The sequence below is a fragment of the Acidovorax sp. 210-6 genome, from assembly GCF_010020825.1.
Taxonomy (GTDB): Bacteria; Pseudomonadota; Gammaproteobacteria; order Burkholderiales; family Burkholderiaceae_C; genus Simplicispira; species Simplicispira sedimenti.
Genome location: NZ_JAACJE010000001.1, coordinates 1,694,446 through 1,751,759 on the forward strand (window position 1 = coordinate 1,694,446; position 57,314 = coordinate 1,751,759).

48 protein-coding genes, 3 tRNA genes and 1 pseudogene (2 of these 52 only partly in view) are annotated in these 57,314 nt (G+C 63.4%); 26 read left to right on the top strand and 26 right to left on the bottom strand.

Features of this window, described 5'->3' with window-relative positions:
- The 3 genes from GWK50_RS07790 to sufB form a co-directional block, all read right to left on the bottom strand.
- Positions 1-737, bottom strand: partial view of a SufD family Fe-S cluster assembly protein gene (locus GWK50_RS07790; RefSeq protein WP_162015979.1) — the 5' portion only. 511 nt of this gene lie to the left of the window's left edge; 737 of the gene's 1,248 nt are visible here — the first part of the coding sequence; its start codon is at positions 735-737; its stop codon lies beyond the left edge, outside the window.
- Positions 738-740: 3 nt separating this feature from the next.
- Positions 741-1,544 carry a Fe-S cluster assembly ATPase SufC gene (gene sufC / locus GWK50_RS07795; RefSeq protein ID WP_162015980.1) on the bottom strand — a complete coding sequence of 268 codons (804 nt, stop codon included), beginning with the start codon at positions 1,542-1,544 and terminating at the stop codon, positions 741-743.
- A gap of 85 nt (positions 1,545-1,629) precedes the next feature.
- Complete coding sequence (sufB, locus tag GWK50_RS07800; RefSeq protein ID WP_162015981.1) at positions 1,630-3,108, bottom strand: Fe-S cluster assembly protein SufB; 1,479 nt, start codon at positions 3,106-3,108, stop codon at positions 1,630-1,632.
- A 206-nt stretch (positions 3,109-3,314) separates the two neighbouring features.
- Here sufB and GWK50_RS07805 point away from each other — a divergent pair, with 206 nt between their 5' ends.
- Positions 3,315-5,900 (top strand): EAL domain-containing protein, encoded by a 2,586-nt coding sequence (locus GWK50_RS07805; protein ID WP_162015982.1) that lies wholly within the window; start codon positions 3,315-3,317, stop codon positions 5,898-5,900.
- Positions 5,901-5,910: 10 nt separating this feature from the next.
- On the opposite strand, the gene GWK50_RS07810 is transcribed toward GWK50_RS07805, so the two are convergent.
- Positions 5,911-7,089, bottom strand: coding sequence for a GNAT family N-acetyltransferase (locus tag GWK50_RS07810; protein ID WP_162015983.1), 1,179 nt, complete (start codon positions 7,087-7,089; stop codon positions 5,911-5,913).
- Between the two features lie 80 nt (positions 7,090-7,169).
- Between GWK50_RS07810 and GWK50_RS07815 the strand changes: the two genes are divergently transcribed.
- Positions 7,170-8,828 (top strand): NAD+ synthase, encoded by a 1,659-nt coding sequence (locus tag GWK50_RS07815; protein ID WP_162015984.1) that lies wholly within the window; start codon positions 7,170-7,172, stop codon positions 8,826-8,828.
- A gap of 57 nt (positions 8,829-8,885) precedes the next feature.
- Positions 8,886-9,224 (top strand): P-II family nitrogen regulator, encoded by a 339-nt coding sequence (locus GWK50_RS07820; RefSeq protein WP_162015985.1) that lies wholly within the window; start codon positions 8,886-8,888, stop codon positions 9,222-9,224.
- Between the two features lie 6 nt (positions 9,225-9,230).
- Here GWK50_RS07820 and GWK50_RS07825 read toward each other — a convergent pair whose 3' ends face one another.
- The 5 genes from GWK50_RS07825 to GWK50_RS07845 are packed head-to-tail and all read right to left on the bottom strand — an operon-like array spanning position 9,231 to position 12,352.
- Entirely contained in the window at positions 9,231-9,824 is a 594-nt protein-coding gene (locus GWK50_RS07825; RefSeq protein WP_162015986.1) for a TIGR00730 family Rossman fold protein, read from the bottom strand.
- Positions 9,817-10,413, bottom strand: coding sequence for an RDD family protein (locus GWK50_RS07830; RefSeq protein ID WP_277950291.1), 597 nt, complete (start codon positions 10,411-10,413; stop codon positions 9,817-9,819). Before GWK50_RS07830 ends, GWK50_RS07825 begins: the two co-directional genes overlap by 8 nt.
- A 15-nt stretch (positions 10,414-10,428) precedes the next feature.
- Positions 10,429-11,280 (bottom strand): DUF3106 domain-containing protein, encoded by an 852-nt coding sequence (locus GWK50_RS20020; protein WP_277950292.1) that lies wholly within the window; start codon positions 11,278-11,280, stop codon positions 10,429-10,431.
- A 56-nt stretch (positions 11,281-11,336) separates the two neighbouring features.
- Positions 11,337-11,786 carry a DUF3619 family protein gene (locus GWK50_RS07840; protein WP_162015988.1) on the bottom strand — a complete coding sequence of 150 codons (450 nt, stop codon included), beginning with the start codon at positions 11,784-11,786 and terminating at the stop codon, positions 11,337-11,339.
- On the bottom strand, positions 11,783-12,352 hold the full coding sequence (locus tag GWK50_RS07845; protein ID WP_162015989.1) for an RNA polymerase sigma factor: 570 nt from the start codon (positions 12,350-12,352) through the stop codon (positions 11,783-11,785). Before GWK50_RS07845 ends, GWK50_RS07840 begins: the two co-directional genes overlap by 4 nt.
- A gap of 285 nt (positions 12,353-12,637) precedes the next feature.
- Between GWK50_RS07845 and GWK50_RS07850 the strand changes: the two genes are divergently transcribed.
- The 6 genes from GWK50_RS07850 (at position 12,638) to GWK50_RS07875 (ending at position 20,250) form a co-directional block, all read left to right on the top strand.
- Positions 12,638-14,419 (top strand): acetolactate synthase 3 catalytic subunit, encoded by a 1,782-nt coding sequence (locus GWK50_RS07850; protein ID WP_162015990.1) that lies wholly within the window; start codon positions 12,638-12,640, stop codon positions 14,417-14,419.
- Positions 14,420-14,604: 185 nt separating this feature from the next.
- Positions 14,605-15,096: an acetolactate synthase small subunit gene (gene ilvN, locus GWK50_RS07855; RefSeq protein ID WP_162015991.1), complete on the top strand. Its 492-nt coding sequence runs from the start codon at positions 14,605-14,607 to the stop codon at positions 15,094-15,096.
- 159 nt (positions 15,097-15,255) lie between these two features.
- Positions 15,256-16,272, top strand: a complete 1,017-nt coding sequence (gene ilvC / locus GWK50_RS07860; RefSeq protein ID WP_042424441.1) for a ketol-acid reductoisomerase — start codon at positions 15,256-15,258, stop codon at positions 16,270-16,272.
- A 161-nt stretch (positions 16,273-16,433) separates the two neighbouring features.
- Entirely contained in the window at positions 16,434-17,267 is an 834-nt protein-coding gene (pssA, locus tag GWK50_RS07865; protein ID WP_162015992.1) for a CDP-diacylglycerol--serine O-phosphatidyltransferase, read from the top strand.
- 219 nt (positions 17,268-17,486) lie between these two features.
- Positions 17,487-19,025: a 2-isopropylmalate synthase gene (locus GWK50_RS07870; RefSeq protein ID WP_162015993.1), complete on the top strand. Its 1,539-nt coding sequence runs from the start codon at positions 17,487-17,489 to the stop codon at positions 19,023-19,025.
- Between the two features lie 127 nt (positions 19,026-19,152).
- Entirely contained in the window at positions 19,153-20,250 is a 1,098-nt protein-coding gene (locus GWK50_RS07875; protein WP_242455328.1) for a serine hydrolase, read from the top strand.
- A gap of 37 nt (positions 20,251-20,287) precedes the next feature.
- On the opposite strand, the gene GWK50_RS07880 is transcribed toward GWK50_RS07875, so the two are convergent.
- The 6 genes from GWK50_RS07880 to GWK50_RS07905 form a co-directional block, all read right to left on the bottom strand.
- Positions 20,288-21,109 (bottom strand): IclR family transcriptional regulator, encoded by an 822-nt coding sequence (locus GWK50_RS07880; RefSeq protein WP_162015994.1) that lies wholly within the window; start codon positions 21,107-21,109, stop codon positions 20,288-20,290.
- 57 nt (positions 21,110-21,166) lie between these two features.
- Entirely contained in the window at positions 21,167-21,907 is a 741-nt protein-coding gene (locus GWK50_RS07885; RefSeq protein ID WP_162015995.1) for an arginyltransferase, read from the bottom strand.
- A complete protein-coding gene (gene aat, locus GWK50_RS07890) occupies positions 21,904-22,659 on the bottom strand; it encodes a leucyl/phenylalanyl-tRNA--protein transferase (RefSeq protein WP_162015996.1) in 756 nt (251 codons plus the stop codon). Before aat ends, GWK50_RS07885 begins: the two co-directional genes overlap by 4 nt.
- Before the next feature lie 88 nt (positions 22,660-22,747).
- A tRNA-Asn gene (locus GWK50_RS07895) sits at positions 22,748-22,823 on the bottom strand.
- Between the two features lie 18 nt (positions 22,824-22,841).
- Positions 22,842-22,917 (bottom strand) — tRNA-Asn (locus tag GWK50_RS07900).
- A 64-nt stretch (positions 22,918-22,981) separates the two neighbouring features.
- Positions 22,982-23,338, bottom strand: coding sequence for a YbaN family protein (locus GWK50_RS07905; RefSeq protein WP_243020785.1), 357 nt, complete (start codon positions 23,336-23,338; stop codon positions 22,982-22,984).
- Positions 23,339-23,568: 230 nt separating this feature from the next.
- Between GWK50_RS07905 and def the strand changes: the two genes are divergently transcribed.
- A complete protein-coding gene (def, locus tag GWK50_RS07910; RefSeq protein ID WP_162015998.1) occupies positions 23,569-24,108 on the top strand; it encodes a peptide deformylase in 540 nt (179 codons plus the stop codon).
- On the opposite strand, the gene GWK50_RS07915 is transcribed toward def, so the two are convergent.
- Positions 24,096-24,464 (bottom strand): DUF779 domain-containing protein, encoded by a 369-nt coding sequence (locus GWK50_RS07915; RefSeq protein ID WP_162015999.1) that lies wholly within the window; start codon positions 24,462-24,464, stop codon positions 24,096-24,098. The genes def and GWK50_RS07915 overlap by 13 nt on opposite strands.
- Positions 24,465-24,536: 72 nt before the next feature.
- A complete protein-coding gene (gene adh, locus GWK50_RS07920; protein ID WP_162016000.1) occupies positions 24,537-26,057 on the bottom strand; it encodes an aldehyde dehydrogenase in 1,521 nt (506 codons plus the stop codon).
- Positions 26,058-26,384: 327 nt separating this feature from the next.
- On the opposite strand from adh, the gene GWK50_RS07925 reads away from it, so the two are divergent.
- Positions 26,385-28,346, top strand: coding sequence for a sigma-54-dependent Fis family transcriptional regulator (locus GWK50_RS07925; RefSeq protein ID WP_162016001.1), 1,962 nt, complete (start codon positions 26,385-26,387; stop codon positions 28,344-28,346).
- Between the two features lie 30 nt (positions 28,347-28,376).
- Here GWK50_RS07925 and GWK50_RS07930 read toward each other — a convergent pair whose 3' ends face one another.
- Positions 28,377-29,423, bottom strand: coding sequence for an AI-2E family transporter (locus tag GWK50_RS07930; RefSeq protein WP_162016002.1), 1,047 nt, complete (start codon positions 29,421-29,423; stop codon positions 28,377-28,379).
- Positions 29,424-29,679: 256 nt separating this feature from the next.
- On the opposite strand from GWK50_RS07930, the gene GWK50_RS07935 reads away from it, so the two are divergent.
- The 5 genes from GWK50_RS07935 to GWK50_RS07955 all read left to right on the top strand — a co-directional run bounded on the left by GWK50_RS07935 (position 29,680) and on the right by GWK50_RS07955 (position 37,218).
- Complete coding sequence (locus GWK50_RS07935; RefSeq protein WP_162016003.1) at positions 29,680-32,559, top strand: 2-oxoglutarate dehydrogenase E1 component; 2,880 nt, start codon at positions 29,680-29,682, stop codon at positions 32,557-32,559.
- A gap of 51 nt (positions 32,560-32,610) precedes the next feature.
- Positions 32,611-33,885 (top strand): 2-oxoglutarate dehydrogenase complex dihydrolipoyllysine-residue succinyltransferase, encoded by a 1,275-nt coding sequence (gene odhB / locus GWK50_RS07940; RefSeq protein ID WP_162016004.1) that lies wholly within the window; start codon positions 32,611-32,613, stop codon positions 33,883-33,885.
- A gap of 80 nt (positions 33,886-33,965) precedes the next feature.
- The gene (gene lpdA / locus GWK50_RS07945; protein ID WP_162016005.1) at positions 33,966-35,423 is read left to right on the top strand and encodes a dihydrolipoyl dehydrogenase; all 1,458 of its coding nucleotides are present in this window, start codon (positions 33,966-33,968) and stop codon (positions 35,421-35,423) included.
- A 65-nt stretch (positions 35,424-35,488) separates the two neighbouring features.
- Positions 35,489-36,598: a cell division protein ZapE gene (gene zapE, locus GWK50_RS07950; protein ID WP_162016006.1), complete on the top strand. Its 1,110-nt coding sequence runs from the start codon at positions 35,489-35,491 to the stop codon at positions 36,596-36,598.
- Entirely contained in the window at positions 36,595-37,218 is a 624-nt protein-coding gene (locus GWK50_RS07955) for a hypothetical protein (RefSeq protein WP_162016007.1), read from the top strand. Before zapE ends, GWK50_RS07955 begins: the two co-directional genes overlap by 4 nt.
- Positions 37,219-37,243: 25 nt before the next feature.
- Here the strand turns inward: GWK50_RS07955 and GWK50_RS07960 are convergent, their stop codons facing one another.
- Positions 37,244-38,056 carry a protein phosphatase 2C domain-containing protein gene (locus GWK50_RS07960; RefSeq protein WP_162016008.1) on the bottom strand — a complete coding sequence of 271 codons (813 nt, stop codon included), beginning with the start codon at positions 38,054-38,056 and terminating at the stop codon, positions 37,244-37,246.
- A gap of 227 nt (positions 38,057-38,283) precedes the next feature.
- Between GWK50_RS07960 and GWK50_RS07965 the strand changes: the two genes are divergently transcribed.
- On the top strand, positions 38,284-40,218 hold the full coding sequence (locus GWK50_RS07965; RefSeq protein WP_162018054.1) for an ATP-dependent DNA helicase: 1,935 nt from the start codon (positions 38,284-38,286) through the stop codon (positions 40,216-40,218).
- Here the strand turns inward: GWK50_RS07965 and GWK50_RS07970 are convergent.
- On the bottom strand, positions 40,181-40,981 hold the full coding sequence (locus tag GWK50_RS07970) for an outer membrane protein assembly factor BamD (RefSeq protein WP_162016009.1): 801 nt from the start codon (positions 40,979-40,981) through the stop codon (positions 40,181-40,183). The genes GWK50_RS07965 and GWK50_RS07970 overlap by 38 nt on opposite strands.
- A gap of 154 nt (positions 40,982-41,135) precedes the next feature.
- Here GWK50_RS07970 and dnaE point away from each other — a divergent pair, with 154 nt between their 5' ends.
- The 8 genes from dnaE (at position 41,136) to GWK50_RS08010 (ending at position 51,341) form a co-directional block, all read left to right on the top strand.
- On the top strand, positions 41,136-44,672 hold the full coding sequence (gene dnaE / locus GWK50_RS07975; protein WP_162016010.1) for a DNA polymerase III subunit alpha: 3,537 nt from the start codon (positions 41,136-41,138) through the stop codon (positions 44,670-44,672).
- A 90-nt stretch (positions 44,673-44,762) separates the two neighbouring features.
- Complete coding sequence (gene clpS / locus GWK50_RS07980) at positions 44,763-45,122, top strand: ATP-dependent Clp protease adapter ClpS (RefSeq protein WP_197904989.1); 360 nt, start codon at positions 44,763-44,765, stop codon at positions 45,120-45,122.
- A gap of 59 nt (positions 45,123-45,181) precedes the next feature.
- Positions 45,182-47,536, top strand: coding sequence for an ATP-dependent Clp protease ATP-binding subunit ClpA (clpA, locus tag GWK50_RS07985; protein ID WP_162016012.1), 2,355 nt, complete (start codon positions 45,182-45,184; stop codon positions 47,534-47,536).
- A 149-nt stretch (positions 47,537-47,685) separates the two neighbouring features.
- Positions 47,686-49,008: a Tol-Pal system beta propeller repeat protein TolB gene (gene tolB / locus GWK50_RS07990; RefSeq protein WP_162016013.1), complete on the top strand. Its 1,323-nt coding sequence runs from the start codon at positions 47,686-47,688 to the stop codon at positions 49,006-49,008.
- A gap of 32 nt (positions 49,009-49,040) precedes the next feature.
- Entirely contained in the window at positions 49,041-49,574 is a 534-nt protein-coding gene (pal, locus tag GWK50_RS07995) for a peptidoglycan-associated lipoprotein Pal (RefSeq protein WP_162016014.1), read from the top strand.
- Positions 49,575-49,597: 23 nt separating this feature from the next.
- Positions 49,598-50,359, top strand: coding sequence for a tol-pal system protein YbgF (gene ybgF, locus GWK50_RS08000; protein ID WP_242455329.1), 762 nt, complete (start codon positions 49,598-49,600; stop codon positions 50,357-50,359).
- Positions 50,360-50,407: 48 nt separating this feature from the next.
- Positions 50,408-51,172 (top strand): tRNA threonylcarbamoyladenosine dehydratase, encoded by a 765-nt coding sequence (locus tag GWK50_RS08005; protein ID WP_162018055.1) that lies wholly within the window; start codon positions 50,408-50,410, stop codon positions 51,170-51,172.
- Positions 51,173-51,265: 93 nt separating this feature from the next.
- Positions 51,266-51,341: transfer RNA gene (locus GWK50_RS08010), tRNA-Lys, on the top strand.
- A gap of 83 nt (positions 51,342-51,424) precedes the next feature.
- On the opposite strand, the gene GWK50_RS08015 is transcribed toward GWK50_RS08010, so the two are convergent.
- The 6 genes and pseudogenes from GWK50_RS08015 to GWK50_RS08040 all read right to left on the bottom strand — a co-directional run bounded on the left by GWK50_RS08015 (position 51,425) and on the right by GWK50_RS08040 (position 55,293).
- Entirely contained in the window at positions 51,425-52,306 is an 882-nt protein-coding gene (locus GWK50_RS08015) for a lambda-exonuclease family protein (RefSeq protein ID WP_162016016.1), read from the bottom strand.
- A gap of 95 nt (positions 52,307-52,401) precedes the next feature.
- Positions 52,402-53,091 carry a DUF1071 domain-containing protein gene (locus tag GWK50_RS19645; RefSeq protein ID WP_197904990.1) on the bottom strand — a complete coding sequence of 230 codons (690 nt, stop codon included), beginning with the start codon at positions 53,089-53,091 and terminating at the stop codon, positions 52,402-52,404.
- Positions 53,092-53,186: 95 nt separating this feature from the next.
- Positions 53,187-53,576, bottom strand: a pseudogene (radC, locus tag GWK50_RS08025) (DNA repair protein RadC); the annotation flags it as partial.
- A gap of 41 nt (positions 53,577-53,617) precedes the next feature.
- Positions 53,618-54,529, bottom strand: coding sequence for a zincin-like metallopeptidase domain-containing protein (locus GWK50_RS08030; protein WP_162016018.1), 912 nt, complete (start codon positions 54,527-54,529; stop codon positions 53,618-53,620).
- A gap of 88 nt (positions 54,530-54,617) precedes the next feature.
- Complete coding sequence (locus GWK50_RS08035; RefSeq protein WP_162016019.1) at positions 54,618-54,959, bottom strand: hypothetical protein; 342 nt, start codon at positions 54,957-54,959, stop codon at positions 54,618-54,620.
- Between the two features lie 58 nt (positions 54,960-55,017).
- Positions 55,018-55,293 carry a hypothetical protein gene (locus GWK50_RS08040; protein WP_162016020.1) on the bottom strand — a complete coding sequence of 92 codons (276 nt, stop codon included), beginning with the start codon at positions 55,291-55,293 and terminating at the stop codon, positions 55,018-55,020.
- 336 nt (positions 55,294-55,629) lie between these two features.
- Here GWK50_RS08040 and GWK50_RS08045 point away from each other — a divergent pair, with 336 nt between their 5' ends.
- Positions 55,630-57,314, top strand: the 5' portion of a protein-coding gene (locus tag GWK50_RS08045) for a DEAD/DEAH box helicase family protein (protein WP_162016021.1). It continues 769 nt past the right edge of the window; 1,685 of the gene's 2,454 nt are visible here — the first part of the coding sequence; its start codon is at positions 55,630-55,632; its stop codon lies beyond the right edge, outside the window.

The following is a 57,314-nucleotide window of genomic DNA, read 5'->3' on the forward strand; positions in this document are numbered from 1 at the left end:
GCGTTGGCGCCTTGCAGTTGCACCATGGTGCGCTGCAGGTGGTAGGCGGCACCGGTGGCCACCAGCGCCTGCTGATAGCGTGCGCCCTGCGCCAGGCGGGCGTGCACATGCTGGGCCATGCGATCTTGCGCTTGGGGCAGGGCCAGGCGCAGGTGTTGCAGTTGGGCGCCTTCGGCCAGGTGGATGTGGGTGTGCAGGTTCTGCACCAGCGGGTGTGCGCAGGCGCTCGGCGCACGGTCGTGGGTTTCGATGAGCACGCAGCGCACGCCGGGCTCCAACGCCAGCACCAAGAGCGGTGCTTCCACGGTGTCGCGCGGCTGGTGGTGCAGGTGCAACCAGACGGTGTCGCAGTCGGCGGCGGCCTTGCCGGGCGGTGTGTGGATGCGCAGGCGCAGGCCCTGGCGACACAGCGCGCGGTGCGCCCAGGCAAAGGGTGCGGCCTCGCCATCACCGGGGCCGGGCAGGTTGGCAAACAGGGCGTTGCGCTGGGCGGGGTCGAGTGCGTCCAGCCAGCGCGCATCCACCCCGGCGGTGGCCGCTGGCCCCACGGGCTGCAGCAGCCAGCCTGCGCCGGACAGGGCAGGTGCCTCGCACGCCGGGGCGTCGGGCTCGGGGCCGATCCAGGCCTCCAGCGCGGGCGGTGGCAGATGGCGGAAATGTTCGCTGCGCCGCGCAATCCAACCCTGGCTGTGCAGGTGGTGGCGTGCGGCCAGGCGGTCGGCAAGGGCGGTGTCCATGGCTCAGGCCTCCACGGTGTGCGCCGCTGCGGTGGGCGCGGTTGAGGGCGCGGTTGCCTTGGGGCCAAAGCCGGAGCGGGCAATCTCGCGCGCCAGCTCCAGGCCGCCGCTTTGGGCGATGCAGCCCTGGTCCAGGCGCAGCACGGCATCGGGCTGCAATTGCTCGATGAGTTGCAGGTAGTGCGAGACCACGATGAAGGCCGTGCCCTGTGCGCGCAGGTGCTGCACCAGGGCCAGCACGGCGCGCACGCCGTCCACGTCCAAGCCGGAGTCGATTTCGTCGAGCAGCGCCAGGCGCGGGCGCAGCAGGGCCAGTTGCAGCAGTTCGTTGCGCTTGCGCTCGCCGCCCGAGAAGCCTTCATTGACGGGGCGGCCCAGCAGGGATTCGGGCAGGCCCAGACGTTTGGCGCTTTCGCGGGCGTCGGCCAGAAAGTCGAACGCGTCCTGGGGCGCCTGACCCTGGGCCTGGCGCTGGGCGTTGAGCGCGGTGCGGATAAAGAGGTTGTTCTTTACGCCGGGCACGTCGGGCGGCGCCTGGAACGAGACGAACAGACCCTGGCGCGCGCGCTCATGCGCGCTCAAGCCGAGCAGGTCGGTGCCTCCCAGCAATGCCTGGCCGTTGGCCACGCGGTAGGCCGGGTGCCCGGCCAGCGCCATGCCCAGCGTGCTCTTGCCGCTGCCGTTGGCGCCCATCAGCACCACCAGCGAACCGGCGGCCACATCCAGGTGCACCGAGCGCAGCACCGTGCGTTCGCCCACATCGACGCGCAGGTCGCGCACCTGCAGCAGGGGGGTGGAGGGGGTCATGGGGATGTCCTTTCTATGATTTTGATAGCTGCTCGCGCTTTCTGGATAAGCGCTGGAGCCAGTTTTTGCTTGTATATCTGTGGCGTCAGCCCACCGCGCCTTCCAGTGACACGGCCAGTAGCGCCTTGGCTTCCAGGGCAAATTCCATGGGCAGTTCTTCCAGCACGGCCTGGCAAAAGCCGCCCACGATGAGTGCCGTGGCCTCCTGGGGGTCGATGCCGCGTTGCTGGCAATAGAACAGCCGCTCCTCGGAGATGCGCGTGGTCGTGGCTTCGTGCTCCACCACGGCGTCGCCGCGCGCGCTGTCGATGTAGGGGAAGGTGTGCGCGCCGCAGTCCGGTCCGATGAGCAGTGAGTCGCATTGCGTGTGGTTGCGCGCCTGTGCCGCCCCCGCGTTCATGCGCACCAGGCCGCGGTAGCTTTGCTGTGCGTGCCCGGCGCTGATGCCCTTGGAGACGATGCGGCTCTTGGTGCGTTGGCCCAGGTGGATCATCTTGGTGCCGGTGTCTGCCTGCTGGAAGTGGTTGGACACGGCGATGGAGTGGAATTCGCCGCTGGAGTCGTCGCCCTGCAGCACCACGCTGGGGTACTTCCAGGTGATGGCCGAGCCGGTTTCGATCTGCGTCCAGGCGATGCGCGAGCTCTTGCCGGCGGCCAGGCCGCGCTTGGTGACGAAGTTGTAGATGCCACCGCGCCCTTGGGCGTCGCCGGGGTACCAGTTCTGCACGGTGGAGTACTTGATGAATGCATCGTCGTGCGCCACCAGCTCCACCACGGCGGCGTGCAGCTGGTGCTCGTCACGCTGCGGTGCGGTGCAGCCTTCGAGGTAGCTGACCGAGCTGCCTTCCTCGGCAATGATGAGCGTGCGCTCGAACTGCCCGGTGTTGCGCGCGTTGATGCGGAAGTACGAGGACAGCTCCATCGGGCATTTCACCCCCTTGGGGATATAGACAAAGGAGCCATCCGAGAACACCGCAGAGTTCAGCGCAGCGTAGAAGTTGTCGCCCACCGGCACCACGCTGCCCAGGTAGCGCTCGATCAGCGCCGGGTGGTGTTCCACCGCGTGCGAGAACGAGCAGAAGATCACACCCACCTCGGCGAGCTGCTCGCGGAAGGTGGTGCCCACGGACACCGAATCGAACACCGCATCCACCGCCACACCGGCCAGGCGTGCGCGTTCGTGCAGGGGTACGCCCAGCTTTTCGTAGGTTTCGAGCAGCTGGGGGTCCACCTCGTCCAGGCTCTTGGGCGCGTTCTTGAGCGACTTGGGCGCCGAGTAGTACGACAGCGCCTGGAAGTCCACTGGCGCCATGCGCAGGTGCGCCCAGTCCGGTGGCTCCATGCTGCGCCAGCGCTCGAAGGCCGCCAGGCGCCACTGCAGCAGAAAGGCGGGCTCACGCTTCTTGCGCGAGATGGCGCGGATGGTGTCTTCGTCCAGTCCCGGCGGCAGGCTGTCGGATTCGATGTCGGTGGAGAAGCCGTGCGGGTACGGCGTGTTCAGGGCCTGCTGCAGGGCCGCGTCCTGCGGTCGGCGGGGGGCTGCGGTTTCGGTTGGCGCGGGCATAGTCTTTAAGTGACGATTTAAATATGCATAGCGTATGCATCATTTTGAATTCCTGCAAATCCAGCCCGGTTTGACCGCACCTTGGCCATGGGTTTGGGGTCGTTGCATGCTGCTGACAGGCGGGCGCAGGGGCTCGCCAACACATGCACAAGTTCCCGGAAATGGTGACAATGCCCCATACCCGTTGCCACCATCCGTAACCACCCATGTCCGTTTCTGCCGTTCGTCAACGTCAGTGGCTGCTTGCGCTGCTGGTGTTTGCGTGCGGACTGGTCATGGTCTCGTTCTGGTTGCGCCATTCGGCGCAGCAGGAGGAAGCCAAAAGCCGCGCACTGGCGGCCGACCTGGCGGCAGACCACGCACAGTCGTTGCAACGGGGCATTGAACGGGCCTTGTCTGCTACCTATGCCATTGCTGCGCTGGTGCACCAGGGCCGGGGTTTCGTGAACGATTTCAACGGGGTGGCCACGCAGATGCTGCCGTTCTATCCCGGCATAGCCGCTATCTGGCTGTCGCCAGGGGGCGTCATCTGCTGTGTGGTGCCCCGTGCAGGCAACGAGAACAGCATCGGCTTCAACCAACTGGAAGACGTCGCCCAGAACAAGGAAGCCCGCCGCGCTCGTGATACAGGTAAGCTCACGCTGGCGGGGCCGGTGCAACTGGCACAGGGTGGCCTGGGGGTGGTGGGGCGCTTGCCCATTTATTTGGGCCAGGGGGACGACACCCAGGTGTTCTGGGGTTTCAGCTACGTCACGCTGCGCTTCCCGCAGGCCCTTGAATCGGCCCGGCTGGAGATGCTGCGCGATCGCGGCTATGCCTACGAGCTGTGGCGCACAAATCCTGAAACCGGCGAGCGTCAGCGCATCGAGGCCTGGAAGCCCGAAGCCTTGCGCGACCCTGTGGGGCGTGACCTGGAGCTGCCCAACGGTGCCTGGACCCTGAGCCTGGCGCCCACACGCGGATGGGTACAGCGCAGCGGCCTGATGCTGGAGGGTCTGGTGGGCACCGTGTTCAGTGCCTTGCTCGCTTACCTGGCTTGGCTGCTGTACGCCATGCGCTTGCGGGATCTGGAGCTGGAGGCGCTGGTCGCGCAGCGCACCAGCGAAATCCTGGCGGCGCAGCGCCACCTGCAGGCGACCATCAGTGCCATCCCCGATCTGATGTTCGAGGTGGACCTGGATGGCCGCTACTACAGCACCCATTCTCCGCGTGAAGAGCTGTTGGCTCGGCCGAGCAAGGAACTGTTGGGCCGCACCGTGCACGATGTGATGCCCCAGGCCCAGGCCGACCGGGTGTTGCAGGCCTTGCAAGAGGCCCATGTGAAGGGTTGGTCTATGGGAGCACAGATCTGCCTGCCTTTGGACATTGGCGAGCGCTGGTTTGAGCTTTCGGTGGCGCGCAAGGCCTCAGCCACGGGCGAGGGGCCGCGCTTTGTGGTCATCTCGCGCGATGTGACCGACAACAAGTTGGCCGAGGAAAAGGTGCTCCAGTTGGCCCATTTCGATGCCCTGACCGGGCTGCCCAACCGCAGCCTGCTGGCGGACCGGTGCCAGCAGGCGCTGGGCGCCGCGCAGCGCCATGGGCAATGTGTGGCGTTGCTGTTTCTGGACCTGGACCATTTCAAGAACATCAACGATGCGCTGGGTCACCGGGTGGGCGATGCGCTGCTGTGCGCCGTGGCCCAGCGTCTTTCCAGCCTGCTGCGCGAGCAGGACACCATCGCGCGCCTGGGTGGGGACGAGTTCATCCTGGTGCTGCCCGATACCGACGCCGTGGGTGCGGCCCACGTGGCCGAAAAGCTCTTGCGCGCGGCCGATCAACCGTTTGACATCGACGCCCATGAACTGGTCATCACTCCCAGCATGGGCATTGCCATGTATCCGCAGGACGGCAAGGACTTTGACACGCTGTCGCGCTGCGCCGATGCGGCGATGTACATCGCCAAGCAGGGCGGGCGCAACCATTACCGCTTTTTCACGGCGGAGATGCAGGCCGATTCGGACCGCAGTCTGCTGCTGGAAAACGCCCTGCGCCGTGCGTTGGAGCGCAACCAGCTCTACCTGCACTACCAGCCTCAGGTCTGCGTGGCCAGCGGCGCCATCGTGGGGGCCGAAGCCTTGCTGCGCTGGGAGCACCCGGAGCTGGGCCGCGTGTCGCCGGCCGAGTTCATCCCGGTGGCCGAGTCCAGCGGCATGATCCTGCCCATGGGCGACTGGGTGCTGCAAACCGCCACGCGCCAGTTGCGCGAATGGATGGACCAGGGGTATGCGCTGACCATGGCGGTCAACGTGTCGCTGGTCCAGTTCCGCCAGGCCGACTTTCCGCAGCGCATCGGCCAGATCCTGCAGGATGCCGGTCTGCCCCCGCATTGCTTGGAGCTGGAGCTGACCGAAGGCGTGGCCATGACCGACCCGGCCCTGGCCATCGACACCATGGACCGCCTGCACCAGCAGGGTGTGCTGCTGTCCATCGACGATTTCGGCACGGGTTACTCCTCGCTCAACCACCTCAAGAAATTCAAGGTGTACAAGCTCAAGATCGACCAGTCCTTTGTGCGCGACATTGCCGACGATCCGGACGACCGCGGCATCGTCAGTGCCATCATTTCCATGGCCCAGGGCATGGACATGCGCACCATCGCCGAAGGGGTGGAGACGGCGGAGCAGCTGGCCTTTTTGCAGGACCACGGTTGCATGGAGGTGCAGGGCTATCTGTTCGGGCGCCCCATGGCGGCACGGGACTTTGGCGCGCTGCTGCAAGCCGGGCCGCTGACCATGCCGGTGACGGCCTGAACGCCAGGCTTCAGTTTTTGAGCGGGCTGTGGCGCCACAGCTCCTGCAGGTACCGGTCCACGCCCAGGCGTTCCTGCGCCAGAAAGCGATCCACCGCATCGGCAAAGGCAGGGTGCGCCAGCCAGTGGGCGCTGTGCGTGCGCACCGGCAGCAGCGCGCGGGCCATCTTGTGTTCGCCTTGGGCGCCGCCTTCAAAGCGCTGCACGCCGTGGGCCATGCACCACTGCAGCGGCTGGTAGTAGCAGGCGTCAAAGTGCAGGCAGTCCACCCGCTGGGTGGCACCCCAGTAGCGCCCGTAGGCCACTGTTTCCATGCCATTTTGGCCTGCAGCGCTTGTAGGTTGTGCGCCAGTAGCTATCAAACTGGTAGCAATGGGTTCGCCGGCACGCTCGGCGGTGAACAGCACCCAGGGTTCGGGTTCATGGTGAGCCAGGCGCTGGAAGAAATCCGGGGTGAGGTAGGGTGGGTTGCCGTGTTCCAGGTAGGTGCGTTCGTAGCAGTGGTAGAAGAAGTCCCAGTCCTGCGGCGTGATGTCGGCGCCACGCGCCCAATGGAACCGCACCCCGGCTTCGGCCACGCGCCTGCGTTCCTGGCGGATCTTCTTGCGCTTGTCCTGGGTGAGTCGGGCCAGAAAGCCGTCGAAGTCGGCCTCGCCCGCGTGGCTCCAGTGGAACTGCACGTTGTCGCGCTGCATCAGCCCGGCCTGGGTGCAGGCCTCCAGGTCTTCGGCGGCGCACCACAGCACGTGCAGGGACGACAGGCCTTCGCTCTCGCTCCAGTCGCGCAGGGCCTGGGCCAGGGCGAGGCGCTGTGCCGGGTCGCAGGCCATCAGCCGGGTACCCGGCACGGGCGTGAAGGGCACTGCCACCACGGCCTTGGGGTAGTAGGGCAGGCCGTGCTCGGCATGGGCGCGGGCCCAGGCCCAGTCAAAAATGTATTCGCCCCAGGAATGTGCCTTGAGGTACACCGGGCAGGCGGCCACCAGCGCAGGGCCGCGCCATTGGGTGAGGTAGCGCGCGCTCCAGCCGGTGGCGGCTGTGGCGCTGCCGCTGGCCTCCTGGGCGGCCAGGTAGGCGTGGCGCATGAAGGGCGTGGGGTGCGGCTGCTGGTCCAGCAGCGTGTTCCAGGCTTGCTCGGCGATGTCCTGCACCGAGGGGTGCATGCGGGTGATAATGCCCGTTTCAGCCATGTCTGCCCCCATGCCCCGTGTCTGGCACGGGCGCGGCCTGGCGTTTGAAGGGTGCGGCCCCGTGGGCCGCCTGGCATTCCATGACGTTCTCCCTTTGCATTGCACAGCTCAATTTTGTGGTGGGTGACTTGCCCGGCAACGTGCGCCGTATCGTTGCCGCAGCGCACGAGGCCCACGCCGCAGGCGCGCGCCTGTTGCTCACGCCCGAGCTGGCGCTGTGCGGCTATGCCGCCGAAGACCTGTTCTTGCGCCCCGCCTTTCTTTCGGCCTGTGATGATGCCGTCAAAGCCGTGGCGCGGGAGACGGCGGGCCTGAAAGACCTGGTCATCGTGCTGGGGCATCCGCAGCGCTGCCACCCGCAGGCGCCCGCATTCAGCACCTGCCTGAACGCCGCCAGCGTGCTGCGCAACGGCCAGATCGAGCAGACCTACGCCAAGCGCGAGCTGCCCAACTACCAGGTGTTCGACGAGCGCCGCTACTTCGTCCCCGGCCACAGCCCCTGTGTGTTCGAGGTGCAGGGCCTGCGTGTGGGCCTGCTCATCTGCGAGGACGCCTGGCACGCGGGCCCGGCGCGTGACTGCGCGGCTGCCGGTGCGCAGATGCTGGCGGTCATCAACGCTTCGCCCTTCCACCGCGGCAAGGGGGCCGAGCGCGAGGCCACCATGCGCGCCAGGGTGCAGGAGACGGGGCTGCCCCTGGTCTATGCCCACCTGGTGGGCGGGCAGGATGAGGTGGTGTTCGAGGGGCGCTCTTTTGCGTTGGGTGCGGATGGCACCGTCTGCGCCCGGGCACCGGCTTTTGAGGAAAAATTGGTTTTTGCGCAGGTGGATACTGCGCAAGCAGCTATCCAAATAATAGCGAACATGGCCCCCGAGCAAAGCCCCGAGGCCGAGCTGTGGGACGCGCTGGTGCTGGGTGTGCGCGACTACGTGCGCAAAAACGGCTTTCCGGGCGTGCTGCTGGGGCTGTCGGGCGGCATTGATTCGGCGCTGGTGCTGGCCATTGCGGTGGATGCGCTGGGTGCGGACAAGGTGCGCACGGTGATGATGCCCTCGCCCTACACGGCCGACATCAGCTGGATCGACGCGCGCGAGATGGCGCAGCGCCTGGGCGTGCAGTACGACGAGATCGCCATCGCGCCGCAGTTCGAGACCTTCAAGGCCGCGCTGGCACCGCATTTCGCGGGCCGCGCCGAGGACACCACCGAGGAAAACCTGCAGGCCCGCATCCGTGGCACGCTGCTGATGGCGTTGTCCAACAAGTTCGGCGCCGTGGTGTTGACCACGGGCAACAAGAGTGAGCTGGCGACGGGCTATTGCACGCTCTACGGCGACATGGCGGGCGGCTTTGCGCCCATCAAGGACGTGGCCAAGACCCAGGTGTTTGCCCTGGCGCGCTGGCGCAATGCCCACGACCCCTATGGCACGGGTGTCAACCCCATTCCCGAGCGCATCATCACGCGCCCGCCCAGTGCCGAGCTGCGCCCCGACCAGAAGGACCAGGACAGCCTGCCCGACTACGATGTGCTGGACGCCATCGTGGAGCGCTACATGGAAAACGACGAGCCCATCGAGCACATCATTGCGGCTGGCTTTCAGCGTGCTGATGTGGAGAAGGTCACGCGCCTGATCAAGATCAACGAGTACAAGCGCCGCCAGGCCCCGGTGGGCATCCGTGTGACGCGACGCAGTTTTGGCAAGGACTGGCGTTATCCCATCACCAGCCAGTTCCGCGCCTGAGCTTTTTTGCCGGGCGCGCCACCCCTGTTTTTTCACTATCCCTGAGGAGTTCCCACCATGAAAATGATCACTGCGGTCATCAAGCCCTTCAAGCTCGAAGAAGTGCGCGAGGCCCTGGCCGATTGCGGCGTTACGGGCCTGACGGTCACCGAGGTCAAGGGTTTTGGCCGCCAGAAGGGCCATACCGAGCTGTACCGTGGCGCCGAGTACGTGGTGGACTTTCTGCCCAAGGTGAAGGTGGAAGTGGTCGTCAAGACCGAGGACCTGGACCGCTGCGTGGATGCCATTGTCAACGTGGCGCGCACCGGCAAGATCGGTGACGGCAAGATCTTCATCACCCCCGTCGAGCGCGTGGTACGCATCCGCACCGGCGATCTGGACGAATCGGCGATCTGACCGGTTTCAGATCACCGCGCGCAGCGCAGGCCCGGTGCCTGCGCCCGAGGTGGCCCGCACCAAACGCTCCAGCAGGGGAGTGGGCTGGGTATCGGCGTCCACCAGGTCCATCTGCCAGGGCCCCATGAAGCCATGGGCCACGCTGGACTGCAAAAAGGCCAGCAGTTGGTCGTAATAGCCGTCCACGTTGAGCAGGCCGATGGGCTTGTCGTGGTAGCCCAGCTGGCGCCAGGTCCAGACCTCGAACAACTCTTCGAAGGTGCCAATGCCCCCCGGCAGGGCCAGAAAGGCGCCGCTGCGCTCGGCCATCAGTGCCTTGCGTTCGTGCATGGTTTGCACAATGTGCAGCTCGTCGCAGGCGTGGTTGGCAAATTCACGGTCCACCAGCGACTGCGGTATCACACCCACCACGCGGCCACCGGCTCCCGCGGTGGCCTGGGCCACCAGGCCCATCAGGCCGCCACTACCGCCGCCATACACAAGTTGCCCACCCTGGTGGCCAATCCATGCACCCACAGCGCGGGCAGCATCGGCGTACGAATCCAGGTTGCCAGGGCGTGAGCCGCAGTACACGCACAGCGAAAAAGCCGGTTCAGACATGGGGGGGGGGCTGCTTGCCAAGGGCTTTGGGCTTGGAGTCTATGAGCCGGGTTCCGGCCAGTACGTCATGCCAGAACTGGCCCTGGGGATGGAGTCGGCTCGACAGGGACCAGACCACGATCCAGCCGATCACCAGCACCGCAATTTCACCCACCGGCAGCCCAAACGGTGCCACCGCCAGCAGGGGTGGCAGAAACCACAGCCAACTCAGCACGTAACGCAGCAGGGCGCGTGGCTGGCTCACCGGGGCGCCGAAGCGATCCACCATGCGGATGTGCCAGGTCTTCATGGCCAGTGTTTGCCCCTTGGACCAAAACCACACGAAGTAGATGCCAAAGACCACGAACAGGAAGGCCTGCAAGGCGTTTCGGTTGTCCAGCGCGTGGCGCGTTTGGCTCAAGGTGCCAAACAGGTAGCCAGCGATGAAGACCAAGCCAAACATCAGCATGCCTTCGTACAGCCAGCAGGCCATGCGGCGACCCAGGCCAGGCGTTGGCGAGAGTGCGCTGCCGTCGGGCGGCTGCGGCAAGGTCGGAGGGGTGGGGGAGGTGCCAGATTGCATGGGCAAGGCGATTGCAGGCAGCGCCATGCCGCCAGCGTCGGGTCAGTTGATGTAGATGTTGCTGGAGGGGCCTTCTGCCGGTGTGCCAGTCGGTGCGGGGGCGGAGGCGTCCGGCGCCATTGCAGGCGCCATGCTGTCGGCGGCGCTGGATGCCGTCGCGGCAGGTGCCTGGGCCGGGGCGGGCGCCACCGGTGGCTCGGCAGTGCGCTTCTCGCCTCCGCCAGGCGCTGCAATCCGCGGAGGGGAGTTCTTCGATGAAGGCACTTTCGGGGGATTGGCCACATTGTCCGGAGCCTGTTTGGCGGCTGGAACACGGGTGAACTTCTTGGGCGGTACGGGTTGGATGGACGTGGCTGCGCCCCGAGGTTTGGTGGCGGCACTGGCCGCAAGGCGTCGCTTTTCCTCTTCGCTCAAGGCCTGGTAGGCGTCCCACTGCGAGCGCTTGTCGTCCAGCCGCAGGCGTTGGGTGGCGGCAAAGTTGATCCGCGCCTGGTTGCGCTGCTGAATGCTCAGGCTGGCCCAGGCCGTCATGCGCTCGTGCAGGCGGGCCTGTTCGGACTCAGGCAGGGTGTGGAAGGTTTGCGCCAGTGCCAGCCAGCGGCGCTTTTGCACTTTGCTCAACAGTGCCCAGCGTTCGGCCAAGGGGTACAGCGCCAGCTTTTGGGGGGTGTCCAGCGTTTCCCAGCCTGGACCTTCCGAGGCCTGCGGGGTGGCAGAACTGCCTGTAGGCCCTGCGACCGCGCTGGGATGGCGGATGTTTTCCGGCGTGGTGTAGATGGTGCCGGGCAGTTCGCTCAGTTGTCCTGCGGCTTTCCATGCGCCCACCACCAAGGCACCCAGCAATGCCAACGCCAGCACGATGGCTGGCGTCGGGCTTTGAGAGGGAGTGGTCAATGGCGTGCGCTTGTGTCGGTGCATGCAAACAAAGGGAACCGGAAGGGCAGGGCTGCTCAGTGGGCCTGATGGCTGTCGGTGGTTTTCAGAAACTGGACAAACCCTGGGTCAGAGTATGCCGCTGGCGGCAGATCATCGGCAAGCAGGGCCGCATCGACCTCCGCCACCTCAAGGATACCCGTTTCGTCCAGATCCATCTGAATGACCACCAGTCCCGCCAGCAGCGCAAGAACGGGCACCGCAGACAGCAGGGATTGCCACCAGCCCATCCCCTGGGGGCCGGTTCCCAGCACGGCGCTGTGACCGGCCCTGTGCACCGACCCTGCGGCATGCATGATGGCAACGGGTTTCTTGCGCCGGGCCAGTGCCTGCATGCGCGAGGCGCGCAGGCGTTCGCTGATGTCGTAGGGCAGCTGCTGCGTGCCTTCCGACAGGCGCAAGGCCACGCTGCGAGCGAAATGCTCGGCATTGCGTTCGTTCGATGGCGGGTAGCTGTGGTCGTTCATAGCTTGATTCCTCTGGCCTTCAATGCCTTGCTCAGGGCCTGGATGGCACGGAAACAGTGGGTTTTGACGCTGCCTTCCGAGCAGCCCATGGCGGCTGCTGTTTCAGCCACGTCCATTTCTTCCCAGTAACGCATGAGAAAGGCCTCCCGTTGACGTGGGGGCAGCTCCTGGATTTCCAATTCGATGTCGCGCAGCACCTGGCCCCGTTCTGCCTGGTCCTGGGCGCTTTGGGCCTGCTCCCCACCTTCAGGGCCATTCCAGGCTTCCAGCAGGTCGAAGTCTCCCCCGTCGTCGGCATTGCCCTCGAAGTCTGCCATGGACGAGAACAATGCATTGTGCGTCTTCTGGCGCCGGAACCAGTCCAGCGTGCAGTTGGACAGGATACGCTGGAACAGCATGGGCAGTTCCGCAGGCGGCTTGTCGCCATAGTGCTCCGACAGGCGCATCATGCTGTCCTGCACGATGTCCAGGGCCGATTCCTCGTTGCGAACGTGGTACAGCGCGCGCTTGAAGGCGCGTTTTTCCACGCTCTTGAGGAAATCCGAGAGTTCTTTTTCGGTGGCCAAGGGGATGGATCGGGAAGGAAAGATGCGCGTCAGGTTGCGCCAGGCAGCTGCATGCCGCTGTAACAGCGTTGGATTATCGCATCGCAAGGCTTTTTTACGACAGAGCACCCATTTGCTTTGTTGCGGTGCGATAATGAACCCCTGCAACTAAAGGCAAACGGGTCACGGTCCGGCGCGGAGATCATCGCGCTCATGTCCTTGGCCTCAAGTTCCGAGCGGGCTTCACGAGAGCAGGCGCAAGGGGCACCCAAGGTTTTTCGTCAGAGAAATTCGCAAAGGTTCATCATGGAAATCACCAAGGCCGAAATCGCTTCGGCGGCTGCTGCACAGCAACACACGCATTCCCCGCAAGAGCTCATGGGCTCTGAAATCCTCGTCAAGGCCCTGCAGGCCGAAGGCGTGAAGTACATCTGGGGCTATCCCGGCGGCGCGGTGCTCTACATCTACGACGCGCTCTACAAGCAAGACACCATGCAGCACGTGCTGGTGCGCCATGAACAGGCCGCCGTGCATGCCGCCGACGGTTATGCGCGCGCTACGGGCGATGTGGGTGTGGCGCTGGTGACCTCGGGGCCGGGCGTGACCAATGCCGTGACCGGCATCGCCACGGCGTACATGGACAGCATTCCCATGGTGATCATCACCGGGCAGGTGCCGACGGCAGCCATCGGCCTCGATGCCTTTCAGGAGTGCGACACCGTGGGCATCACGCGCCCCATCGTCAAGCACAACTTCCTGGTCAAGGACGCCCGTGACCTGGCGGTCACGCTGAAAAAGGCCTTCCACATTGCCCGCACCGGCCGTCCTGGCCCGGTGGTGGTCGATATTCCCAAGGACGTGTCCTTCAAGAAGGTGCCTTTCGAGGGCTATCCGCAGTCCGTCGAAATGCGCTCCTACAACCCGGTGCGCAAGGGCCATGGTGGCCAGATCCGCAAGGCGCTGCAGTTGCTGATGTCGGCCAAGCGCCCTTACATCTACACGGGCGGCGGCGTGCTGCTGGGCAATGCCACGCAAGAGCTGCGCACCCTGGTCGACATGCTGGGCTACCCGGTCACGAACACGCTGATGGGGTTGGGCGCTTACCCGGCCAGCGACCGCAAGTTCCTGGGCATGCTGGGCATGCATGGTACCGTCGAGGCCAACAGCGCCATGCAGAACTGTGACGTGCTGCTGGCCGTGGGCGCGCGCTTCGATGACCGCGTGATCGGCAATCCCAAGCATTTCGCACAGAACGACCGCAAGATCATCCACATCGACATCGACCCGTCGAGCATTTCCAAGCGCGTGAAGGTCGATATCCCGATCGTCGGTGACGTCAAGGAGGTGTTGACCGAACTGATCGCGATGATCCGCGAGACCACGCAGCGCCCCGACGCTGGCGCCCTGGCCGCTTGGTGGGACACCATCGAAGGCTGGCGCGAGCGCCAGTGCCTCAAATACGACATGGGCAGCCCGGACGTCATCAAGCCGCAGTACGTGGTCGAGACGCTCTGGAACATGACCAAGGATGCCGACACCTACATCACGTCCGACGTCGGCCAGCACCAGATGTGGGCTGCCCAGTACTACCGCTTCGACGAACCCCGCCGCTGGATCAACTCCGGCGGCCTGGGCACCATGGGCGTGGGCATTCCCTACGCCATGGGCATCAAGCTGGCCAAGCCCAAGAGCGAGGTGTTCTGCATCACGGGTGAAGGTTCGGTGCAGATGAACATCCAGGAGCTCTCCACCTGCCTGCAGTACAACACGCCGATCAAGATCTGCGCGTTGAACAACCGCTACCTGGGCATGGTGCGCCAGTGGCAGGAGATCGAATACTCCGGCCGCTACAGCCACAGCTACATGGATGCGCTGCCCAACTTCGTGAAGCTGGCCGAGGCCTATGGCCATGTCGGCCTGCTGATCGAGCACGCCAAGGACGTGGAGCCCGCGCTGCGCGAGGCGCGCAAGCTCAAGGACCGGACCGTGTTCCTGGACTTCCGCACCGACCCCACCGAGAACGTGTTCCCGATGGTGCAGGCCGGCAAGGGTCTGACGGAAATGTTGCTGGGGTCGGAGGACCTTTAAGCAAAACTGGCCCCAGCGCTTGCTAAACAAGCGCTGGTAGCTATCAATACGATAGCTTTTATTGACGAATCTATTGCCTGCCAAGCCTGCGCATTACCGTGTGCGGGGGAGGGCAGCGAAAAACGACAGTTTTCTGCGACCCCTTGTGGATCGTGCTGCCGTCGCAAAAAGAGGAATCTGATCCCATGAAACACATCATTGCCGTTTTGCTGGAAAACGAGGCCGGTGCCCTTTCCCGCGTGGTGGGCCTGTTCTCGGCCCGTGGCTACAACATCGAGTCGCTCACCGTGGCGCCCACCGAGGATGCATCGCTCTCGCGCATGACCATCCAGACCACGGGCTCCGACGACGTGATCGAGCAGATCACCAAGCACCTGAATCGTCTCATCGAGGTGGTCAAGGTGGTCGACCTCACCGAGGGTGCCTACACCGAGCGCGAGCTCATGATGGTGAAGGTGCGCGCGGTGGGCAAGGAGCGCGAGGAGATGAAGCGCATGGCCGACATCTTCCGTGGCCGCATCATCGACGTGACCGAGAAGAGCTACACCATTGAGCTGACCGGCGACCAGTCCAAGAACGAAGCCTTCCTGCAGGCCATCGACCGCACGGCCATCCTGGAAACCGTGCGCACGGGTGCCAGCGGTATCGGCCGTGGCGAGCGCATCCTGCGCGTGTGACGGATGGGTCTTCGAACGGCTAGCGTCGTTGGGGAGCCTTGCCGTGCTTCAGCACTGTCTGCGGCTCCCCGCCTGGCCATCCGGCCCAATCCCAATCCCATGTAAGACAATCCCCTGTTTTCCAGTTTCAACCCCATACGAATTTCAACCGGAGCGACCATGAAAGTTTTCTACGACAAAGACTGTGACCTGAGCCTGATCAAGGGCAAGACCGTGGCCATCATCGGCTACGGCTCGCAAGGCCACGCCCACGCACAAAACCTCAACGACAGCGGCGTCAAGGTCGTGGTTGGCCTGCGCAAGGGCGGCGCCTCCTGGGACAAGGTCGGCAAGGCCGGTCTGACGGTGATGGAAGTCAACGACGCCGTCAAGGCCGCCGACGTGGTCATGATCCTGCTGCCCGACGAGCAGATCGCCGAGGTGTACAAGAACAACGTCGAGCCGAACATCAAGCAGGGCGCTTCGCTGGCCTTTGCGCACGGCTTCAACGTGCACTACAACCAGGTCGTGCCCCGCGCTGACCTGGATGTGTGGATGGTCGCCCCCAAGGCCCCCGGCCACACCGTGCGCAACACCTACACCCAGGGCGGCGGCGTGCCCCACCTGGTGGCCGTGCACCAGGACAAGTCCGGCAAGGCCCGTGACCTGGCCCTGAGCTACGCCATGGCCAACGGTGGTGGCAAGGCTGGCATCATCGAGACCAACTTCAAGGAAGAGACCGAGACCGACCTGTTCGGCGAGCAGGCCGTGCTGTGCGGCGGTGCCGTCGAGCTGATCAAGATGGGTTACGAAACCCTGGTCGAAGCAGGCTACGCCCCCGAGATGGCCTACTTCGAGTGCCTGCACGAGCTCAAGCTCATCGTGGACCTGATCTACGAAGGCGGCATCGCCAACATGAACTACTCGATCTCGAACAACGCCGAGTTCGGCGAGTACGTGACCGGCCCCGAAGTCATCAACGAGCAGTCGCGCGCCGCCATGCGCAATGCCCTCAAGCGCATCCAGAACGGTGACTACGCCAAGATGTTCATCCAGGAAGGCCGCCTGAACTACCCCTCGATGACGGCCCGCCGCCGCAACACGGCCGACCACAGCATCGAAGTGGTGGGTGCCCAGCTGCGCGCCATGATGCCCTGGATCGCCAAGAACAAGCTGGTCGACCAGACCCGCAACTGAGCCCCTGCGGCCCGGTTCCTGCAAAGGCCACTTCGGTGGCTTTTGCCTTTTCTGGATCGGGGTGGCCGGTCGCGGCTACACTGCCAAGCTCTGGCAGGATTTGACTGCTATTGTTTTCGTAGCTACTTGCGCATGATGGATGCGCGCTGGAGACCCATTTGATGCATGACGGCGAAGAATCGACTGTGGAAGAAGGCGTGGTGGTGCGCAAGCGGCGCAAGGGCATCTACATCCTGCCCAACCTGTTCACGCTGGCGGCCTTGTTCGGCGGTTTCTATGCCATCGTCATGGCCATGAACGGGCGCTTCGACATGGCGGCCATTGGCGTGTTCTGCGCCATGGTGCTTGACAGCCTGGATGGCCGCGTGGCCCGCATGACCAACACGCAAAGCGCGTTCGGCGAGCAGATGGATTCGCTCTCGGACATGGTGTCCTTCGGCGCGGCGCCCGCGCTCATCGCCTATGTCTGGGCGCTCAGCGGCCTGGGGCGCTGGGGTTGGATCGCCGCCTTTGTCTATTGCGCCTGCGCGGCGCTGCGTCTGGCGCGCTTCAACGTCAATACCGGCGTGGTGGACAAACGCTACTTCCAGGGCCTGCCTTCGCCCGCCGCAGCGGCGCTGGTGGCGGGCTTCATCTGGCTGATGACGGAACTCGGCGTGCAGCGTGGCCAGGATCATTGGCTGACCTGGACCCAGGTCACCTGGATCATGTTCGGCTTCACGCTCTATGCGGGCCTGACCATGGTGACCAACGTGCCGTTCTACAGCTTCAAGGACGTGCAGATGAAAAAGAGCGTGCCGTTCGCGGTCATCGTGCTGATCGCGCTGGGCATCGCCGTCATCAATATCCATCCGCCCATCGTCCTGTTCGGTGTGTTCGTGCTGTACGGGCTCAGCGGCTACGTGGTCTATGCCTGGCGCAAGTCGCGCGGACAGCACACCAGCGTCATCAGCACCTCCACCGACGAACCCGACGAGCGCGGCCTGCACAAGTGAGCAGGCCCTGGCTGCAGAACCCCGGGATTTGTGCTACATTGCTCTGCATGAAATCGTTTGCACCGGCCCTACTGCTATCCTCCTACGGGCGGAGACAGTAACGCGCGCGCGCACACTTTTTCCACACAGGCCCGTCTGCTCTCGCAACGGGCCTTTTGTTTTGGGCGCCAGGGATTGCCGTTGCGGGCCACCCCCACCACCAGGAACCAGGAGAACCACATGGCTGACAAATTGATCATTTTCGACACCACCTTGCGCGACGGCGAGCAGTCGCCCGGTGCCTCGATGACGCGTGACGAGAAACTGCGCATCGCACGCCAGTTGGAGCGACTGAAGGTCGATGTGATCGAGGCGGGGTTTGCTGCCAGCTCCAACGGTGACTTCGAGGCGGTGCAGTTGATTGCCAACCATATCAAGGATTCGACGATCTGCTCGCTCTCGCGTGCCAACGACCGGGACATTGCCCGCGCTGCCGAGGCCCTCAAAGGAGCGAACCGCGCCCGTATCCATACCTTTATCGCTACCAGCCCGCTGCACATGGAGAAGAAGCTCCGCATGACGCCTGAGCAGGTGCTGGAGCAGGCCAAGCAATCGGTGCGCTTCGCGCGCAACCTGGTGGGCGACATCGAGTTCAGTCCCGAGGATGGCTACCGCAGCGAGGTGGATTTCCTCTGCCGTGTGATCGAGGCGGTGATCGCCGAGGGCGCCACCACCATCAACGTGCCCGACACCGTGGGTTACGCCGTCCCCGAGCTCTATGGCAACTTCATCAAGACGCTGCGCGAGCGCGTTCCCAACAGCGACAAGGCCATCTGGTCCGTGCATTGCCACAACGACCTGGGCATGGCCGTGGCCAATTCGCTGGCGGGCGTGAAGATAGGAGGTGCGCGCCAGGTGGAGTGCACCATCAACGGTCTGGGCGAGCGCGCGGGCAATTGCTCGCTCGAAGAAGTGGTCATGGCCGTGAAGACGCGCAAGGACTATTTCGGCCTGGAAGTCGGCATCGACACCCAGCACATCGTGGCCGCCAGCCGTATGGTGAGCCAGACCACGGGCTTCGTGGTGCAGCCCAACAAGGCGGTGGTGGGGGCGAACGCCTTTGCCCACGCCAGCGGCATCCACCAGGATGGTGTGCTCAAGGCGCGCGATACCTACGAAATCATGCGCGCTGAGGATGTGGGCTGGAGCGCCAACAAGATCGTGCTGGGCAAGCTCAGCGGCCGCAATGCCTTCAAGCAGCGCTTGCAGGAACTGGGCGTTCAGCTCGACAGCGAGACGGAGATCAATGCGGCCTTTGCGCGCTTCAAGGAACTGGCGGACCGCAAGAGCGAGATCTTTGACGAGGACATCCTGGCGTTGGTGAGCGATGACAACCTGCATGGCGAATCCGAGCAATACGGCTTTGTCTCTCTGGCGCAACACAGTGAAACGGGCGAGCTCCCCCATGCACGCATCGTTTTCACCGTCGATGGCAAGGAAGTCAGAGCCGAGTCGGACGGCAACGGGCCGGTGGACGCTTCGCTCAAGGCGATTGAATCGCATGTCAACAGCGGCGCCGAAATGGTGCTGTATTCGGTGAACGCCATCAGCGGCTCCACGGAAAGTCAGGGTGAAGTCACCGTGCGCCTGCAAAACAGCGGGCGAGTCGTCAACGGTGTGGGCGCCGACCCTGACATCGTGGTGGCATCGGCCAAGGCGTACCTGCATGCGCTGAATAAGCTGCAAAGCAAGGCCGACCGGGTAGCTGCCCAAGGTTGAGTACATACATTGAGCTTTGGTCAAGAGCTCAATTAGTTGATTCAAATGATTCTGCAAGGTATTGATCTTGCAGGATCATTTTGATGACATTACACTGTGACACAGTTGTTGTATCGCCGGGAGTCATATGTTGCAGCAGTCTTTGTCGATGGCATCCGTGCGTAGTTGGGCGCGTGGCTTGGTGGTGGTTGTGCTCGGTGCGACGCTGGCCGTTGCTGGAGCACAGGCTGCCCAGCGCAGTGCGCAACCTGAGAAGAAAACCAAGGTCGTGGCCAAACGCGCCAATGCCAAGGCGTCGGCGCAAGCGCCACGGAAAGTCGCAAAGCCATCCAAAGCAGTGCGGTTGGCAGCCGTTTCCTCGCGCGAACCCGTGCGTGCCGTTGCTCATCGGCCTTCGCATGGTGAGTTGGCGGGGCTGCGCAATCACAGTGACCCGTTGGAGCTGAAGTCCAGCGTGGCCTTGGTGGTGGATCAGGACACCCATGAGGTGCTGCTGAGCAAAAATGACCTCGCAGTGCTTCCGATTGCATCACTCACCAAGCTGATGACGGGTCTGGTGGTCAGTCAGGCACAGTTGGATCTGAACGAACCCATCACCATCACCGAAGAGGACATTGACACCGAGAAGGGCAGCCGTTCGCGCCTCGCCGTGGGGACAACCCTGACCCGAGGAGAGATGCTGCACTTGGCCTTGATGTCGAGTGAAAACCGTGCAGCCCATGCCTTGGGCCGAACCTATCCCGGCGGGCTGAAGGTGTTTGTCGAGCAGATGAATGTGAAAGCCAAGCTGCTGGGGATGACTGACACACGGTATGTGGAGCCTACGGGACTGTCGAGCAAGAACCAGTCCAGTGCGCGTGATCTTGCCGTGCTGGTGAATGTGGCACACATGGATCCGTTGTTGCGTGACTACTCCACGTCACCAGGCTACGAGGTGGATCTGGGCCGCAAGACCCTGCAATACAACAACACCAATCTGCTGGTGAAGAACCCCTCGTGGGATATTGGGCTGCAAAAAACCGGCTATATCGCCGAGGCGGGGCGTTGCTTGGTGATGCAAACACAGATTGCGGGGCGCAAGCTCATCATGGTGTTTCTGGATTCTGCGGGCAAGCTCAGCCGTATCGGAGATGCCCAGCGTGTTCGCCAGTGGCTTGAGACCAATGCCTCGTTTCGCTCCTCGGTTTCGGGGAGCTCGCCAGCACCGGGTGGAAGCAACAGCTGAGTAGCGGTGCGGCCGGGCGCACGCCCGGAAGCTTGGTTCAACGAACCGGCAGCGAGAAAGTGCCGTGTGGTGCGCTGTGAGAAAAACCACTGAAGCCCAGCGCGGTGGAGATGTCCAGTGCCGTGGCTTGGAGTTTTGCAGTCCAGCTTTCATCGATACGGTCAGCTGGTGCTGAAATCGACAAACCTGCCACCAGTCTGCCCTGGTCGTCGTACACGCCAGCAGCGATGCAGCGCACACCGAGTTCCAGTTCTTCGTTGTCGCGTGCAATGCCCGATTGGCGAGATTTTGCCAACTCTCGCTCCAGCGTGGCCAACTGGGTGATGCTGTTGCGTGTCTGTCCAGGCAACCCGGTACGCAGAGCGTAGGCCCGTACCCGCTGGGGGTCATCGGCGGCCAGAAACAGCTTGCCGGTAGAGGTCAGGTGCAGCGGTGCGCGGCCACCGATGGCGCGTACCACCTGCATTCCGGATCGTTCGCTGTAGGCGCGTTCCACATAGATGATTTCGTCGCCTTGGCGCATGCTCAGATTGACGGGTTGCTGTATCTGACGGTGCAACTCACGCATGGGAGCCAGGGCGGCGTCGCGAATGCTGAGCCGCGCCTTCACCAGATTGCCCAATTCCAGTAGTCGCATGCCCAGTCGATAGGTTCCGGATTCAGGCCGATCCACAAATCGACCTATCGTCAGATCGTTCAGGATGCGGTGTGCTGTGGATGGGTGCAGCCCCGTTCTTTCGCTGATTTCCTTGAGCGATATGGCTTCTTCACGTGAGGCCAAAACGTCAATGAGGGTGAACATGCGTTCCAGCACCTGCACACTGGGTTTGGACGGTAGGTCTGGATCGATTCGTTTCATGTCTGAACGCGGTGTGGCAACGTTTGATTTTATCTTGTGAAATGAGATGGCGTGGTGTCAGACCGATAGGTTTTGCCATTGGCCATCGACAAGGATCTCGTGCGGATGGAAGCGTGCCTTGTAGTCCATCTTGGGGCTGTTCCTGATCCAGTACCCAAGATACACATAAGGCAGCCCTAAACTCTTCGCCTGCTCAATCTGCCACAGGATGTTGTAGGTGCCGTAGCAGGCTTCGGGGTCTGGCTCGTAGAAGGTATAGACCGCGGACAGGCCATCATCAAGCACATCAAGAATGGACACCATGCGCAGGGCGCCAGGTGAGCCATCGGGCCTGGGGTCTCGGAATTCGACCAGCCTGGAGCGTACCCGGCTCTGGAGCAGAAATTGGGCGTACTGGTCCACGCTGTCGTGGTCCATGCCGCCGCCTGGGTGGCGGCCATTTTGGTATCGCAGATACAGTTCGTAGTGTTCCGGGTCAAATCCTGGCGCAACAATTCGTGCCTGAAGCCTTGCATGTTGCTTGAATGCTCGGCGCTGGCTGCGGTTGGGTTGAAAGCTCTGCGTGATGACGCGCAGTGCAATGCAGGCCTGGCAGCCATCGCAATAGGGGCGGTAAGTGAACATGCCACTGCGACGAAAGCCTTGCTTGACCAGGCGGGAGTAGGTTTCGTTGCCAACCAAGTGGCTGGGGGTGGCGACCTGCGATCTCGCCATTTGCCCAGGAAGGTAACTGCATGCGTAGGGCGCTGTGGCGTAAAACTGCAGTGTCTGGAACGGATACTCGTTGAGCTGTGTCATGCCGACTGGGGAGGGCGGGAGAGAAGCCAGTCCCAGTATAGGGGCTCGAAGTGCCAATGCAGGGGTGCTTGGTTGCGGGCCAGTGCCACCTTGCCCACAAAGGTGGTCCGATCTATTTCCTGTGCTCCCAGTGAGGCCAGATGTGCCGTGTTTTGTTGGCAGTCTATCCAGCCAGCGCCTTGTGCTCCACACAACGCCACAAGTGCTGCCAAGGCAATCTTGGATGCGTCAGTGCGGCGTGCGAACATGGATTCGCCAAACACTGCCTTGCCTATGGAAACGCAGTACAGCCCGCCGGCAAGTTCGCCATCCATCCAGGTTTCGATGCAGTGGGCATGTCCCGCGTCATGCAGTGCTGTGTAGGCATCGACCATGGAGGGGACGATCCAGGTGCCATTTTGGCCTTCGCGGGAGGTTGTGGCGCATGCGGTGATCACGCGTTGAAACCCATGGTCGACGCGGATCTCGCACCGTGGATCTGCCCGAAAGCGTTGCAGCGTTTTTCGCAAGGATCGGTGGAGCCGAAACTGATGGATATCCAACACCATGCGGGGATTGGGCGCCCACCACAACACGGGCTGGCCCTGGCTGAACCAGGGAAAAATGCCATGGGAGTAGGCTTCCAGCAGTCGGGTCACCGACAGATCGGCGCCTGCTGCCAGCAGGCCAGGGGCAGGTGAGTCGTCCGCCCAAGCGCTGTCGACGTTGGGCAGTGCATCGGAAGTGTCGAGCCAAGGTAGAGGCAGATTCATGGGCGATGGCGAAGCAATGTTGGGGATACTACGCCATCGGTGCCCAACGAAAAAACCACCCAGGTCTTGCAACTCTGGGTGGTTTGTTTGGCTCCCCGACCTGGGCTCGAACCAGGGACCTACGGATTAACAGTCCGGCGCTCTACCGACTGAGCTATCGGGGAATATCGGCATGAATTTTTTGGCTCCTCGACCTGGGCTCGAACCAGGGACCTACGGATTAACAGTCCGGCGCTCTACCGACTGAGCTATCGAGGAACAAGCCTCACATTATATACACAAAAATCACCAAAAAACCGATGGAACGGTTTCCTATGGAGCATCAGCCTGGCTCTGGGCGCAGCCAGAGCCAGATGAGCACGCAGGCCATGAAGCTGGTAGCCATGATGGCAACCCAGAGCTTGCTGCTTGTCCAGAACAGGATGACTGCACAGACAGTCATCAGAATGGTGGCGTTCCACTTGGACCGGCGCCCCACACGGCCACCATTGGCCCAGTCGCGCAGCATGATGCCAAACAGTGGGTGATACCACAGCCATTCATGCAGCTTGGGCGAACTGCGTGCGGCGGCCCATGCCGCCATCAGGATGAACACGGTGGTCGGCAGGCCCGGCAAAAACACGCCCACCACACCCAAACCCAGGCAAAGTATGGCGAACGCCAGCAAAGCCCAACGCATGGGTTTGGGAAGCGGTGGATGCTCGGGAGGCGGCATCACCTTGGGTGGGCTGGGCTGGCCAGGGGTGGAATCCATCGGGGAGGGGAGGGCATTCGCTCAGGCGCCCATTGTGCCTGTGTGCACGACGCTTGTACTTGCATTGACCTTTGGGTAAAGCGGTTTTGCACAATGTCCTACTGAAGCCGATACTGACGAAAAAAGGTACAGTCCGCCGAAACGAAAACGAGCCAATGACCATTCATTCCATTCTCAAGATGGGCGATGCGAGATTGCTGCGCGTGGCACGCCCGGTACAGGTCTTCGATACACCCGAGTTGCGCCAGTTGGTGCAGGACATGTACGACACCATGTACCACGCCAGTGGTGCAGGCTTGTCTGCCCCACAGATAGGGGTTGACTTGCAGGTCGTTGTTTTTGGCTCGGACAAGCCCAATCCCAGGTATCCCCAGCGGCCCATGGTTCCGCCGACTGTTTTGATCAACCCTGTGGTAACGCCCATGGGGAGTGACACTGAAATGGACTGGGAGGGTTGCCTTTCGCTGCCCGGCTTGCGGGGGAGGGTGCCGCGGTGGAAGCGCATCCAGTACTCAGGCTTCCATTTGCAAGGCCACCCCATTGCGCGTGAGGCCGAAGGCTTTCATGCCAGGGTCGTGCAGCATGAATGCGACCACCTGTTCGGCATTCTCTATCCGATGCGCATGCAAGACTTCACGCAGTTTGGGTTCACTGAGGTGCTGTTCCCGGAAATGGCGTCTGTTCAGGACGACTGATCTTGCAGTTCTTGCCACTCCTGCGCACTGTAGGCGCGGGAGCCGGTGACAAAGCTGACCCCTTCCGGGCCTTCGAGTGAGAAGCTTGCGCCGCTGCCCTGGGTGACGTCTATGACCAGTTGGCGCTGCTTCAGATGCTCCCACTGGCTTTCGCTCACATAAAAAGGACAGCCGCCAATCGTTCCGATGAGCAAGTCATAGCGGCCGGGCGAGAGCTCGCCTTCCAGGTAGCACATGGGGCTGCTGCCATCGCAGCAACCGTGCGATTGGTAAAACATCAGCGGCGCTCCGTGCTGATCTCTGAGCTTTTCAATCAAGGCCAGGGCTTGCGGGGTAGCAACAACGCGTTCGACCATCCTGGTGCTCCTTTGAAAAAAAATGGGGCGATCCGCAGACCGCCCCATGAGAACATGGCTAATCGATAGTCCTCAGAAGAAGCCCAGAGCCTTGGGGCTGTAGCTCACCAGCAGGTTCTTGGTCTGTTGGTAGTGGTTCAGCATGACCTTGTGCGTTTCGCGACCGATGCCCGACTCTTTGTATCCCCCGAAGGCAGCGTGCGCCGGGTAGGCGTGGTAGCAGTTGGTCCACACACGGCCCGCCTGGATGCCACGACCCATGCGATAGGCGCGGCTGCCGTCACGCGACCACACACCTGCGCCCAGACCGTACAAGGTGTCGTTGGCAATGGCCAGGGCTTCGGCTTCGTCCTTGAAGGTGGTCACGGCCAGCACGGGGCCGAAGATCTCTTCCTGGAAGATGCGCATCTTGTTGTGGCCCTTGAACAGGGTCGGCTCGATGTAATAGCCGCCCGCCAGGTCGCCTGGCAGTTGAGCACGCTTGCCGCCCGTGAGCACCTGTGCGCCTTCTTCCTTGCCCAGGCTCAGGTAGCTTTCGATCTTCTTCATTTGCTCGACCGAGGCTTGTGCGCCCATCATGCTGTCGGTGTCCAGGGGGCTGCCTTGCTTGATGGCGCGTACGCGCGCCAGTGCGCGGTCCATGAACTTGTCGTAAATCGACTCTTGGATGAGCGCGCGCGAGGGGCAGGTGCAGACCTCGCCCTGGTTGAAGGCGAACAACACCAAGCCTTCGATGGCTTTGTCGAAGAATTCGTCATCGGCATCGGCCACATCGGCAAAGAAGATGTTGGGCGACTTGCCACCCAGTTCCAGCGTGGCCGGGATCAGGTTGTTGGCGGCAGCCTGGGCAATCACCTTGCCGGTGGCGGTGGAGCCGGTGAAGGCGATCTTGGCGATACGGCGGCTCGAAGCCAGCGGCATGCCTGCCTCACGGCCATAGCCGTTGACGATGTTGACAACACCGGCAGGCAGCAGGTCGGCGATCAATTCGATGAGCACCAGGATCGAGATGGGCGTGGACTCGGCCGGCTTGAGGATCACGCAGTTGCCTGCAGCCAGCGCAGGCGCCAGCTTCCAGGCTGCCATCAGGATGGGAAAGTTCCATGGAATGATCTGCCCGACCACACCCAGAGGCTCGTGGAAGTGGTAAGCCACCGTGTCGGCATCGATCTCGCTCAGGCTGCCTTCCTGTGAGCGCAGGCAACCTGCGAAGTAACGGAAGTGGTCCACGGTGAGTGGGATGTCGGCGTTCAGCGTCTCGCGGATGGCCTTGCCGTTGTCCACGGTTTCTGCATAGGCCAGTTTTTCCAGGTTTTGCTCGATGCGATCGGCAATCTTGAGCAGCAGGTTGGCGCGGTCGGCTGCCGGAGTGCGCCCCCATTGCGGCGCGGCTGCGTGGGCGGCGTCCAGGGCCAGCTCAATATCCTCGGCCGTGGAGCGTGCAGCCTGGGTGTATGCCTTGCCGGTGATGGGGGTGAGCACATCGAAATACGCTCCCTTGACCGGTGGGACGAACTTGCCACCGATGAAATTGTCGTAGCGGGCCTTGTATTGGACCTTGGCATCGGGGGAACCGGGGGGGGCGTACAGCATCGGAAGTCTCCTTGTGGATTGAATGAAAAATCAACCCGCCGCATTGTTTGCACGGCGTGTCGGTCTTCCATTGCAGGATGCGTGCCACCCCGTGTTGCCGCTTCTTGCACCCGAATCGGCGTTGTGGGCATGCCAAGGTGTTTCACCGATCTGTGCCACTGTGTCGGCCTGTTGCGCACACTGTGCCAAAACGGCACAGTGCAACGGGTTTTTGCGGTGAAGTACACCTGCCGACTGGCGCACAATGGACGCATCGCCTCCTTGCCATGGGGCGACGCCGGAGGCGGCGCACCCGCCCCGAGCACTGAACACAGGAGACAAATGGCCATGCCTTCGTCTGTCTACTCGGAACGTACGGTTCCAGCCGCATTGCGCCGCGCCCGCTGGCATTTGATGAGTGCTGGTGCCTTGCCACCGGATCTGATACCTGCAGAGCTGCAGCGCTCTTGGCTGCGCAGTTGGGATGCAGGGCTGCAGCCTTGCGGTCGCACACCAGGCGCACCGCATGCCTCTGGAGCGCAACTGGCCAGGGCTCTGGAGCAGCAGCGCGAACTGGTTGCCTACGCCCGGCCCGTGATGGAGTTTCTGCTGGAGCAAACCCGTGAAACCGACAGCATGGTGGTACTGGCCGGCACCGATGGAATGCTCCTGCATGCCTCAGGCGATCCCCAGTTCATGGGCCGTGCCGAGCGGGTGGCGTTGCGCCCCGGCGCCACCTGGAGCGAGCAGTATCGCGGCACCAATGCGATCGGCACGGCACTGACCGATGACCGTGCCCTTGTGGTGCACGCGCAGGAGCATTTTCTGGAGCGCAATGGGTTTTTGACCTGTGCAGCGGCTCCGATCCATGCGGCCGATGGACGGTTGCTGGGGGTGCTTGATGTCTCTGGTGACCATCGGGGCTACCACCGGCACACCTTGGCTCTGGTGCGTTCGGCGGTGCGGATGATTGAGCACCGTTTGTTCGACACAAGGCACGACCCGCGCCACTGGAGCGGGCTGCGCCTGCGCCTGCATGCGCAGCCAGAGGGGCTGGGTACGGTCACCGAAGGTTTGTTGGCCGTGCGTGAAGATGGGCTGCTGGTGGGCGCCAGTGTCACGGCGCTTCAACTGCTGGGTTTGCAATGGAGCGACCTGGGTGCTGTGCGGATTGAGCAGGTGCTGGTGGAATCCATGCACCAGTTGCTGGAGTGGTGTCAGCGGTCACCGGCAGTGGCGCGGGTGGTGCATACCGTGGCGGGTCACACCTTGTGGGTCAAGACAGAAGCCGGCCGCGTTCTCCAGGGATCATTCAGCAACTCGCAGGTGCACAAGGACACTGCGGCTGTGCCAGAGGATGCGTTGGCACGCATTGATACGGGTGACGCCACGCTGCGCTCTGCGATCGCCCGTGCCCGCAAGGTGGTAGACAAGCCCATCCCCTTGTTGTTGCAGGGTGAGTCGGGCGTGGGCAAAGAAGTGTTTGCGCGAGCGCTGCACCAGAGCGGGCCGCGCCAGCACAAGCCCTTTGTTGCCGTCAACTGCGCGGCTTTGCCGGAATCGCTGATAGAAGCGGAGCTGTTTGGCTACCAGTCCGGCGCTTTCACTGGCGCTCGGCGAGAGGGGGCGCCAGGGCGCGTCCGTGAGGCCGATGGCGGAACCTTGTTCTTGGACGAAATCGGTGACATGCCGCTGTCTCTGCAGGCGCGCTTGTTGCGTGTACTGCAAGACCGCGAGGTGACGCCCTTGGGGGGGGGGAAGCCCATAGCCGTTGATTTTGCGCTGGTCTGTGCAACCCACCGTCACCTTCCGCGTGAGATCCAGGAGGGGCGTTTTCGCGAGGACCTGTACTACCGCCTCAACGGCCTGACACTGTGTCTGCCCGCACTGCGCGAGAGAACTGACTTCGATCACCTTCTCGACAGCCACTTGCAGAATCTCATGCCGCACAGGCCTTTGACCGTCGCCACGGAGTTGCGCCAGCGGTTGCGCTCGTACCCCTGGCCCGGCAACGTGCGCCAGTTGGCCAGCGCCTTGCGTACCGCGTGTGCATTGTTGGACGCACAGGAGAGCGTGATCGACTGGCACCACCTGCCCGACGACCTGGCACTGGACCTGCGCTCCCAGTCCACGGCGGGGCAGTCTGCACCTCAGGTCGAATTGCCCAGCGACCTGCGCACGCTCTCACACCAAAGCATTGCGCGGGCGCTGCAGTCGTGCGCCGGTAACCATTCGGAAGCCGCTCGCATACTGGGCATTGGCCGTAGCACTCTGTATCGCAAACTACGCGAGATGGGCATGGTCCACTGAAAACAGGCAAGGAAGCTGCTCGGCTTGGCCTTATGGGTTCTTCGGCGTGGCCAGGTCCCAGCAGGCCATGAACAATGCTGCAATCACCGGCCCAATGACAAAACCATTGATGCCGAACAGCGTCATGCCGCCCAGCGTGGAAATCAGAACCACGTAATCGGGCATCTTGGTGTCCTTACCCACGAGCAAGGGGCGCAGCAGGTTGTCCACCAGGCCGATCACCCCCACGCCAAAAGCGGTCAGCACGCCCGCCTGCCACAACGCTCCCGTGGCCAAAAAATAGATGGCTACTGGCCCCCAGATCAGGCCTGCTCCCACGGCAGGCAAGAGAGAGAGGAAGGCCATCAGCACACCCCACAATACTGGTGCCTGGATGCCCAGCACCCAGAAGATGAATCCGCCCAGCATGCCCTGCGCTGCCGCCACCATCAGGTTGCCCTTGAGTGTGGCCCGGATCACCGTGATGAACTTGGCGCTGAGGTCGCGTTTGTGCTGCTCCTCCAGCGGTATGGCGCGGTGGATGCGTCTTCCCAGCGCAGGGCCATCGCGCAGCAGGAAGAACAACAGATACATCATGACGCCAAAACCCACGGCGAATTGCAAGGTGTTCTGTCCGATGTTCAGGGCCTGGGTGGCAATCACTTGGCCTGCCTGCACCGAGAATGCCGACAGCTTGTGCTGTACCGCAGCCACACTGGTCAGTTCCAATCGGTCGAGCATGCTCACCAGCCAACTGGGCAGCGCCGCAATGACCTGTTCCAAGTAGGCGCCAAAGTTCAATTGGCCTGAACGTAGGCGCTCATAGATGTGTGTGGCTTCCTGGATCAGCGAAATTCCGATCAGGGTCAGTGGAAGAATCACGACCACCAGGCACAGCAGCAGCGTGGCCAGCGCCGCCCGGTTTGGCTTGCCAGGCATGCGCAGCAACATGCGCCGATGCAAGGGCATGAACAGGATGGCCAAGGCCACCCCCCAGAAAACCGCTTCGTAGTAAGGCCAAAGAATGGCACCGAACGCCAGCGACACGGCGATCAGCAGAAACACAAAAGTCTTGTTCTGCAGTGTGGGAGTGTTCATGGACAGCGCAGTCTGTTGAAACAATACGCGAATGTACGTTACCCCGGCGTCTGCGGCCCGGCTCGGCGCGCGTGTACTGTTTCGCATGTCGCGATAGGAAAAAACCACAAGCGTCCTGGGGCGAACAGTGGCACAATCGCGTCCGTACTCGGCCCTTCCCCAGCCACAGTCGCATCCGCCAACCGGTTCAGCCGTGTCGCGGAAGGTTTTTTCAACCAGCTAATGTCTCCCCAAGGGAGACGGAGGTCAGCGGAACATGAGCGATACGACATCCGTCTATCAAGCCTACCAAGGCAACACCTACCTCTTCGGCGGCAACGCGCCCTATGTCGAAGAGATGTACGAAAACTATCTGGCCAATCCAGGCAGCGTGCCCGACACTTGGCGCGAGTACTTCGATGCACTGCAGCATGTGCCTGCCGTCGATGGCACCAATGCCCGTGACGTGCCCCACATGCCCGTCATCAATGCCTTTGCCGAGCGTGCCAAGGCCGGTGGAACCAAGGTGGTGGTGGCCAGCGAAGACGCTGAGATGGGCCGCAAGCGCACAGCCGTTCAGCAGCTGATTGCCGCTTACCGGAACGTAGGCCAGCGCTGGGCCGATCTGGACCCCCTCAAGCGCACCGAGCGCCCCGCGATTCCCGAACTGGAGCCCTCGTTCTACGGCTTCAGCGATGCCGACCAGGAAACGGTGTTCGACACGAGCAACACCTTTTTTGGCAAGGACAAGATGCCGCTGCGCGAACTCATCAACGCGCTGCACGAAACCTACTGCGGCACCCTGGGTGCCGAGTTCATGTACACCTCCGACCAGGCGGAAAAGCGCTGGTGGCAGCAAAAACTGGAGTCCATCCGCAGCAAGCCCCAATTCAGCGCCGAGAAGAAAAAGCAGATCCTCGATCGCCTGACCGCCGCAGAAGGCCTGGAACGCTTCCTGCACACCAAGTATGTGGGTCAGAAGCGCTTTTCGCTCGAAGGTGGTGAGAGTTTCATCGCCGCCATGGACGAGCTGATCCGGCAGGCTGGCGCCAAGGGCGTGCAGGAAATCGTGATCGGCATGGCCCACCGTGGCCGCCTGAACGTGCTGGTCAACACCCTGGGCAAGATGCCTGCTGACCTGTTTGCCGAGTTCGACCACACAGCCCCTGAAGACCTGCCCGCAGGTGACGTGAAATACCACCAGGGCTTCAGCTCCGACGTTTCCACCCCTGGCGGCCCGGTGCACCTGAGTCTGGCGTTCAACCCCTCCCACCTGGAAATCGTCAACCCCGTGGTCGAAGGATCCGCTCGCGCCCGCATGGACCGCCGTGGCGACACCCTGGGTGGCCAGGTGCTGCCTGTGCTGGTGCACGGCGACGCCGCCTTTGGCGGCCAGGGTGTCAACCAGGAAACCCTTTGCCTGGCGCAGACCCGTGGCTACACCACTGGCGGTACGGTGCACCTGATCATCAACAACCAGATCGGTTTCACCACCTCCGACCCGCGCGACATGCGCTCCAGCACCTTCTGTACCGACATCGTCAAGATGGTCGAGTCCCCGGTGCTGCATGTCAATGGCGATGATCCTGAAGCCGTGGTGCTGGCTGCCCAGCTGGCCCTGGAATATCGCATGGAGTTCCGCCAGGATGTGGTGGTGGACATCACCTGCTTCCGCAAGTTGGGCCACAACGAACAGGATACGCCTGCGCTGACCCAGCCCCTGATGTACAAGAAGATTGCGGCCCACCCCGGAACGCGCAAGCTCTATGGCGACAAGCTGATCACGCAGGGCGTGCTGTCCGCCGAAGGTCCTGACGAAATGGTCAAGGCCTACCGTGCTGCCATGGACGCGGGCAAGCACACGGTCGACCCGGTGCTGACCAACTTCAAGAGCAAGTACGCCGTGGACTGGAGTCCGTTCCTGGGCAAGAAGTGGACCGACGCTGGCGATACCGCAATTCCCCTGACCGAGTGGAAGCGCCTGGCGGAAAAGCTCACCACGCTGCCCGACACCGTGACACCGCACCAATTGGTGAAAAAGGTCTATGACGACCGCGCCGCCATGGGCCGGGGAGAGATCCCCGTGGACTGGGGCATGGGTGAGCACATGGCCTTTGCCTCCCTGGTGGCCAGTGGCTACCCCGTGCGCCTGTCGGGCGAGGACTGCGGCCGTGGCACCTTCACGCACCGCCATGCAGTGATCCACGATCAGAAGCGCGAAAAGTGGGACACCGGCACCTACGTGCCCCTGCAGAACGTGGCCGACAATCAGGCTCCGTTCGTCGTGATCGACTCCATCCTGTCCGAAGAGGCGGTGCTGGGCTTTGAATATGGCTACGCCTCCAACGACCCCAACACGCTGGTGATCTGGGAAGCCCAGTTTGGCGACTTCGCCAACGGTGCGCAGGTGGTGATCGACCAGTTCATTGCCTCGGGCGAGGTCAAGTGGGGCCGTGTCAACGGCATCACGCTGATGCTGCCGCACGGATATGAAGGCCAGGGCCCCGAGCACAGCTCGGCGCGTGTGGAGCGCTTCATGCAGCTGGCTGCAGACACCAACATGCAGATCGTGCAGCCCACCACCGCCAGCCAGATCTTCCATGTGCTGCGTCGCCAGATGGTGCGCAACCTGCGCAAGCCCCTGGTCATCTTCACGCCCAAGAGCCTGCTGCGCAACAAGGACGCTACTTCTCCGCTGTCCGAATTCACCAAGGGTGCTTTCCAGACCGTCATTCCCGAGACCAACGAAGACGTGACCAAGAAGGCCGACAAGGTCAAGCGCGTGATCGCCTGTTCGGGCAAGGTGTACTACGACCTGGTGAAGAAGCGCGCCGAGAAGGAAGCCTCCGATGTGGCCATTGTCCGCATCGAGCAGCTCTACCCCTTCCCGCACAAGGCCTTTGCCGCCGAGCTGAAGAAGTACCCCAACGCCACGGACATCGTGTGGTGCCAGGACGAACCGCAGAACCAGGGCGCCTGGTTCTTCATCCAGCACAACATCCACGAGAACATGCTCGATGGGCAGAAGCTGGGTTACTCGGGCCGCGCGGCCTCCGCGTCGCCCGCCGTGGGCTACTCGCACCTGCACCAGGAACAGCAAAAGGCGCTGGTTGACGGTGCCTTTGCCAAGCTCAAGGGTTTTGTCCTGACCAAGTAAGGCCGGAAACCCCTCACTCAGTACAAAACACCTTTCTGGAAAGAATTCAAAATGGCTATCGTAGAAGTCAAAGTCCCCCAGTTGTCCGAGTCTGTGGCCGAAGCCACCATGCTCACCTGGAAGAAGAAGGCCGGTGAGGCCGTCAGCGCCGACGAAATCCTGATCGAGATTGAAACCGACAAAGTCGTGCTCGAAGTGCCTGCACCCGCAGCTGGCGTGCTGGCCGAGATCGTGGTCGGCGATGGTGGCACCGTGGTGGCCGAGCAGCTCATCGCCAAGATCGACACCGAGGGCAAGGCCGGTGCGCCTGCGCCTGCCGCTGCCGCCGCTGCTCCCGTAGTGGCAGCGGCTGCTGCGCCTGCACCCGCTGCTGCGGCGGCAGCGGGCGGCGCCAAGGGCGATGTGGCCATGCCGGCTGCCGCCAAGCTGCTGGCCGATAACAACCTGTCCGTCTCGGCCGTGGCCGGCACGGGCAAGGATGGCCGCGTGACCAAGGGTGATGTGCTGGCCGCTGTGGCGGGCGGTGCCAAGCCGGCCGCACCGGTTGCCGCCAGCGTGATTCCCACCGGCGTGCCCACCAAGGCACTGCCCCAGGTGGCCGCACCTGCCGCCCCCAACCTGGGCGACCGCCCCGAACAGCGTGTGCCCATGAGCCGCCTGCGTGCCCGCGTGGCCGAGCGCCTGTTGCAGTCGCAGTCCACCAATGCCATCCTGACCACGTTCAACGAAGTGAACATGGCCCCGGTGATGGAGATGCGCAAGAAGTTCCAGGACGCGTTCACCAAGGAACACGGCGTGAAGATCGGCTTCATGAGCTTCTTCGTCAAGGCTGCCGTGCACGCGCTGAAGAAGTTCCCGGTGCTCAACGCCTCGGTCGATGGCAACGACATCGTGTACCACGGCTACTTCGACATCGGTATCGCCGTGGGTTCGCCCCGTGGCCTGGTGGTGCCCATCCTGCGCAACGCCGACCAGATGAGCTTTGCCGACATCGAGAAGAAGATTGCCGAATTCGGCAAGAAGGCGGCTGAAGGCAAGCTCGGCATCGAAGAGATGACCGGCGGCACCTTCTCCATCTCCAACGGTGGCACCTTCGGCTCCATGATGTCCACCCCCATCATTAACCCGCCGCAGTCGGCCATCCTGGGCGTGCACGCCACCAAGGACCGCGCCGTGGTGGAGAACGGCCAGGTCGTGGTGCGCCCGATGAACTACCTGGCCATGTCGTACGACCACCGCATCATCGACGGCCGCGAAGCCGTGCTGGGCCTGGTCGCCATGAAGGACGCGCTGGAAGACCCGTCCCGCCTGCTGTTCGATCTGTAATTCGCAGCCAGGCGCAACAAACCCACCCTCGGCAACGCCCAGTGGTGGGTTTTTTCAACCTCATTTCAAGTATTCGCATCATGAGCAAACAATTCGACGTCATCGTCATCGGCGGCGGCCCCGGCGGCTACATCGGCGCCATTCGCGCCGCACAACTGGGCTTCAACGTGGCCTGTATCGACGAGTGGAAGAACGCCGCAGGCGGCCCCGCCCCCGGCGGCACCTGCACCAACGTGGGCTGCATCCCCTCCAAGGCGCTGCTGCAGTCGTCCGAGCATTTCGAGCACGCAAACAAGCACTTCGCCGAGCACGGCATCAGCACCGGCAAGGTGACGATGGACGTGGCCAAGATGGTGGGCCGCAAGGACGCCGTGGTGAAGCAGAACAACGACGGCATCCTGTACCTGTTCAAGAAGAACAAGGTCAGCTTCTTCCATGGCCGTGGTTCGTTCGTGAAGGCCGTTCCACCCGGTGAGGGTGGAACCTCCGGTTCCACGGGCGGCTACGAGATCAAGGTCACGGGCGCCACCGAAGAGACCCTGGTGGGCAAGCAGGTCATCGTCGCCACGGGCTCCAACGCCCGCGCGCTGCCCGGCGTGGCGTTCGACGAGGAGAACATCCTGTCGAACGACGGCGCGCTGCGCATCGGTGCCGTGCCCAAGAAGCTTGGCGTGATCGGCTCGGGCGTGATCGGCCTGGAGATGGGCTCGGTCTGGCGCCGTCTGGGCGCCGAGGTGACCGTGCTCGAAGGCCTGCCCACCTTCCTGGGCGCGGTCGATGAGCAGATCGCCAAGGAAGCCAAGAAGGCCTTCGACAAGCAGGGTCTGAAGATCGAGCTGGGCGTAAAGATCGGCGACATCAAGACCGGCAAGAAGGGCGTCAGCGTGGCCTACACCAACGCCAAGGGCGAGGCCCAGGCGCTGGAGGTGGACAAGCTCATCGTCTCCATCGGCCGCGTGCCCAACACCATCGGCCTGAACGCCGAGGCCGTGGGCCTGCAGCTCGACGAACGCGGCGCCATCGTGGTGGACGGCGACTGCAAGACCAACCTGCCCGGCGTATGGGCCGTGGGCGACGTGGTGCGCGGCCCCATGCTGGCGCACAAGGCCGAGGAAGAGGGCGTGGCCGTGGCCGAGCGCATCGCCGGCCAGCATGGGCATGTCAACTTCAACACCATCCCCTGGGTCATCTACACCAGCCCCGAGATCGCCTGGGTAGGCCGCACCGAGCAGCAGCTCAAGGCGGACGGCGTGAAGTACAAGGCGGGTACGTTCCCCTTCCTGGCCAACGGCCGCGCGCGCGCGCTGGGCGACACCACCGGCATGGTCAAGTTCCTGGCCGATGCCACCACGGACGAGATTCTGGGCGTGCACATCGTGGGCCCCATGGCCAGCGAGCTGATCGCCGAGGCCGTGGTGGCCATGGAGTTCAAGGCCAGTGCCGAGGACATCGCGCGCATCTGCCACGCCCACCCGTCCCTGAGCGAAGCGACCAAGGAAGCCGCGCTGGCGGTGGATAAACGCACCCTCAATTTCTGATTTGAGGTAAAAATGGCTGCTGGCGTCCGTAAATAGGGCGTTAGCAGCTATTGTTTTTATAGCATATGAGCCAGTTTTCCAGCGTCAAGGCCGCCTACCAGGCCGAATTGGAGGCCAAGGGTTTCAAAAGCGACCCGGCGCAACTGCGTGCCGTGGAGGCGCTGGACCGTTGCGCGCGTGAATGGGCCGCCTACAAGACGCAGCGCTCCAACGCGCTCAAGAAGCTCATCAACCGGCCTGACATTCCGCGCGGCGTGTACATGTACGGCGGGGTGGGGCGCGGCAAGAGCTTCCTGATGGACTGCTTCTTCAACGCCGTGCCGCTCAAGCGCAAGGTGCGCCTGCATTTCCACGAATTCATGCGCGAAGTGCACCGCGAACTGGCGGCGCTGCAGGGCACGCAGAACCCGCTGGACGTGCTGGGCCAGCGTATCGCCAAGCGCTACAAGCTCATCTGCTTCGACGAATTCCATGTGGCGGACATCACCGACGCCATGATCCTGCACCGCCTGCTGGCGGCTTTGTTCGACAACGGCGTGGGCTTTGTCACCACGTCCAACTTCGAGCCCGATGGCCTGTACCCCAACGGCCTGCACCGCGACCGCATCCTGCCCGCCATCGCGTTGCTCAAGCAGAAGCTTGAAGTCATCAACGTGGACAACGGCACCGACTACCGGCGCCGCACGCTGGAGCAGGTCAAGCTCTACCACACGCCCCTGGGCCCCGAGGCCGACGCCGCAATGAATGAAGCGTTCGACCAACTGGCCGAGGTGCGCGACGAAGACCCGGTGCTGCACATCGAGGCCCGTGAGATCCAGGCGCGGCGCAAGGCCGGTGGCGTGGTCTGGTTCGATTTCAAGACGCTGTGCGGCGGCCCGCGCTCGCAGAACGACTACTTGGAGATCGCCACGCAGTTCCACACGGTGCTGCTCTCCGACGTGCCCTACATGCCCGTGAGCATGGCGTCGCCCGCGCGGCGCTTCACCTGGCTGGTGGACGTGCTGTACGACCGCCGCGTCAAGCTCATCCTGTCGGCCGCCGTGCCGCCCGAGCAGCTCTACACCGACGGCCCGCTGGCCCACGAGTTTCCGCGCACGGTCTCGCGGCTCAACGAGATGCAGTCCAAGGAATTCCTGGCGTTGGAGCGCCGGGTGGTGGACACAGGGCTGACATGAGCAAATGGGGTTGGCTCGTCTGCTGCCTGGCCGTGCTTGCGCCATGGGCTGGGGTGAATGCGCAGGACCTGGCTGCTGACGCGGCTCAGGCAGAACGCGAGCGCATTGCCCGCGAGCGCAACGCCATCACGCAGCAGCAGGCGCAGGACGAAGGCCAGTGTCAGCAGCGCTTTGCGGTGGATGACTGCCTGCGTTCAGTGCGCAGGCAGGCGCGCGAACGCCTCCACAGCTTGCGCCAGCAGGAAGAGCGCCTGGATGAAGCCCAGCGGCAGGAACGTGCGCAGCGCCGATTGCGAGCCATCGAACTGCGCCAACAGGAGCATGCTGCCACCCAACCGCCGGTACCCACCCGCCAAGCGACCCCCAGGCAGCCCAAATCAGCGCCCGCACCTTCCGGCGATCCACGCGCCCATGCGCAACAACAACAGCGGGCGCAGGCAGAGAAGGCGCAGCGTCGCACTGCCCTGCAGGAGCAGGCGGCAGAACGCCGCCGTGCACGCCTGGAAAAGGAAGAAGTGGCCCGTCAGCGCAAGGCCCAGCGCGACGCCCGCAGGGCCGAGGAGGCGAACCGAGGTCGATCCCGCGCCGCAGCGCTGCCTGCGGCATCAGCGGCTCAGTAAACCTTGTCCTTTCGGGGGCGCAGGGTCAAACGGCTGCAGGTGGCTTGAAGAATGGGGCCGGCGCGAGGGGCTTTTTCTCTTCTACCAGTGCTTCGATCTTGACGATGGCCAGCGAGAGATTGTCCCCCGTGCCGCGCGCGCGGATACGCGCTTTCTCGATCAGGAATTCGGTCGCTTCGCGTGGTGTCAGCGATTCCACCACGGAAGCCAGCTCGGTGGGCGAGAAGTAGTGCCAGACCCCGTCGCTGCAGGTCAACAGCACATCCCCCGGCATCAGCTGGTGGATCATATGCGTGGTCATGGGCGGATCGCTCTCGGTGCCCAGGCAGCCCACCAGAATGTTCGAGTGCGGGTGGGTATTGGCCTCCGCCTCGGTGATTTCGCCGCGGTCCACCAAGGCCTGCACGTAGGAGTGGTCGCTGGTGCGGTGCATCATGCGGCCATTCTGAAAGTGGTAGATGCGCGAGTCGCCCGCGTGGATCCAGTGGCAGTCGCCGCGGGGGTTGATCAGGAAGGCCGCAATGGTGCTGTGCGGCTCCTGTTCAGACGTGATGGCCGTGAGCCGGATGACGATGTGCGATTCCTGCACCAGGTTCTTGAGCATGGCCACAGGATCATCGGTTTCGGGCGAATAGCGGTCGAACAACTGGCGTGCGGTCAGCATGACCTGGTCGGATGCCTTGCGTCCACCGCTGCGACCACCCATGCCGTCGGCCAGCACGGCCAGCACGCAGCCGTTGTAGCGCGGGTGCGAGAGCAAAGCCACCTGGTCTTGCTGGTATTCGCGGTCACCCTTGTGGATGCCGGTGGAGGCACTGAGGCGAATCGGTCTGGACATGGCGTGGATTGTGGTGTGTGGCGGCCTGCCAAGCCCCAGAATAGGGCACAAGCTCGCTTATTATCGAACGCGCTGTGGCTTTTTCGCCATCGTACTGCGATTCTGTGTCCACACATCACCCCAGCCCTCTTGGTGCGCTGCCAGACGCAGTGCAGCAGTGCTTTGCCGATGGCGGCCCTTTGGCGCAAGCCTTGCCGGGTTTTCGCCAGCGCCCAGGCCAGACCGCCATGGCACTGGCTGTGGCCGACACGGTGGCCCATGGTGGGGCATTGGTGGTCGAGGCAGGTACGGGCGTCGGCAAGACCTATGCCTACTTGGTCCCAGCGCTGCTCAGTGGCGAGCGGGTGCTGATCTCCACCGCCACCAAGGCTTTGCAGGACCAGCTTTTCAACCGTGACCTGCCCCGCTTGGCCCAGGCGCTGGGTTTGCCGGTGCGCGCTGCTTTGCTCAAGGGCCGCGCCAGCTACCTGTGTCTGCACCGCCTGGAGCAAAGCCGGCAGGATGCCTCTGCCTGCGATGCGAGCCTGACCCATGCACTGGCGCGGGTGGAAACATGGGCCCAGACCACCCGCAGTGGCGACCTGGCAGAACTGCCGGGTCTGGACCAACGGTCGGCCATTCTTCCTTGGGTGACCTCCACGCGTGACAACTGCCTGGGCAGCCACTGCCCGCAGTTCCGGCGCTGCCATGTATTCCAGGCACGGCGTGAGGCATTGGCGGCCGAAGTGGTGGTGGTCAACCACCATTTGTTTTTTGCCGACTGGGCGCTGCGTGAAACCGGCATGGCCGAGCTGCTGCCCGATGTGCGCGTGGTGGTGTTCGATGAGGCGCACCAGATCCAGGAGACCGGGGTGCAGTTTCTTGGTCAATCGCTGGGCAGCGCCCAGATGCTGGATCTGGCGCGTGACCTGCGCAGCGCAGGTCTGCAGCGTGCGCGCGGCATGGCAGATTGGCAGGGTCTGCACCACGACCTGGAGCAGCTTGCGCGCCGCTTGCGCCTGGCGTGCGGCGCGTATCCCACGGGCACGCGATTGAATTGGACGGAAGCTGTCCCGCAAGGCGTCACGTCCTCAGACTGGATCGAGGTGCTTGATGGCCTGAACCAGGTATGCGCCCAGGCCTGCGAATCGTTGGTTGCCGTGCTGGACATGGCGCCCGACTTTGTCCGACTGCACGAGCGAACCCTGGCCCTGCGCGCGCAGGTGCAGCGCTTTGCCACACCCTCCCAGATCGAGGGGGTGCGCTGGGTGGAAGTGGGCCTGCAGGTTCGCCTGGTCGAGGCGCCGCTGGACCTGGCCCCGGTGGTGCAGGGGTGGTTGCAGCTGCCGGATGCCGCACAGACCCATCCGGGTGCCACACAGGCCGCCCCGACCAGGGCATGGGTCTTCACGTCCGCCACGTTGGGGACGGACGAGGCCCTGAGCTGGTTCACCGAGCCCCTGGGGCTGGACCAGGCGCGTACCTTGCGTGTGCCCAGTCCTTTTGACCTGGAGCGCCAGGCGGCGCTCTACATTCCACGGGATTTGCCTCCGCCCACGGACGCTGCCCACAGCGCTGCCTTGGGCGAGTGGGTGGCTGAGGCGGCCTCACGCCTGCAAGGCCGAACGCTGGTACTCACCACCAGTCTGCGGGCGCTGCGTGTGCTGGGTGAGGCGCTGCGTGCCCGCTTGCCTGGGCTGCAGGTGTTGGTGCAGGGCGAGGGCACACGGCACAGCCTGATGGAGCGCTTTCGCCAAGGCAGTGCCCAGGGGGCGCCGGGCTGTGTGCTCGTGGCTTCGGTGTCGTTTTGGGAGGGGGTGGATGTGCCCGGCGATGCGTTGCAGCTGGTGGTCATCGACAAACTGCCGTTCCCGGTGCCGTCCGACCCCTTGGTGCAGGCGCACGCGCAGCGTTTGCAGCGGGCGGGCCGTAGCCCGTTCCGTGACCACGCCCTGCCCGAAGCGGCCGTGGCGCTCAAGCAGGGTGCGGGACGGCTGATCCGGCACGAAACCGATGAGGGAATTCTGGTGGTGGCCGATACCCGCCTGCTGGACCGTGGCTACGGCAAACGCCTGATGGCGGCCCTGCCGACTATGCGCAGGCTGGGGTCAGCAGAGGAATTTGACGACGCGCTGCAGGCGCTGATCACCAGAACTTCCACCATGGATCGCTCTTGCCCCTGAATCCGTTGGCGATAAAGCTGCTGTTGGGGTAGTTCTTGTCCAGCACGCGGCGCGTGTCGTCGCGCAACTGGGTCAAGCCCAGAGCGTCGTAGGACTGCACCAGGATATACAGCGCTTCTTCATGGGCGGGCACGGCCTCGTAGTCGCTCAAGGCAGACTGCGCACGACCAATTGCCGCCACATAGGCGCCCCGCTGGAAGTAGTAGCGTGCCACATGCACCTCGTACTGCGCCAGCGAATTGATGATGTAGGTCATGCGCTGGCGGGCGTCCTGCGCATAACGCGAATCGGGGAAGCGTGCCACCAGCTCGCGGAAGGATTCGTAGGAGTCTTTGGCGGCTTTTTGGTCGCGCTCCGACAGATCCTGGCGCGACACCCAGGAAAACATGCCCAGGTTGTCATTGAAGTTGACCAGGCCCTTGAGGTACAGCGCGTAATCAATGGCTGGGCTGACCGGGTGCAGCTTCATGAAGCGGTCCAGCGTGGCAATGGCCTGGGGCTTTTCGTTCGCCTTGTACTGCGCGTAGGCCTTGTCGAGCTGTGCTTGTTGCGCCAGGGGCGTGCCCGCAGCGCGACCTTCGAGCTTTTCAAAAAGGGGTACCGCAGCGTCGTACCCGCCGCTGTTGAGCTCGTCGCGTGCCTCGGCGTAGATGCGGTCGGTCGTCCACCCTGCGGTTTTGTCTTCCGGGGTGCTGGAGCACCCGGTCGCCAGCAGACTGGCGGCCAACAGGGCCGTAACGATGGAAAAAGGGGCTCGCAACATGGCAGGCGGCTTTCTGACGGGAAGATGCACGGATTTGGCGGCGCCCAGGGCGCCGCAGCATGGCTGGTTCGCAGCCAAAGGATTGTAGCGACGGCCAGCACCCCGCGTGGTGGTGCCGACCGAGGGGCGGGCGAGGGCTTTCTACAATGCAGCCATGTTTGTCCATTTGCGCCTGCACACCGAATTCTCCGTCGTGGACGGAACCAACCGGATCGATGAAGCGGTGGCCAGTGCCGCGGCCGATGGCCAGCCCGCGCTGGCCATTTCCGACCTCAACAACCTGTTTGGCGCCGTCAAGTTCTACAAGGCCGCGCGCGGCAAGGGCGTCAAGCCCATTCTGGGGGCCGAAATCGTGCTGGAAGGCGAGGGCAGTCACCCGCCTGCGCGCTTGGTGTTGCTGGTGCAGGGGAGCCAGGGCTACCTCAATCTTTCCGAATTGCTGGCCCGCGCCTGGACGCGCAATGCCGCCAAGGGCCAGGCCCTGTGCACCTGGGCCTGGTTGGAGGAACTCTCGCCCGGCATGATTGCCCTTTCGGGCGCCCAGGCCGGGCCGGTGGGGCAGGCACTGATGCGGGGTGACGAGGCGGGTGCTGCCGATCTGGCGCTGCGGCTGGCGGGCGTGTTTCCGCACCGCTTTTACCTGGAGATCCAGCGCGCTGGCAGACCCGAGGACGAAACCCATGTGGCGGCAGCCGTGCCTCTGGCGGCACGCTTGAACCTGCCGGTGGTCGCCACCCACCCGGTGCAGTTTGCGACCGAGGAGGATTTTGAGGCGCATGAGGCGCGTGTCTGCATCGCCGAGGGCGAAATCCTGGCGAACCCGCGCCGGGTGCGGCGTTTTACGCGTGAGCAGTATTTCAAGAGCAGTGCGCAAATGCAGGCCTTGTTTGCCGATATTCCCTCGGCACTCGCCAACACAGTGGAAATTGCCAAGCGCTGCAATCTCACGCTGGTGCTGGGCAAGCCGCAGTTGCCCAATTTCCCCATTCCGGGGGGCATGACGATCGAGGAATTCTTCCGAAAGGTCTCGCACGACGGACTGGAAGAACGACTGCAGCACCTGTATCCCGATGTCGCCGAGCGCGACCGCCAACGCCCGCGCTATGTGGAGCGGCTGGAATTTGAGCTGGGCACCATCCTGAAGATGGGCTTCCCCGGCTACTTCCTCATCGTGGGTGACTTCATCCAGTGGGCCAAGAACAACGGCTGCCCCGTGGGGCCGGGGCGGGGTTCGGGAGCGGGCTCGCTGGTGGCGTATGCGCTCAAGATCACCGACCTCGATCCCTTGCAGTACAACCTGCTGTTCGAGCGCTTTCTGAATCCCGAGCGGGTTTCCATGCCCGACTTCGACATCGACTTCTGCCAGGCCAACCGCGACCGGGTGATCGATTACGTGAAGGAAAAATACGGCAAGGATGCCGTGAGCCAGATCGCCACCTTCGGCACCATGGCAGCCAAGGCCGCCATCCGCGACGTGGGCCGGGTGATGGACCTGAGCTACACGTTTTGTGATGGCATCTCCAAGCTGGTGCCCGCAAAACCCGGCCAGACCTACACCCTGGCCTATCCGCCCGAGACCAAGAAGGAAGGTGACAAGAACAACTACGCGCTGGAACTGGAGCCCCTGTTGTACGAGCGCGTGCGCAAGGAAGAGGACGTGCGCACCGTCATCGAGATGGCGCAAAAGCTCGAAGGCATGACGCGCAACATCGGCATGCACGCGGGCGGCGTGCTGATTGCGCCGGGCAAGCTGACCGACTTTTGCCCGCTGTACCAGCAGCCAGGCAGCGAGTCGGCTGTCAGCCAGTACGACAAGGATGACGTGGAGGCGATCGGCCTGGTCAAGTTCGACTTTCTGGGCCTGGCCACGCTCACCATCCTGGAGATCGCCAAGGAATTCATCGTGCGCCGGCACAAGGGCCAGGAGCACTTTGCCTTCGAGAACATTCCACTGGACGACGGCCCAACCTACAGGCTTTTCTCCGAGGGCAAGACCGAAGCCGTGTTCCAGTTTGAAAGCCGGGGCATGCAGGGCATGCTCAAGGAAGCGCGCCCCAGTCGGCTGGAAGACCTGATTGCGCTGAACGCCCTGTACCGCCCCGGCCCCATGGACCTGATTCCCAGCTTTGTGGCGCGCAAGCATGGCAAGGAAGTGGTGGAGTACCCCCACCCGCTGGTGGAACCCGTGCTGGCCGAGACCTACGGCATCATGGTCTATCAGGAGCAGGTGATGCAGACCGCCCAGGTGCTGGGCGGTTACAGCCTGGGCGGCGCCGACATGCTGCGCCGTGCCATGGGCAAGAAAAAGGCCGAGGAGATGGCCGAGCACCGGGCCATCTTCCGCAAGGGTGCCGCAGAAAAAGGCATCAGCCAGGAGAAGGCCGACGAGGTGTTCGACCTGATGGAGAAGTTCGCGGGCTACGGCTTCAACAAGTCGCACGCCGCCGCGTACTCGCTGCTGGCCTACCACACCGGCTGGCTCAAGGTGCACTACACGGCCGAGTTCTTCTGCGCCAACATGACCGTGGAAATGGACGACACCGACAAGCTCAAGGTGTTGTACGAAGATGCCACCAAGCATTTCGGCATGCAGTTCGAGCCACCGGACATCAACCGGGGCAACTATCGCTTTGAGCCGGTGAGCGACACGGTGATTCGCTATGGTCTGGGCGCCGTCAAGGGCACGGGGCAGCAGGCCATCGAGGCGATCGTCGCTGCACGCGAAGGGCAGGGCGAGGGTCCCAGGGGCAGTGTCCGTGGCCCCTTCACCAGCCTGTTCGATTTCTGCGTGCGCGTGGACCGGGGCCGCATCAACAAGCGCACGGTCGATGCGTTGATCAAGGCGGGTGCGTTTGACGGCTTGCACCGCAACCGCGCAGCGCTTTCCGCGTCCATCGACCGCGCATTTGACTACGCTGCAGCCCAGCATTCCAACGCCAACCAGGGCGGGCTGTTCGACATGATGGGCGATGATGCCCAGGGCTCCAGCACGCAGGAACCCGAGCTTGCCGAAGTGCCGCCCTGGGGTGTGCGCGAGCAGCTCATGCAGGAAAAAACCGCGCTGGGCTTTTACCTGTCGGGCCATCTGTTCGATGAAGCGGCGCGGGAGTTGACCAGCTTTGTGCGCATGCGGATTGCGGACCTGGTGGACACCCGTGAACCGCAAACCGTGGCGGGCATCGTGAGCGACTTTCGCGTGGTCAATGGCCAGCGGGGGCGCCAGGGCATATTTGTGCTGGAGGACGGTGCCTCGCGCGTCGAGGCTTCAGCCAGCGATGCCGTCGTGCAGGCGCACCGCGACCTGCTCAAGGACGATGAGCTGGTCATCGTGACCGGGCGCTTGCAGCCGGGACGCAATGGCTTTGAGGCCCGTTTCATCGTCCAGCAGGTCCACGACCTGGCCGGGGGGCGCTGCCGCTTTGGCAAATACCTGCGCGTGGCGGTGGGGCATCCGCCGCCTGACGTGGCGCGGTTGCTGCGCGAACATCCGCCGCGCAGGGAATCCACCGAGCACGGCGAGCTTCAGCATGGGCTGCGTGTGCGCCTGGGCGTGCGGTGCACGCAGGACGGCGACAGCGCCTGCGCCGAGCTGCAATTGGGCGAGGCCTTCCGCACCTACCCCACCGACGCTGCATTGGCTGCCTGGCGCGCCCAGGCGTGTGGTGGTGACGTCACCGTGGTCTATGAATGACCGAACGGTGACCCGAGACCTTGAAATAGACCTGAATGGTCAAATTTCTTGACCCTGCAACTGTATTTTCTGCTCGCTAGAATGAAATCCATGGCTACCAAACCACCATCTCCCCCTCCCGGGCCGGTCGTCAAGCCGCCCGTGCCGGACGACGGCGGTTCGGTGGTGCTCGAACGGGTGCCGCAAAAGGTCAAACCCCCGCAGATGTACCAGGTGCTGATGCTCAACGACGACTACACCCCCATGGAGTTTGTCGTGGTGGTACTGCAGGAGTTTTTCCACAAGGACCGCGAAACCGCCACGCAGATCATGCTCAAGATCCACCTGGACGGCCGGGGTGTCTGCGGGGTGTACCCGCACGACATTGCGCTGACCAAGGTGCATCTGGTGCTGGATGCCGCCCACCAGGCGGGCCACCCCTTGCAATGCGTGTGCGAGCCGGTTGAATAAAGGCCTCCCCGCCCCGAACTACCCCCCTATCCCTGACCTGCAAGCACAAAGGAGTTCACATGATTGCCCAGGAACTGGAAGTCAGCTTGCACATGGCCTTCGTCGAGGCCCGCCAGCAGCGCCACGAGTTCATCACCGTGGAGCATCTGTTGCTTGCACTGCTCGATAACCCCAGCGCTGCCGAGGTGCTTCGCGCCTGCGCGGCCAACATTGAGGATTTGCGCACCTCGCTGTCCAACTTCATCAAGGACAACACCCCCCAGGTGTCTGGCACCGATGAAGTGGATACGCAGCCCACGCTGGGTTTCCAGCGCGTGATTCAGCGCGCCATCATGCACGTGCAGTCCACGGGCAATGGCAAGAAGGAAGTTACCGGCGCCAACGTGTTGGTGGCCATCTTTGGTGAAAAGGACTCCCATGCCGTGTACTACCTGCACCAGCAGGGCGTGACGCGGCTGGACGTGGTCAACTTCATCGCCCATGGCATCAAGAAGGGCGAGCCGCCCGAGCCCGCCAAGGGCGCAGAAGGCCCGGCTGAAAGCGAGGAGTCTGGCGGTGGCGAGCGCAGCGAGAAGGCGTCGCCCCTGGAGCAGTTCACGCAGAACCTCAACCAGCTGGCCAAGGATGGAAAAATTGATCCGCTGATTGGCCGCCACTACGAGGTGGAGCGCACGATCCAGATCCTCTGCCGCCGTCGCAAGAACAACCCGCTTCTGGTGGGCGAGGCTGGCGTGGGCAAGACGGCCATCGCCGAGGGCCTGGCCTGGCGCATCACCCAGGGTGACGTGCCCGAGATCCTGGCCGAGGCCACCGTGTACTCGCTCGACATGGGCGCGCTGTTGGCGGGCACCAAGTACCGGGGCGATTTTGAGCAGCGCCTCAAGGGCGTGCTCAAAAGCCTGAAGGACAAGCCGCACGCCATCCTGTTCATCGACGAGATCCACACGCTCATCGGCGCGGGTGCGGCCTCGGGTGGCACGCTGGACGCCTCCAACCTGCTCAAGCCCGCGCTCAGCTCGGGCGCGCTCAAGTGCATCGGCGCCACCACGTTCACCGAGTACCGCGGCATTTTCGAGAAGGATGCCGCCCTGTCGCGGCGCTTCCAGAAGGTGGACGTGGTCGAGCCTACCGTGGCGGAAACGGTGGACATCCTCAAGGGCCTCAAGAGCCGCTTCGAGGAGCACCACAGCGTGAAGTACGCCGCTGCCGCCCTGCAGGCTGCGGCGGAACTCAGCGCCAAGTACATCAACGACCGGCACCTTCCCGACAAGGCCATCGACGTGATCGACGAGGCTGGCGCCGCGCAGCGCATCCTGGTGGCGAGCAAGCGCAAGAAGACCATCGGCAAGGCCGAGATCGAGGAAATCGTTGCCAAGATTGCCCGCATCCCGCCCGCAAATGTCAGTAACGACGACCGCGGCAAGCTGCAGACGCTGGAGCGTGACCTCAAGAGCGTGGTGTTCGGCCAGGACAAGGCGCTGGAAGTGCTGGCCTCCAGCGTCAAGATGGCGCGCTCGGGCCTGGGCAAGGGCGACAAGCCCATCGGCTCCTTCCTGTTCAGCGGCCCCACGGGCGTGGGCAAGACCGAAGCGGCCAAGCAGCTCGCCTACATCATGGGCGTGGACCTGATCCGCTTCGACATGTCGGAGTACATGGAGCGTCATGCCGTGAGCCGCCTCATCGGCGCGCCTCCGGGCTACGTGGGCTTTGACCAGGGTGGCTTGCTGACCGAGGCCATCACCAAGAAGCCGCACGCCGTGCTGCTGCTCGATGAGATCGAGAAAGCGCATCCGGACATCTTCAACGTGCTGTTGCAGGTGATGGACCACGGCACGTTGACCGACAACAACGGGCGCAAGGCCGATTTCCGCAACGTCATCATCATCATGACGACGAACGCGGGCGCCGAGACCATGAACAAGGCCACCATTGGCTTTACCAACCCGCGCCAGGCAGGCGACGAAATGGGCGACATCAAGCGTCTGTTCACGCCCGAATTCCGCAACCGGCTGGATGCCATCGTGAGCTTCAAGCCGCTGGACGAACAGATCATCCTGCGCGTGGTGGACAAGTTCCTGCTGCAACTCGAAACGCAGCTCGCCGAAAAGAAGGTGGAAGTCACCTTCACCGACGCGCTGCGCAAGCACCTTGCCAAGAAGGGCTTCGACCCCCTGATGGGCGCACGTCCGATGCAGCGCCTGATTCAGGACACCATCCGCCGGGCGCTGGCCGACGAACTGCTGTTCGGTCGTCTGCAGGACGGTGGACGCCTGACGGTGGACATCACCCACCAAACAGACGACAAGGGAGCCGAAACCTCCGAGGTGCTCCTGGACATCCAGCCCCTGCCCAAGAAAGAGCGCGGCGCCACCAAGTCGGAACCAGCGGAGCCGGAGGAAGCCACGGCCGACTGAGGCATTCACGCACCGCGTGATGGGGCCCAGGGCAAGGGAGATTTCCCTCTGTCCTTGGCCCCATCAACAGTTTGTGACATGGGGGTATGTCCGGGGTGTGTACCATTCCGCCTGATTTGTGGCGTTTGCACGATTGCCAAGTACTGAGAATGACCCTACACCATCGCTCCCCTGATCGTTCTGGTTCCGCTCCCACCTTTCTTCCCACACGTCGCCACCTTGTGGCGGGCCTGAGCGCTTTGGCTGCGGTGCCAGCGTGGGCGCAGTTCCGTGTGGAAGTCACGGGTGTGGGAATGACGCAGTTGCCCATTGCGATTGCCGCCTTCCGGGACGAAACCCAATCTCCCCAAAAAATCTCTGCCATCGTGCAGGCGGATCTGGAGCGCAGCGGCCAGTTTCGTGGCATTGATACTGGCGGTGTTCGCCTGGATGAAGCCGCACGCCCCGACGTGGCTCTATGGCGCCAGAAGGGTGCGGACTCGCTGGTGTCTGGCAGTGTGGTGCGCTTGGCCGATGGCCGCTACGACGTGCGTTTCCGCCTGTGGGACGTGGTGCGTGGCCAGGACCTGGGCGGACAGAGCTATGTCGTGGTGCAGGCCGACCTGCGGTTGGTGGCCCACCGCATCGCGGACTACGTGTATGAAAAGCTCACAGGCGAGCGTGGCGTGTTTTCCACCCGCATTGCCTATGTCACCAAGGCAGGCAACCGCTTCAGTCTGTGGGTCGCCGATTCCGATGGTGAGAATGCCCAGGCAGCGCTCTCCAGCCCGGAGTCCATCATCTCGCCTGCCTGGTCGCCTTCAGGTGGCCAACTGGCCTATGTGTCCTTTGAGTCGCGCAAGCCCGTGGTGTATGTGCACGACGTGGCCACCGGGCGCCGCCGCCTCGTGGCCAATTTCAAGGGTTCCAACAGTGCGCCTGCGTGGTCGCCCGATGGCCGCACGCTGGCCATCACACTGAGTCGCGACGGCAACTCGCAGCTCTACACCATGGACGCCAACGGTGGCGAACCGCGTCGTCTGACGCAAAGCAGCGGCATCGACACCGAGCCCGCCTTCTCGCCCGATGGCAAGCATGTGTACTTCGTCAGCGACCGTGGTGGAGCGCCCCAGATCTACAAGGTGCCCAGTAGCGGGGGAAGTGCTGAACGCGTGACGTTCAATGGCAGCTACAACATCTCGCCCGCCATCAGCCCCGATGGCCGTTGGCTGGCCTATATCTCGCGTGCCGGTGGTGCCTTCAAGCTGCAAGTGATGGAGTTGGCCACTGGCAATGTCACCGCCATCACCGACTCCTCAGCGGACGAGCGCCCCAGTTTTGCACCCAACAGCCGACTCATTGTCTATGCGACCCAGCAGCAGGGCCGTGAAGCGCTGATGACCACCACCCTGGATGGAAAAATCAAGGCCCGTTTGGCGGGGCAGGGTGGCGACATTCGCGAGCCGGACTGGGGTCCCTACCAGTTCCAGTAAATCCTTTTCTTTTTTGCTTTCAGGAGTTTTTCATGTTCAAGCGTATTCCCTTTGTCCTGGCTGTCCTCGCTCTTGTTGCCGGTTGCAGTTCCGGTGTCGATCTCGACAAGGTCCCCGTCGAAGACAAGAACGGTGCCCCGCTGTCCACGGGTGGTGCCAATGCGGGCAATGCCGGCCAGAGTGGTGTGCAGGGAGTGGACCTGTCCCAATCGGCCATCGACAAGGCTGGCCCCCAAGGCGTGGGCCGCGTGGTGTATTTCGACTACGACAGCTATGTGATCAAGCCCGAAGCACAATCGCTGATCGAAGCCCATGCGCGCTTCATCAAGGCAGGGGCTGCACGCAAGGCCGTGATTGAAGGCCACACTGACGAGCGCGGTGGCCGCGAGTACAACCTTGCACTGGGGCAGCGCCGCGCAGAAGCCGTGCGCCGCGCCCTGGGCCTGCTGGGCGTGTCCGACAACCAGATCGAAGCCGTGAGCTTTGGTGAAGAGAAGCCTGCCGTGCAAGGCTATGGCGAAGACGCCTATTCCAAGAACCGCCGCGCTGAAATCTCTTACCGTTGATTCACTGGCCCATGCGTGCTGCCATGACATCCCTGCGCCTGGCCCCTTCGCTGCTGGCAGCGCTGTTGGCCTGTGCCTATCTGCCCCAGGGCCATGCGGCCCTGTTTGAAGATGACGAAGCGCGCCGCGCCATCCTGGAACTGCGCCAGCGCGTCGATGTGCTGAACCAATCCAGCCAGCGCTCTGCCGAAGACAGCGCACAACTGCGCCGTGCCCTGATCGACCTGCAATCGCAAATCGAAGGCCTGCGCGCCGAGGTGGCCACGTTGCGTGGGCAGAACGAGCAGCTGGTGCGCGAGGCAGCCGAACTGCAGCGCCGTCACAAGGACATGGCGCAAGGTGTGGACGAGCGCCTGCGCCAGTTCGAGCCTGTCAAGGTCGCAGTCGATGGACAGGAGTTCCAGGCCGACCCTGCAGAAAAGCGTGATTTCGAGGCAGCCCTGACACGTTTCCGTGAAGGCAAGTTTGCCGAGGCGCAGACGCTGTTCGCCAGCTTCCTCAAGCAGTACGCGGGCAGCGGCTACCAGTACTCGGTGCGCTTCTGGCTGGGCAACGCCCAGTACGCTACGCGCGACTACAAGGAAGCCATCCAGAACTTCCGCGCCCTGTTGGCTGCTGCGCCCCAGCATGCCCGCGCGCCCGAGGCGGCCCTGTCCATCGCCAATTGCCAGATCGAGCTCAAGGAAACGCGCGGCGCCCGCAAGACGTTGGAAGACCTTGTACGCGCGTATCCGCAGTCCGAAGCCGCTGTGGCGGCCAAGGAGCGCCTCTCCCGTCTCAAATAAGGGCATCGCTCCTTGGACTCCACAGAGGCATCGCCTTTGCACGACGCAATGCCCGACATGGCGCTGGAACGGCGTTTTGGCGGGCTTGATCGGCTGTATGGCAAACCTGGTGCGGCCCGCATCCGTGCAGCGCATGTGGCAGTCGTCGGGGTGGGTGGTGTGGGCTCATGGGCGGCGGAGGCACTCGCGCGCAGTGGCGTGGGGAAGCTCACTCTTATCGATCTGGACCATGTGGCCGAATCCAATATCAACCGCCAGATCCATGCGCTGGACGATACGGTGGGGCAAGCCAAGGTGCAGGCGATGCGCGATCGCATCGCACGCATTCACCCCGGTTGCCAGGTGCATTGCATTGAAGAATTTGTCGAGCCCGGAAACTGGCCAGGAATATTGCCGCAAGGCGTGAACGCGGTGATCGATGCCTGCGACCAAGTGCCCGCAAAGACGGCCATGGCCGTCTGGGCACGTGCCAGTCAGGCCATGTTCATCACCGTGGGTGCGGCGGGTGGCAAGCGCTGGGCGCACAAGGTGGATGTGGACGACCTGTCGCTGGTCACCCACGATCCCCTTCTGGCCCAGTTGCGCTACCGCTTGCGCAAGCACCATGGCGCGCCGCGGGACGGAAAGAAGATGCGCGTGCCCTGCGTCTTCAGCCGCGAGGCAGTGGCGCCGCCCGATGCATCTTGTGCTGTACAGGGTGACGGTAGCCTCAATTGCCATGGGTACGGCTCCGTGGTGGCCGTTACTGCCACCTTCGGCCAATGTGCCGCAGGGTGGGTGCTGGACGCCCTGGCGTCACGGGCTGACAAGTAGCTTTTGAACCACCAGGTTTCGGCGCAAGCAGCAATTTTCATACTATAATGCAAGGCTTTACAGCTTGGCTTCAGCGCGAGTGTGGGCTGTAGTGGGTCGTTAGCTCAGTCGGTAGAGCAGCGGACTTTTAATCCGTTGGTCGCGTGTTCGAGTCACGCACGACCCACCAAGAAAACAAGGAAACCCTGCTATTAATTGCGTAGCAGGGTTTTTGTTTTTCGATTGATGTAACGGCGGATGTAAGAGGATTTTCTAGCCCGCAACCGTGATGCGGACCTCTTCCGACGCCCTGCGGCGGTACAAGTCCAGATCCACGGTCTTGAGTTCGGGAATGCGTTTGTAGTCCACGCTGCCCTGTTTCCAATACCGCGTGACGGTCACACCCGCCCCCTGTTCCCTGGGATGCTGGGCCAGGGTAATCAACTGGGCTCGGGCGGCTTCCAGCGCGGCTGCGGCCTTGTCCGCCCGCTGCTTGGACTGGGCAAACGCTTGGGCGGCCCGGCACCAGGCCTCGTCGCTGCGCTGGCGCGTATCGGCCTCGGACAGGGGCGGCGGAGTATCGCAGTCCAGGTATTGCTGGAAAGCATCCCAGGCATCCCGTATGCGCTCCATCAGCGCTTCGTCACGGCCGATGGCATGCAGCATGCCCTGCTGGCCATCGAACACCCACAGATGGGCCGTAGCGGCGCCAGACACCATCAGTTGGTGCTGCACCTGTACGGTGTAGTGCTCGGGCACCTGGCCCTGGCACACGTCCTGCCACAGGGCCGAGCGCGTGCCGCGCAGCGGGCACTTGATCTCCACAATCAAATCGCCTTCCAGCGTCATGCCGTCCAGGCTGGCACTGTAGGCGCCGGCTTCCAGCACCAGCGGCTGCATCACCAGGCCGGTTTCTGCCTCATACGCCGCACGCGCCACCGGTTCCAGGTCGGTACCACGCTGCATGGCCTGGGTGACTGGTGCCTCAAAGCGCCCGGTCTTGGTCAGCCACAGTTGATAGGGCGTGATCCAGGGATTCAGCCCCAGCACGGCGGCGGATTCGGACGCATTGCGGCGGGATTGGCGGTAGGCATGCCATTCGGGGCTGCCTTGAGGCAGTGCGACGATGGTGGCGAGGGGAAGAGAGACGATCATGATGAACCTCGTTAAAAGCGGCGCAGGCCCTGAACCGCGTGAGCGGACAGAGCCTGCAGAGCGTTGAAAAAAACCGAAACAGCGTGGCGAGCGCATCAAAGCGACGTACGCCGCTTCTCCAGGCTGCGCACCACGCGCGTGAACTCGCTGGCCGGAATGTCCTGGAGTGCGGCCACACCGAAGTACGCCAGCACCCGCTCCAGCGATACCCCCACCTCCATGGCCAGCTTGTGGATCTGCACCTGCTGGGCATGGGTGATGAACTCCCCCTCGTGGGCACGTCGCACCGGCTTGCGATCACGAACCACGTCGGTGCGCTGCGCGGGCGCAGGCGGCGCAGCGTCGGGGGCGCCGTCATTGGCGGCCTCGGTGTACTGCTGCGGCAGGTCTTCTCCGGCATAGATGTAGAGGCCCAGGCCGTGCAGCGCGATGGCCTTGACCAGACAGCGCTGGATGCTGGTGTTGATGTCAAACGCCGACGGTGCCAGCAGCGGCCGGTTGCGGCCATCGAGCACCGGGTGGATCTGCGACAGGCACACACCGTGCACCGTCACGGCCACCTCCACAAACACACCGATGTCGGTGGCCAGATAGGGCAGGCCGCCAAAGCGGCGCACCTCCCAGGTGGCACTGGGATCGGCCAGGCGCAGCTGCGCCACCGCATAGGGCCAGGACAGATAGCTGAAACCACCTTTCTTCTCGACATGGCCATTGACATTGATGGCGCTGAGCTGCGCGAAATAGTTCTCGGGCACGGGATGGCCCGCAAGGGCTTGGGCTTGCATGGTGCTTCTCCAAAAAACGAGAGGGGAAAGAAAACGCCCGACAGCGCGATGAGGCACGGCCGGGCGGGGGCGACAGGACGGGAGCGGGCGAGTGGCTACATCAAGCCATGCTCCGCAAAGCTGAAGGCATTGCTGCGCGTCACAATGAAGTGGTCCAGTACCCGCACGTCCACCAGCGCCAGCGCAGACTTCAGGGTCTGCGTCAGCGCCTGGTCGGCGCGCGAGGGCTCCGCGGTGCCGCTGGGGTGGTTGTGCGCCAGGATCACCGCCGCGGCGTTGCGTGCCAGGGCCTCGATCACCACCTCGCGGGGGTACACGCTGGTCTGGGTCAGCGTCCCCCGAAACAGCTCCTGGATGTCGATTACCTGGTTCTGGGCATCCAGGAACACCACGGCAAACACCTCGTGGGGACGCGCCCCCAGACGCAGGCGCAAGTAGCTGCGCACCGCCTGGGGCGACGTGAGGGCGTCGCCGCGTTGCACCTGCCCCTCCAGCCAGGCCAGCGCCTGCTGCACCACCGGGGCCATCATGCAACCTCCGGGGCTGGCAAGGCCATCTCTGCCTCGGGTTGCACCAGACCGGCCAGCAGGTAGTCACTGGCCTTTTGCGCCAGGGCCGCCGCCGTGAAGATCAGGCGCCGGTCATTGCGCAGGGCCTGCAGCCAGTGGTCCACATAGCTGGCATGCTGCAGGCTGGCGGGCAGGCCGCAATGTCCGCACAGAAAGGCCGAACCCATCTCCGCCACCAGCTCCTCAAAGGCATAGGCCTCGATGTGCTGGCGGCCCTGCAAAGGCCGATTGCAGCGAGCCGCATGGCTGCTCCAGTGCGTCAGCTCATGCAGCGCCACGCGGTAATAGTCCTCGGCACAGGTAAAGCGCGCCGGCTCGGGCAGCCAGATCAGGTCCTTGACCGGGCTGTAGTAGGCCTGCACACCGCCATGGTGGATCAGCGCACCGCTCTGCCGCAGCACCTCCTCGGCCGCCGCAAGCGGCGACCAGTCCGGCGCCGCGGGCTTGGGTAGCAGCTCGCCTGGCAGGCCCTCGATCTGCGCAGCGTTGAACACCGTGAACGCGCGCAGCAGCGGCACCACCTTGCGGTCGATGCCCGCGTCGTCATCGACGCAAGAGGTCGCTGCACCCTCCACCTCCAGCATCTTGAAGAACACCACCGGCGTGCCTTCTTCGCCCCGGCGCACCTGCGCGCCCAGGGCCAAGGCCTGGCGGTAGGTCAGCCAGCGGTTGAGTGCGTAGCCGCGGGTGGCCGCCTGCAGGTTCAGCAGCAGCACATTGATGCCCCGGTAGGGCCGACCCGAACCCAGGTTGGCGGGCGCCGCCAGGCCGGGGCCAGGTGCCCAGGGGCAGACCCAAGGAGGCGTGCCAGCCTGCAGCGCGGCAATGATGCGGTCGGTGACGGATTGGTAGAGATCACTCTTGGACATGGAAAACCTCCAGAAACGACAACGCCCCGCCGGACCAAGCCCGGACAGGGCGCAAAGGGTGAGAAGAAGGAAAAGGCAGTGCGTGGGCTCAGGCCTTGCGCCATGCGCGGAAAGGGCTGAATCCACCAGCCCCTGCGAATGCGCTGAGGTGCTGTTGCATGCCGCCAGCCAGAGCGCGCACGGTACGCGCCGCATGGTCCAGCTTGCGATCCGACAGGACGACCTGCACCACCGGGTGCAGAACATACTGACTCATGGCCAGCGACAAAACGAATGTCAGCAGCCAGGCAGCGAAACTCAGGAACAGGCCCAGAGCCGCGGCCTGGATCAGCCAGGTGCAGGCGGATGCCAGAGCCACACCGATGGCAATGTCACCGCTGATGGTGGCCACGCTGCGCACGAGGAAGGCGTGACGAAATTGAACCGACATGGGAATACCTCCGGTCAGGGAAAAGGAATGCGATTGAGGGATGAGCAGCGCCAGGGGCTCACACGTCGAGGCGGATGAGCCCGGTGTGATAACGCCCGCCTTCGATATAGCCAAACACCCTCTTGGCGGCGCTGGTCCCCAATGAACACAGCAGGCCGGCGAAGGTCGCGGCCATCACACCACTGAAGGTGCCCCAGTGGATGGCCAGGGCCAGAACGGTGACGGCCAGGTCTATGGCCATGTCGTAGCGCAGCAAGCGCAGCATGGTGCGGCGCTTGAGCTTGATGAAGACAAAGGCCAGGCTGAGAAAAATGACGATTCCGGTTTCGAACATGAGAACTCCTTTGCGTGAGTGAATGAACAACACCGCAGCGACTGCTGTGATGTCATTGCACTGGGCTCGCCCGCCGGCTTGCCGGCGGGGGAGTGAAGGAGAGCCGTGGCAAAAAATCGAATCAGGCATCCCAGCGGGGGCAGGGATGGGACTCCGGCTTGTTATGGAGAAAGCGAATCCGAAGTGGGGCGGGCTTTGTACGGATGGGGGAGGGAGGATCCGTGCGAACGCCTGGAGAAGGCTGTATTCCGAATCACGCGCGTGTCGTCAATAATGATGCGCAACAAAACGTAGCAACCGCATGGCAGGGCCATGGGCAGTTTCGGGGGGAATGCCATGCATAAGAAGAACCTTTCGGAAAGCGACATCTGCGACAAGTTCATCCGCCCGGCCATGGAGCAGGCCGGTTGGAACGGCATGGACCAGATCTACCGCGAATACCCGCTGCGCGCCGGTCGCGTGGTGGTGCGCGGCAAGCAGGCCCAGCGCGATAAAAGCACCGTGCTGCGCGCCGACTACGCGCTGTTTTTTAAGGCCAACATTCCCCTGGCCGTGGTGGAGGCCAAGGACAACCAGCATGCCGTGGGCGCGGGCATGGCCCAGGCCATTCAATATGCCGAGCTGCTCGGTGTGCCGTTCAGCTTCGCCAGCAATGGCGACGGCTTTGTGTTCCGCGATGCCACGCTGGCCGATGGCGTGCTGGAGCGCAACCTGACCCTGGATGAATTTCCGGCCCCCGCCGAGCTGTGGAGCCGCTACTGCGCCTGGAAAGGCTGGAGCGACGCGGTGCGTGAGGTCGCCGCGTTTGACTACGCGCCCAGCAAGACCCCGCGCTACTACCAGATGAATGCCATCAACCGCACGGTCGAAGCCATTGCTGCGGGGCAGAACCGCGTGCTGCTGGTCATGGCCACGGGCACGGGCAAGACCTACACCGCCTTCCAGATCATCTGGCGCCTGTGGAAAAGCGGTGCCAAGAAGCGCATCCTGTTCCTGGCCGACCGCAACATCCTGATCGACCAGACCATGGTCAACGACTTTCGCCCCTTCAAGGGCGCCATGGCCAAACTCAGCCCCCATGCCAAGGGGGTGGAGCGGGTCGATGCCCAGGGCCAGGTGGCGGTCGATGACGTGGAATTGGCCGTCAACAAAACCACCAAGCAGGTGGACAAGAGCTACGAGATCTACCTCTCGCTCTACCAGGCCGTCACGGGCTCGGACGAGGCCGACAACATCTACAAGCAGTTCAGCCCGGACTTCTTCGACCTGGTCATCGTGGACGAATGCCACCGCGGCAGTGCGGCAGAAGATTCCGCCTGGCGCGACATCCTGACCTACTTCGGCAGCGCCACGCAGATCGGCCTGACCGCCACCCCCAAGGAAACCGAAGACGTCTCCAACATCGACTATTTCGGTGAGCCGCTCTACACCTACAGCCTCAAGCAGGGCATCGAGGACGGCTACCTGGCGCCCTACAAGGTGATCCGCGTCGATCTGGACAAGGACACCTTCGGCTGGCGCCCTACCGAGGGCATGCGCGACAAGCATGGCAACCTCATCGAAGACCGCATCTACACTGGCGCGGACATGAACCGCAGGCTGGTGCTGGAGCGGCGCGACGAGGTCGTGGCAGCCAGGATCACCGAGTACCTCCGGGCCAACGACCGCTACGCCAAAACGATCGTGTTTTGCGAGGACATCGACCATGCGGCCCGCATGCGCCAGGCGCTCAGCAACGCCAATGCCGACATCTGCGCGACCCAGCCCAAGTACGTGGTGCAGATCACCGGCGACAACGCCGAGGGCAAGCGCGAGCTGGACAACTTCATCGACCCCGAGAAAACCTACCCGGTGATTGCCACCACCTCCAAGCTCATGAGCACCGGGGTGGATGCACAGACCTGCAAGCTCATCGTGCTGGATCAGACCATCAAGTCCATGACGCTGTTCAAGCAGATCATTGGCCGGGGCACGCGTCTGCGCGAAGACCTGGGCAAAACCTGGTTCACCATCCTGGACTT

Coding starts and splice junctions, on each gene's coding strand:
- def (WP_162015998.1), top strand. CDS start 23,569: ATGACCATTCATTCCATTCTCAAGATGGGCGATGCGAGATTGCTGCGC.
- GWK50_RS07815 (WP_162015984.1), top strand. CDS start 7,170: ATGACGTTCTCCCTTTGCATTGCACAGCTCAATTTTGTGGTGGGTGAC.
- GWK50_RS07925 (WP_162016001.1), top strand. CDS start 26,385: ATGCCTTCGTCTGTCTACTCGGAACGTACGGTTCCAGCCGCATTGCGC.
- sufB (WP_162015981.1), bottom strand. CDS start 3,108: ATGCCCGCGCCAACCGAAACCGCAGCCCCCCGCCGACCGCAGGACGCG.
- GWK50_RS07960 (WP_162016008.1), bottom strand. CDS start 38,056: ATGTCCAGACCGATTCGCCTCAGTGCCTCCACCGGCATCCACAAGGGT.
- GWK50_RS07825 (WP_162015986.1), bottom strand. CDS start 9,824: ATGTCTGAACCGGCTTTTTCGCTGTGCGTGTACTGCGGCTCACGCCCT.
- tolB (WP_162016013.1), top strand. CDS start 47,686: ATGACCCTACACCATCGCTCCCCTGATCGTTCTGGTTCCGCTCCCACC.
- clpA (WP_162016012.1), top strand. CDS start 45,182: ATGATTGCCCAGGAACTGGAAGTCAGCTTGCACATGGCCTTCGTCGAG.
- odhB (WP_162016004.1), top strand. CDS start 32,611: ATGGCTATCGTAGAAGTCAAAGTCCCCCAGTTGTCCGAGTCTGTGGCC.
- GWK50_RS07970 (WP_162016009.1), bottom strand. CDS start 40,981: ATGTTGCGAGCCCCTTTTTCCATCGTTACGGCCCTGTTGGCCGCCAGT.
- GWK50_RS07875 (WP_242455328.1), top strand. CDS start 19,153: ATGTTGCAGCAGTCTTTGTCGATGGCATCCGTGCGTAGTTGGGCGCGT.
- GWK50_RS08015 (WP_162016016.1), bottom strand. CDS start 52,306: ATGATCGTCTCTCTTCCCCTCGCCACCATCGTCGCACTGCCTCAAGGC.
- GWK50_RS07905 (WP_243020785.1), bottom strand. CDS start 23,338: ATGCGTTGGGCTTTGCTGGCGTTCGCCATACTTTGCCTGGGTTTGGGT.
- GWK50_RS08030 (WP_162016018.1), bottom strand. CDS start 54,529: ATGTCCAAGAGTGATCTCTACCAATCCGTCACCGACCGCATCATTGCC.
- zapE (WP_162016006.1), top strand. CDS start 35,489: ATGAGCCAGTTTTCCAGCGTCAAGGCCGCCTACCAGGCCGAATTGGAG.
- GWK50_RS07850 (WP_162015990.1), top strand. CDS start 12,638: ATGGAAATCACCAAGGCCGAAATCGCTTCGGCGGCTGCTGCACAGCAA.
- GWK50_RS07805 (WP_162015982.1), top strand. CDS start 3,315: ATGTCCGTTTCTGCCGTTCGTCAACGTCAGTGGCTGCTTGCGCTGCTG.
- GWK50_RS08005 (WP_162018055.1), top strand. CDS start 50,408: ATGCCCGACATGGCGCTGGAACGGCGTTTTGGCGGGCTTGATCGGCTG.
- GWK50_RS07915 (WP_162015999.1), bottom strand. CDS start 24,464: ATGGTCGAACGCGTTGTTGCTACCCCGCAAGCCCTGGCCTTGATTGAA.
- sufC (WP_162015980.1), bottom strand. CDS start 1,544: ATGACCCCCTCCACCCCCCTGCTGCAGGTGCGCGACCTGCGCGTCGAT.
- GWK50_RS07830 (WP_277950291.1), bottom strand. CDS start 10,413: ATGGCGCTGCCTGCAATCGCCTTGCCCATGCAATCTGGCACCTCCCCC.
- clpS (WP_197904989.1), top strand. CDS start 44,763: ATGGCTACCAAACCACCATCTCCCCCTCCCGGGCCGGTCGTCAAGCCG.
- aat (WP_162015996.1), bottom strand. CDS start 22,659: ATGAATCTGCCTCTACCTTGGCTCGACACTTCCGATGCACTGCCCAAC.
- GWK50_RS07935 (WP_162016003.1), top strand. CDS start 29,680: ATGAGCGATACGACATCCGTCTATCAAGCCTACCAAGGCAACACCTAC.
- GWK50_RS08040 (WP_162016020.1), bottom strand. CDS start 55,293: ATGTTCGAAACCGGAATCGTCATTTTTCTCAGCCTGGCCTTTGTCTTC.
- pssA (WP_162015992.1), top strand. CDS start 16,434: ATGCATGACGGCGAAGAATCGACTGTGGAAGAAGGCGTGGTGGTGCGC.
- GWK50_RS08035 (WP_162016019.1), bottom strand. CDS start 54,959: ATGTCGGTTCAATTTCGTCACGCCTTCCTCGTGCGCAGCGTGGCCACC.
- GWK50_RS07955 (WP_162016007.1), top strand. CDS start 36,595: ATGAGCAAATGGGGTTGGCTCGTCTGCTGCCTGGCCGTGCTTGCGCCA.
- dnaE (WP_162016010.1), top strand. CDS start 41,136: ATGTTTGTCCATTTGCGCCTGCACACCGAATTCTCCGTCGTGGACGGA.
- GWK50_RS19645 (WP_197904990.1), bottom strand. CDS start 53,091: ATGCAAGCCCAAGCCCTTGCGGGCCATCCCGTGCCCGAGAACTATTTC.
- GWK50_RS07885 (WP_162015995.1), bottom strand. CDS start 21,907: ATGACACAGCTCAACGAGTATCCGTTCCAGACACTGCAGTTTTACGCC.
- ybgF (WP_242455329.1), top strand. CDS start 49,598: ATGACATCCCTGCGCCTGGCCCCTTCGCTGCTGGCAGCGCTGTTGGCC.
- GWK50_RS07810 (WP_162015983.1), bottom strand. CDS start 7,089: ATGGCTGAAACGGGCATTATCACCCGCATGCACCCCTCGGTGCAGGAC.
- GWK50_RS07820 (WP_162015985.1), top strand. CDS start 8,886: ATGAAAATGATCACTGCGGTCATCAAGCCCTTCAAGCTCGAAGAAGTG.
- GWK50_RS07840 (WP_162015988.1), bottom strand. CDS start 11,786: ATGAACGACCACAGCTACCCGCCATCGAACGAACGCAATGCCGAGCAT.
- GWK50_RS07870 (WP_162015993.1), top strand. CDS start 17,487: ATGGCTGACAAATTGATCATTTTCGACACCACCTTGCGCGACGGCGAG.
- lpdA (WP_162016005.1), top strand. CDS start 33,966: ATGAGCAAACAATTCGACGTCATCGTCATCGGCGGCGGCCCCGGCGGC.
- pal (WP_162016014.1), top strand. CDS start 49,041: ATGTTCAAGCGTATTCCCTTTGTCCTGGCTGTCCTCGCTCTTGTTGCC.
- GWK50_RS07930 (WP_162016002.1), bottom strand. CDS start 29,423: ATGAACACTCCCACACTGCAGAACAAGACTTTTGTGTTTCTGCTGATC.
- ilvC (WP_042424441.1), top strand. CDS start 15,256: ATGAAAGTTTTCTACGACAAAGACTGTGACCTGAGCCTGATCAAGGGC.
- ilvN (WP_162015991.1), top strand. CDS start 14,605: ATGAAACACATCATTGCCGTTTTGCTGGAAAACGAGGCCGGTGCCCTT.
- GWK50_RS07965 (WP_162018054.1), top strand. CDS start 38,284: ATGGCACTGGCTGTGGCCGACACGGTGGCCCATGGTGGGGCATTGGTG.
- GWK50_RS07880 (WP_162015994.1), bottom strand. CDS start 21,109: ATGAAACGAATCGATCCAGACCTACCGTCCAAACCCAGTGTGCAGGTG.
- adh (WP_162016000.1), bottom strand. CDS start 26,057: ATGCTGTACGCCCCCCCCGGTTCCCCCGATGCCAAGGTCCAATACAAG.